The sequence below is a fragment of the Acinetobacter sp. YH12126 genome (assembly GCF_013418745.1).
Taxonomy (GTDB): Bacteria; Pseudomonadota; Gammaproteobacteria; order Pseudomonadales; family Moraxellaceae; genus Acinetobacter; species Acinetobacter amyesii.
This window is the reverse complement of record NZ_VPBM01000015.1, coordinates 1-57671: the sequence shown is the minus strand read 5'-3', so window position 1 is coordinate 57671 and position 57671 is coordinate 1. Positions and strand designations below refer to the sequence as shown.

Annotated in this window: 45 protein-coding genes and 10 pseudogenes (1 of these 55 running past the window's edge); 34 read left to right on the top strand and 21 right to left on the bottom strand. The window is 39.4% G+C overall.

Annotated features, from left to right (window positions below; all coding sequences use genetic code 11):
• Positions 1-414 (top strand): IS3 family transposase gene (locus FTU62_RS11720; RefSeq protein WP_180102749.1) (it extends 730 nt beyond the left edge of the window). Within the gene, positions 1-414 belong to an annotated coding region that runs on past the window's edge; the region does not span the whole gene.
• 60 nt (positions 415-474) lie between these two features.
• On the opposite strand, the pseudogene FTU62_RS11715 reads toward FTU62_RS11720, so the two are convergent.
• Positions 475-1095: pseudogene (locus FTU62_RS11715) on the bottom strand (IS5 family transposase); the annotation flags it as partial.
• A gap of 171 nt (positions 1096-1266) precedes the next feature.
• On the opposite strand from FTU62_RS11715, the gene FTU62_RS11710 reads away from it, so the two are divergent.
• A complete protein-coding gene (locus FTU62_RS11710) occupies positions 1267-1656 on the top strand; it encodes a sigma 54-interacting transcriptional regulator (protein WP_306670176.1) in 390 nt (129 codons plus the stop codon).
• 35 nt (positions 1657-1691) lie between these two features.
• Entirely contained in the window at positions 1692-1850 is a 159-nt protein-coding gene (locus FTU62_RS17625; protein ID WP_180102747.1) for a helix-turn-helix domain-containing protein, read from the top strand.
• 32 nt (positions 1851-1882) lie between these two features.
• Here FTU62_RS17625 and mobR read toward each other — a convergent pair whose 3' ends face one another.
• Positions 1883-3559 (bottom strand): phenol degradation transcriptional regulator MobR, encoded by a 1677-nt coding sequence (gene mobR, locus FTU62_RS11700; protein ID WP_180102746.1) that lies wholly within the window; start codon positions 3557-3559, stop codon positions 1883-1885.
• A gap of 356 nt (positions 3560-3915) precedes the next feature.
• Here mobR and FTU62_RS11695 point away from each other — a divergent pair, with 356 nt between their 5' ends.
• From FTU62_RS11695 to FTU62_RS17440, 7 genes and pseudogenes are all read left to right on the top strand, one after another.
• Positions 3916-4185, top strand: coding sequence for a phenol hydroxylase subunit (locus tag FTU62_RS11695; RefSeq protein ID WP_180027867.1), 270 nt, complete (start codon positions 3916-3918; stop codon positions 4183-4185).
• A gap of 21 nt (positions 4186-4206) precedes the next feature.
• The gene (locus tag FTU62_RS11690; RefSeq protein ID WP_180102745.1) at positions 4207-5211 is read left to right on the top strand and encodes an aromatic/alkene monooxygenase hydroxylase subunit beta; all 1005 of its coding nucleotides are present in this window, start codon (positions 4207-4209) and stop codon (positions 5209-5211) included.
• A gap of 11 nt (positions 5212-5222) precedes the next feature.
• Entirely contained in the window at positions 5223-5489 is a 267-nt protein-coding gene (locus tag FTU62_RS11685) for an MmoB/DmpM family protein (protein ID WP_179998393.1), read from the top strand.
• A gap of 63 nt (positions 5490-5552) precedes the next feature.
• Positions 5553-7076: an aromatic/alkene/methane monooxygenase hydroxylase/oxygenase subunit alpha gene (locus FTU62_RS11680; RefSeq protein WP_180102744.1), complete on the top strand. Its 1524-nt coding sequence runs from the start codon at positions 5553-5555 to the stop codon at positions 7074-7076.
• Between the two features lie 68 nt (positions 7077-7144).
• The gene (locus FTU62_RS11675; RefSeq protein WP_180102743.1) at positions 7145-7507 is read left to right on the top strand and encodes a phenol hydroxylase subunit P4; all 363 of its coding nucleotides are present in this window, start codon (positions 7145-7147) and stop codon (positions 7505-7507) included.
• Positions 7508-7518: 11 nt separating this feature from the next.
• Positions 7519-8580: an NADH:ubiquinone reductase (Na(+)-transporting) subunit F gene (locus FTU62_RS11670; protein ID WP_180102742.1), complete on the top strand. Its 1062-nt coding sequence runs from the start codon at positions 7519-7521 to the stop codon at positions 8578-8580.
• A 47-nt stretch (positions 8581-8627) separates the two neighbouring features.
• A pseudogene (locus FTU62_RS17440) lies at positions 8628-8822 on the top strand (hypothetical protein); the annotation flags it as partial.
• 112 nt (positions 8823-8934) lie between these two features.
• Here FTU62_RS17440 and FTU62_RS11665 read toward each other — a convergent pair.
• Positions 8935-9896, bottom strand: a pseudogene (locus FTU62_RS11665) (IS30 family transposase).
• 425 nt (positions 9897-10321) lie between these two features.
• On the opposite strand from FTU62_RS11665, the gene FTU62_RS11660 reads away from it, so the two are divergent.
• From FTU62_RS11660 to FTU62_RS11615, 10 genes are all read left to right on the top strand, one after another.
• Entirely contained in the window at positions 10322-11206 is an 885-nt protein-coding gene (locus FTU62_RS11660) for a transporter (RefSeq protein WP_180036995.1), read from the top strand.
• Between the two features lie 45 nt (positions 11207-11251).
• Entirely contained in the window at positions 11252-12586 is a 1335-nt protein-coding gene (locus FTU62_RS11655; RefSeq protein ID WP_180102741.1) for an acetamidase/formamidase family protein, read from the top strand.
• 110 nt (positions 12587-12696) lie between these two features.
• Entirely contained in the window at positions 12697-13899 is a 1203-nt protein-coding gene (locus tag FTU62_RS11650) for an aromatic ring-hydroxylating dioxygenase subunit alpha (protein WP_180102740.1), read from the top strand.
• 11 nt (positions 13900-13910) lie between these two features.
• Positions 13911-14264: a hypothetical protein gene (locus FTU62_RS11645; RefSeq protein WP_180102739.1), complete on the top strand. Its 354-nt coding sequence runs from the start codon at positions 13911-13913 to the stop codon at positions 14262-14264.
• An 11-nt stretch (positions 14265-14275) separates the two neighbouring features.
• Positions 14276-14767: a nuclear transport factor 2 family protein gene (locus FTU62_RS11640; protein ID WP_180102738.1), complete on the top strand. Its 492-nt coding sequence runs from the start codon at positions 14276-14278 to the stop codon at positions 14765-14767.
• A 34-nt stretch (positions 14768-14801) separates the two neighbouring features.
• Positions 14802-16073 carry a styrene monooxygenase/indole monooxygenase family protein gene (locus FTU62_RS11635; RefSeq protein WP_180102737.1) on the top strand — a complete coding sequence of 424 codons (1272 nt, stop codon included), beginning with the start codon at positions 14802-14804 and terminating at the stop codon, positions 16071-16073.
• Positions 16060-16584, top strand: a complete 525-nt coding sequence (locus tag FTU62_RS11630) for a flavin reductase family protein (RefSeq protein WP_180024911.1) — start codon at positions 16060-16062, stop codon at positions 16582-16584. Before FTU62_RS11635 ends, FTU62_RS11630 begins: the two co-directional genes overlap by 14 nt.
• Positions 16581-17351 carry an SDR family oxidoreductase gene (locus tag FTU62_RS11625; protein WP_180079181.1) on the top strand — a complete coding sequence of 257 codons (771 nt, stop codon included), beginning with the start codon at positions 16581-16583 and terminating at the stop codon, positions 17349-17351. Before FTU62_RS11630 ends, FTU62_RS11625 begins: the two co-directional genes overlap by 4 nt.
• A complete protein-coding gene (locus tag FTU62_RS11620; RefSeq protein WP_180079182.1) occupies positions 17348-17680 on the top strand; it encodes a non-heme iron oxygenase ferredoxin subunit in 333 nt (110 codons plus the stop codon). The genes FTU62_RS11625 and FTU62_RS11620 overlap by 4 nt, the downstream gene beginning before the upstream one ends.
• A 5-nt stretch (positions 17681-17685) precedes the next feature.
• Positions 17686-18678 (top strand): 2Fe-2S iron-sulfur cluster-binding protein, encoded by a 993-nt coding sequence (locus FTU62_RS11615; RefSeq protein WP_218948619.1) that lies wholly within the window; start codon positions 17686-17688, stop codon positions 18676-18678.
• A gap of 35 nt (positions 18679-18713) precedes the next feature.
• Here FTU62_RS11615 and FTU62_RS11610 read toward each other — a convergent pair whose 3' ends face one another.
• The 9 genes from FTU62_RS11610 to FTU62_RS11570 all read right to left on the bottom strand — a co-directional run bounded on the left by FTU62_RS11610 (position 18714) and on the right by FTU62_RS11570 (position 27502).
• The gene (locus FTU62_RS11610) at positions 18714-19361 is read right to left on the bottom strand and encodes a response regulator transcription factor (protein ID WP_180102735.1); all 648 of its coding nucleotides are present in this window, start codon (positions 19359-19361) and stop codon (positions 18714-18716) included.
• Positions 19352-20833, bottom strand: a complete 1482-nt coding sequence (locus tag FTU62_RS11605) for a PAS domain S-box protein (protein ID WP_180102734.1) — start codon at positions 20831-20833, stop codon at positions 19352-19354. Before FTU62_RS11605 ends, FTU62_RS11610 begins: the two co-directional genes overlap by 10 nt.
• Positions 20834-21483: 650 nt before the next feature.
• Positions 21484-22263, bottom strand: coding sequence for a 3-oxoadipate enol-lactonase (gene pcaD, locus FTU62_RS11600; RefSeq protein ID WP_180102733.1), 780 nt, complete (start codon positions 22261-22263; stop codon positions 21484-21486).
• A 57-nt stretch (positions 22264-22320) separates the two neighbouring features.
• Entirely contained in the window at positions 22321-23526 is a 1206-nt protein-coding gene (pcaF, locus tag FTU62_RS11595; RefSeq protein ID WP_180102732.1) for a 3-oxoadipyl-CoA thiolase, read from the bottom strand.
• Between the two features lie 15 nt (positions 23527-23541).
• On the bottom strand, positions 23542-24195 hold the full coding sequence (locus FTU62_RS11590) for a 3-oxoacid CoA-transferase subunit B (RefSeq protein ID WP_180102731.1): 654 nt from the start codon (positions 24193-24195) through the stop codon (positions 23542-23544).
• 21 nt (positions 24196-24216) lie between these two features.
• Positions 24217-24885, bottom strand: coding sequence for a 3-oxoacid CoA-transferase subunit A (locus tag FTU62_RS11585; protein ID WP_180102730.1), 669 nt, complete (start codon positions 24883-24885; stop codon positions 24217-24219).
• A 139-nt stretch (positions 24886-25024) separates the two neighbouring features.
• Positions 25025-25945, bottom strand: a complete 921-nt coding sequence (gene catA, locus FTU62_RS11580; protein ID WP_180102729.1) for a catechol 1,2-dioxygenase — start codon at positions 25943-25945, stop codon at positions 25025-25027.
• 126 nt (positions 25946-26071) lie between these two features.
• Entirely contained in the window at positions 26072-26362 is a 291-nt protein-coding gene (gene catC, locus FTU62_RS11575; RefSeq protein WP_180102728.1) for a muconolactone Delta-isomerase, read from the bottom strand.
• 30 nt (positions 26363-26392) lie between these two features.
• The gene (locus FTU62_RS11570) at positions 26393-27502 is read right to left on the bottom strand and encodes a muconate/chloromuconate family cycloisomerase (RefSeq protein ID WP_180102727.1); all 1110 of its coding nucleotides are present in this window, start codon (positions 27500-27502) and stop codon (positions 26393-26395) included.
• Between the two features lie 340 nt (positions 27503-27842).
• On the opposite strand from FTU62_RS11570, the gene FTU62_RS11565 reads away from it, so the two are divergent.
• Entirely contained in the window at positions 27843-28142 is a 300-nt protein-coding gene (locus tag FTU62_RS11565) for a hypothetical protein (protein WP_218948618.1), read from the top strand.
• A gap of 82 nt (positions 28143-28224) precedes the next feature.
• Here the strand turns inward: FTU62_RS11565 and FTU62_RS11560 are convergent.
• A pseudogene (locus tag FTU62_RS11560) lies at positions 28225-28964 on the bottom strand (IS5 family transposase); the annotation flags it as partial.
• 141 nt (positions 28965-29105) lie between these two features.
• On the opposite strand from FTU62_RS11560, the gene FTU62_RS11555 reads away from it, so the two are divergent.
• From FTU62_RS11555 to FTU62_RS11540, 4 genes and pseudogenes are all read left to right on the top strand, one after another.
• Entirely contained in the window at positions 29106-29564 is a 459-nt protein-coding gene (locus FTU62_RS11555) for a hypothetical protein (RefSeq protein WP_019383657.1), read from the top strand.
• Positions 29565-29568: 4 nt separating this feature from the next.
• Positions 29569-31914: a hypothetical protein gene (locus tag FTU62_RS11550; RefSeq protein ID WP_257223189.1), complete on the top strand. Its 2346-nt coding sequence runs from the start codon at positions 29569-29571 to the stop codon at positions 31912-31914.
• A complete protein-coding gene (locus FTU62_RS11545; RefSeq protein WP_180102725.1) occupies positions 31911-35078 on the top strand; it encodes a site-specific integrase in 3168 nt (1055 codons plus the stop codon). The genes FTU62_RS11550 and FTU62_RS11545 overlap by 4 nt, the downstream gene beginning before the upstream one ends.
• A 161-nt stretch (positions 35079-35239) precedes the next feature.
• Positions 35240-35573 (top strand): annotated as a pseudogene (locus FTU62_RS11540) (class I SAM-dependent methyltransferase); the annotation flags it as partial.
• 165 nt (positions 35574-35738) lie between these two features.
• Here the strand turns inward: FTU62_RS11540 and FTU62_RS11535 are convergent.
• The 3 genes from FTU62_RS11535 to FTU62_RS11525 form a co-directional block, all read right to left on the bottom strand.
• Positions 35739-36227, bottom strand: a complete 489-nt coding sequence (locus FTU62_RS11535) for a GNAT family N-acetyltransferase (protein ID WP_019383654.1) — start codon at positions 36225-36227, stop codon at positions 35739-35741.
• A complete protein-coding gene (locus tag FTU62_RS11530) occupies positions 36217-36483 on the bottom strand; it encodes a DUF1778 domain-containing protein (protein ID WP_026094019.1) in 267 nt (88 codons plus the stop codon). The genes FTU62_RS11535 and FTU62_RS11530 overlap by 11 nt, the downstream gene beginning before the upstream one ends.
• 188 nt (positions 36484-36671) lie before the next feature.
• Positions 36672-37889, bottom strand: a complete 1218-nt coding sequence (locus FTU62_RS11525) for an RNA-guided endonuclease TnpB family protein (protein ID WP_180102724.1) — start codon at positions 37887-37889, stop codon at positions 36672-36674.
• A 39-nt stretch (positions 37890-37928) separates the two neighbouring features.
• Here FTU62_RS11525 and tnpA point away from each other — a divergent pair, with 39 nt between their 5' ends.
• Positions 37929-38327, top strand: a complete 399-nt coding sequence (gene tnpA, locus FTU62_RS11520) for an IS200/IS605 family transposase (protein ID WP_152873595.1) — start codon at positions 37929-37931, stop codon at positions 38325-38327.
• Positions 38328-38442: 115 nt separating this feature from the next.
• Here the strand turns inward: tnpA and FTU62_RS11515 are convergent, their stop codons facing one another.
• Positions 38443-39192 carry a metallophosphoesterase gene (locus FTU62_RS11515; RefSeq protein WP_180102723.1) on the bottom strand — a complete coding sequence of 250 codons (750 nt, stop codon included), beginning with the start codon at positions 39190-39192 and terminating at the stop codon, positions 38443-38445.
• Between the two features lie 581 nt (positions 39193-39773).
• Between FTU62_RS11515 and FTU62_RS11510 the strand changes: the two genes are divergently transcribed.
• Entirely contained in the window at positions 39774-41408 is a 1635-nt protein-coding gene (locus FTU62_RS11510; protein WP_180102722.1) for an HNH endonuclease, read from the top strand.
• A 120-nt stretch (positions 41409-41528) separates the two neighbouring features.
• Here FTU62_RS11510 and FTU62_RS11505 read toward each other — a convergent pair whose 3' ends face one another.
• On the bottom strand, positions 41529-42056 hold the full coding sequence (locus tag FTU62_RS11505; protein ID WP_180102721.1) for a hypothetical protein: 528 nt from the start codon (positions 42054-42056) through the stop codon (positions 41529-41531).
• Between the two features lie 150 nt (positions 42057-42206).
• Here FTU62_RS11505 and FTU62_RS11500 point away from each other — a divergent pair.
• The 5 genes and pseudogenes from FTU62_RS11500 (at position 42207) to FTU62_RS11480 (ending at position 51893) form a co-directional block, all read left to right on the top strand.
• Positions 42207-42793: pseudogene (locus FTU62_RS11500) on the top strand (class I SAM-dependent methyltransferase).
• Positions 42794-43004: 211 nt separating this feature from the next.
• A complete protein-coding gene (locus FTU62_RS11495) occupies positions 43005-46580 on the top strand; it encodes a hypothetical protein (RefSeq protein WP_180047513.1) in 3576 nt (1191 codons plus the stop codon).
• Positions 46581-46585: 5 nt separating this feature from the next.
• Positions 46586-50569, top strand: a complete 3984-nt coding sequence (locus tag FTU62_RS11490) for a hypothetical protein (RefSeq protein WP_180102720.1) — start codon at positions 46586-46588, stop codon at positions 50567-50569.
• A gap of 35 nt (positions 50570-50604) precedes the next feature.
• A pseudogene (locus tag FTU62_RS11485) lies at positions 50605-51606 on the top strand (HNH endonuclease domain-containing protein).
• Between the two features lie 44 nt (positions 51607-51650).
• Entirely contained in the window at positions 51651-51893 is a 243-nt protein-coding gene (locus tag FTU62_RS11480; RefSeq protein ID WP_180102719.1) for a transcriptional regulator, read from the top strand.
• Between the two features lie 265 nt (positions 51894-52158).
• Here FTU62_RS11480 and FTU62_RS11475 read toward each other — a convergent pair.
• From FTU62_RS11475 to FTU62_RS11465, 3 genes and pseudogenes are all read right to left on the bottom strand, one after another.
• A pseudogene (locus tag FTU62_RS11475) lies at positions 52159-53091 on the bottom strand (IS5 family transposase).
• A gap of 179 nt (positions 53092-53270) precedes the next feature.
• The gene (locus FTU62_RS11470) at positions 53271-53915 is read right to left on the bottom strand and encodes a hypothetical protein (protein WP_180102718.1); all 645 of its coding nucleotides are present in this window, start codon (positions 53913-53915) and stop codon (positions 53271-53273) included.
• A gap of 66 nt (positions 53916-53981) precedes the next feature.
• Positions 53982-54788, bottom strand: a complete 807-nt coding sequence (locus FTU62_RS11465; RefSeq protein WP_180024867.1) for a DUF6502 family protein — start codon at positions 54786-54788, stop codon at positions 53982-53984.
• 351 nt (positions 54789-55139) lie between these two features.
• On the opposite strand from FTU62_RS11465, the pseudogene FTU62_RS17620 reads away from it, so the two are divergent.
• Both FTU62_RS17620 and FTU62_RS11460 read left to right on the top strand, forming a co-directional pair.
• Positions 55140-55235, top strand: a pseudogene (locus FTU62_RS17620) (ESPR domain-containing protein); the annotation flags it as partial.
• A 54-nt stretch (positions 55236-55289) separates the two neighbouring features.
• A pseudogene (locus FTU62_RS11460) lies at positions 55290-57671 on the top strand (hypothetical protein); the annotation flags it as partial.

Here is a 57671-nt window from a genome sequence, read left to right as displayed (position 1 = left end):
CATAGCCGCAAGGTACTTGCGCATAGGGTATCGATTAGTATGGAGGTGGATTTTTGTATTTCGGCTTTAAATGAAGCGATTGAAAAATATGGATCATCTGAAATATTTAATACAGACCAAGGTAGTCAGTTCACCAGTGATGCATTTATTGATGTATTGAAATCAAATGGCATTCAAATCAGTATGGATGGTAAAGGTCGATGGATTGATAATGTGATGGTTGAACGATTATGGCGGAGCGTTAAATATGAAGAGGTGTATCTCAAAGCTTATAGCAGTGTCACAGATGCGAAAAAGCAATTGAGTGCATATTTTGAGTTTTATAATTTGAAACGACCTCATTCGAGTCTAGACAAAATGACACCAAATGAGTTTTACTATGATCAGCTACCGCAACAAAACAAGGTGGCTTAACTAGAGCAGAATAACACTTATAAATACGCTTTTAGTTGTTCAAACAAGTGGAACCACCTCTATCAACTGGCGACACCGCTTCGTGTCATAAGCACCATCGGTATAAACGGAGTCAATATGCTCATCTTGAGGAATCTGATCAAGTAGATCACCAAGTACTTGTGAATCACTGACATTATTTGTCGTAAGCTGAACATCACGTATTTGCAGTGTTTCAGTATCTATACCAAGATGAAGTTTACGCCATTGCCGACGGTATTCAGGCTGATGCTTCTTACGCTTCCATTCGCCTTCACCTAAAAATTTTAAACCCGTAGAGTCGACGAGTAGGTGTAACCCATCACGACTTTTCTGGTAGCTAATTTGAATATCAATATACTTTTGTCTTCTACAAAGCGTCGTGAAGTCTGGTGCTGTCCAATCTAATCCGCAAAGTTTAATTAAGCTTTGAACAAAACCAGTAACCATGCGTAAAGTGAGTCTAAATAGAGATTTGATCATCAAACAGCATTGAATCGCTATGTCGGAGTAGGTTTGACTTCGACCTTGTTTGCCTTGAGGTTCTGCATACCATTGTGTTTTTGGATCGAACCAAATGGCAATATTCCCATGATTAATGAGAGCTCTGTTATATGCGAGCCAATTGGTTGTGCGGTAGATTTTGTGTGTAGGCTTCTTCATTTGGAAATTATATCGCTGAAAAGCCGTTACAGATAGGTTTGTGCAACAAAGCCATTTACCAAGTAAAAGTTTCCGTTTTTATCAGCACACATCACTTTACTACGTGTACTGCAAACTGGCGAGTTTGAGCTGTTAGGTGATACGAAAACCCGGAAAACTAATGTTTGAGTGATGGTGGCTTGCAATGAAAGCCTGAAAAAAGCAGTGGAAGAGGTCCGTTTCCGTAGTGACCTATATTACCGCTTAGCTACCTATCCAGTTCTGATTCCTTCTTTGAAAGAACGCCGTGAAGATATCAATCTGCTGGTTGAATACTATATCCACTTCTTTGAGAAGCAGTATCACAAGACATTTAATGGCTTCAGTGACCGAGTGTATGCCTTTTTTAACAGCTATGACTGGCCGGGAAATATACGAGAATTAAGAAATATCTTGGAACGTTCGGTGCTTTTGTCCAATAATACGGCACTTGATTTAGAAGATTTAATGCTGGAAGAACAGATCATTCAGGATTTCCTAAGCCAGAATAAACAGAAATTTAATGAATTAAGGGCATTGTGACTAAAAGCGATTTAAATCAGCTAATTGAGCACCTAATGCAAAGCTCAGAACAGGTGGATATGGAATATGTTGAATTGACCATTTTACAGACGCCATTAAATAAATACCGAGGTAATGTTTCCAAAGCTGCCCGCTATTTGAATATGACACGCAGTGCACTGGAATATCGGTTAAAAAAGCACGCAGTAATATAAGTTTAGGGTGTTTGGGTATGAAATATAGGGCCTTACGATAAGGCCCTATATTTCTTTAAGCGATAATCCAATGTTGCCCGGCTAATGCCGAGTATACGTGCTGCTTCAGAGACATTGTTTTGAGTCTGTTGCATGGCTTGTAAAATAATCTGCTGTTCATAATGTTCTAATGAAAAGTCAGGAGTAAATAGTTCTGCAATTTTTTGTGAATTAAATGATTTGGAAGGGAATATTTCCCGATAGCTAATTGCCTCAGCGGCTACAACATCTGGAAATAAATCACGTAGTTTAATCTCTTGTTGATCATCTGTGAGTAATGCTGCGCGTTCCAGCACATTCTCTAATTCACGGATATTGCCTGGCCAATTGTAATTTATAAAGTAATGTTTGGCTTTGTCACTAAGACCTTTAAATTTTTTGTCATAGATATTTTCAAAGCGTTTAAGAAAATGACTGACCAGCAGAGGAATGTCCTCCCGCCGTTCGCGTAATGGCGGAATACGTACCGGAAAAATGTTCAGGCGAAAATACAGATCGGCACGGAATCGACCCTCTTTGACAGCTAATTCCAAATCTTCATTGGTGGCAGCTACGACTCGAACATCGACTTTTCGGGTCTGATAATCGCCTACACGTTCAAATTCACCTTCTTGCAGCATTCGTAATAAGGCTGCTTGGGCACGAGGGGATAACTCAGCCAGTTCATCCAGAAAAATCGTACCTTGATGGGCACGTTCAAATTTACCTATTCGTTGACTGACTGCTCCTGTGAAAGCCCCCTTTTCTACGCCAAAGAGCTCAGCTTCAATCAGGTCATGTGGGATACAAGCACAGTTAACTGCTATAAAAGGCTTATCTTTGCGTGGACTAGCATAGTGAATACCTCGTGCAAAAGCCTCCTTACCAACACCTGTTTCCCCAGACAGGAGTACGGCGACTTTACTGCCAGCCGCTTTTTTGAGGAGGTCACAGACATTGCGGTAAGCCGCAGATTCTCCGACCGCATTAAACATGCTGTAGTCGACCTCGGCACGAGTATAAATATCGTGTTTTAGTTGATTCAATTCAGCGCGTAATGCAATGATTTCGTCCGATATAGGGTCAGGAGACATAAATTGTACAAGTTCTTCGGCATTTTCCCATTCGATTAAGGGTTTACCAATGATCCGACAATGATCATGACCTTGGGCAATACATTGGGTTTCCTGATAAATAATGGTTTGTCTCATGACATAGCTGCTATATCCACAAGCATAACCAAGTTGTAGCCAGCAAGCAGGTTCATCGGATTTACCAAATTCGCTCAGGTGAACTTCACCTTCAAAGGAATGTCGCCAGTTAAAGTCGGCATAGAACTCATGGTTGAGATGGCTCAGCTGAAGTGTATTGACTTCGACCTGTACCATCCCGCGAATACCATGCATTTGTGGTCCTGCCATAAAAGCCTCTGTTTCATTGAGGTCTGGACGAAGTTGTGCAGTGGCTTCGGCATCTCGCATACCAGCCTGATAACCACAACGAATAAAGAACCTTTTGGCTGGCTCATAACCCAGCATATCGTGCAAGTCTTTGCGTAGAAAACCGAAAATATCGGTATGTAGCAACAACATACGATTTTCTTCAAACCAAATCTGACCATGAGCGGCATCGAACTTAATCCGGTCAATCAGGTCCTGAATATCTTGTTGTGGCTTCAAAAATGGCTGCATGCGCAATGTCCTTCATTTTATTCTGTGCTCAATATCCTATGAAGCACTTTTGTCATTACTTGTGTACTAATAACGAACTAAAAATTTATGCATATCATCATACTGTACATAAAGTGCATGAAAATGCCAGATGGATATTGAATAAAAAACAGAGTAGAAAATAGTCTTTCATCATTTGATGAATATTTTTTAATTGTGTTCATCAGTTGATGAAATCAAACTTCAAAAAAGACATCCAATATAATAAATTTTATATAAATCAAAATCTTAAAAAGTTGGCACACTAATTGATATATGTATGTGGAAGGGAATTTGTCCAGCAAGAAGGATTCTTAGTCATGACAAATCAAATAGGGATGCCACAACTCACCAAATATATCCGGGTGACGGGTGACCGTAATGCCAAATTTATTGAATTTGATTTCGCCATTCACGATCCAAGTCTGTTTGTCGAACTGGTGTTACCTCGTGAAGCTTTTATACAGTTTTGTGAGACCAATCAAGTCGTCGAGATGACTGAAGAACAGAAAACCAGAAATGATGAGGAAGAAGAAAAATGGCGCTATGGGACTGAAGTCACTTTAGTCAATGCACAGCGATATATCCCAGATCAAGAAGATCTTTAGAAATAGCTTAAGGAGATAGCCATGTCACTTGAAATTAAAACATCTAGTATTGAACCAATACGCCAGAGTTATGCCTATATTGAACGCCGTTTTGGTAATAAACCTGCAACCCGCTATCAGGAAGTCAGTTTTGATATTCAGGCTGAAACTAACTTCCATTACCGACCATTATGGAAACCTGAGAAAACCCTGAATGATAAAACACATACTGCCATCGTGATGCAGGACTGGTATGCCTTTAAAGATCCACGTCAGTTTTACTATGGGACATATGTGCAACATCGCGCCCGTTTACAAGATACAGCCGAAGCTAATTTTAACTTTTTTGAGAAGCGTCAGCTGGCTGTACATATTTCTGATGAAGTCCGAACAAAAGTTATCTCGCTGTTTATTCCATTCCGCCATCTAGAACAAATTGCCAACCTGCACATGATGTCAGGCAGTGCTTACGGTTATGGCACGGTACTGACCCAGGCTTGTATTTATGCGGCGATGGATCGTCTCGGGATGGCGCAGTATATCTCTCGTGTGGGTTTGGCTTTAGATGGTGGAACTGGTGAATCACTAGCACCTGCAAAACAAGCATGGATGCAAGATCCTGTATGGCAAGGTTTACGCAAGCTATGTGAACAAAGCCTGACAGAACAAGACTATTTCAAGCTGTTTTTATTACAAAACCTAGTGATTGACAGTTTCATGACTGAGCTGGTCTATACCCAATTTGATCAATGGTTAGCAGATCATCAAGCTCGGGATCTTGCAATGCTTACCGAATTTATGCATGAAGCCTTAACAGATCTACGTAAATGGTCAGACAGCGTACTCAAAACAGCGGCAGCAGAATCAATTGAAAATAAACGATTGTTAAGTCAATGGCTAGCGGAATACCTAACAGAAGTCAAAGCGGCATTTACGCCTTGGGCTGAAAAAGCGTTAGCTAGTGACGCAATAGATATAGCTGAACAAAAACTGCTGGAGCACAGTAAAAAAATTGGAATAGATCTCGAACAAGTGGCACAGGCTTAAGGAGAAGCAGCATGTCTAAAGTGTATTTGGCATTACAAGATAACGATACCTCACGTTACATCATTGAAGCGATTGAAGAAGATAATCCTGACGCCACCATTCAGTATTTACCGGCCATGATTCGCGTAGAAAGTGAAAAAGGTCTGATTGTTCGTGCAGAAACGGTTTCGGAAAAATTGGGCCAAGAATGGGATATTCAATCTTTACAGCTCAACATGATCACATTGGGCGGCAACGTTGAAGAAGATGACGATACGTTCCGTCTACACTGGAATTAAAAAATAGTAAGCGTCAATGTGCCGCATTGAAGCGGTATATCAAAACAATAAAGGACCTTAGGTATGAATTCTAAAATTAATGCAATTGGCAAAAAACTGAATGCCAAAGACCGTTACCGTGCACTCACGCGTGATCTGGACTGGGAATTTTCCTATGCAGACCGTAAAGAAGCATTTCCTTATGAAGAATTTGAAGGCATTAAAATTACGGATTGGTCGAAATGGGAAGATCCATTCCGTCTAACCATGGATGCCTACTGGAAATATCAAGCAGAAAAAGAGAAAAAGCTGTACGCAATTTTTGATGCTTTTGCACAAAATAATGGTCAGTTGAATGTCACCAACGAACGCTATTTAAATGCCATTAAACTGTTTTTAACTGCTGTAACGCCATTGGAATATCAAGCCTTCCAAGGTTATGCCCATGTAGGACGTCAGTTCAGTGGTGTGGGTGCACGTATTGCGTCCCAAATGCAGTCCATTGATGAACTGCGTCATGTGCAAACGCAGATTCATGCGATGAGCCATTACAACAAATTCTTTGATGGCTTCCAAGATTGGTCACACATGCATGACCGCGTTTGGTATTTATCTGTACCTAAATCATTCTTTGAAGATGCGCGTTCTGCAGGCCCATTTGAATTCTTACTGGCTATCAGTTTTGCCTTTGAATATGTGTTGACCAACTTGCTGTTTGTACCCTTCATGTCTGGTGCTGCCCATAACGGCGATATGGCAACCGTCACATTCGGCTTTAGCGCGCAGTCAGATGAAGCTCGTCATATGACACTAGGACTGGAAATTGTCAAATTCCTACTGGAACAGCATGAAGACAACGTGCCTATCGTACAGGAGTGGATTGATAAGTGGTTCTGGCGTGGCACTCGATTGCTGTCAATTGTTGGCATGATGATGGATTACATGCTGCCAAACAAAGTTATGTCATGGAAAGAGGCATGGGAAACGTATTTTGAAGAAGCGGGTGGTGCGTTATTTAAAGACCTGAGCCGCTACGGCATTCGTATGCCGAAATACTCTGAAGTCATTGAAAAAGAAAAAGAGCACGTGTCGCATCAAGCATGGTGGATTTTCTATAACTTTGGACATGCAGCCGGTTTCCATACATGGATTCCAACTGATGAAGAAATGGATTGGCTGTCAGAAAAATATCCAGACACTTTTGACAAGTATTACCGTCCACGCTGGGAGTTGGCACGTAAGATGGAAGCGGAAGGTAAACGTTTCTATAGTGCGGGCTTGCCACAGTTATGCCAAATCTGTCAGGTACCGATGACCTTTACTGAAATGGATGGCGACCAAACCATGTTCAGTTACCGCAGCAGTGTCTATAAGGGCGAGCGTTATCACACTTGTTCAGATGGTTGTCATGACATTTTCGAACGAGAACCGGAAAAGTATGTTCAAGCGTGGTTACCCGTGAATCAAATTTTGCAAGGCAACTGTGGTGGCCCTGATCTGGAAGTGATGTTACGCGAATATTATCGCTTTAATGTCGGTGCAGACAACTTAGACATTGAAGGCTCTCCAGATCAAGTACGCTGGAAAAAATGGAAAGGTGTGGCGTAAGTCACGGGCTGGGGATAGCCCTAAAATGGGCTATCCGGCTTCCTCATGGAATTTAGGAGTTTAGGGATATGCCAGTAAAAGCAATTAACAACCAATACGATTTTGAACCACGTGACTTACAAAAACACTATGGTGACAACATACTGATTTACGTGGGATGGGATCATCACACCCTATACTGTGCGGCACATGCCATATTGGCATCCTCACAACAAAGCTTTCAGGATTTAATTGATCAACAGATACAAGGTGGTTTCGATCAACATCCTGAATTTACTGAAATTGATTGGTCAAAAGTCGAATATTTGTTAGATGGTCAGCCTTTCCAACCGAAACTGGATCAAAGTTTGGCAAGTCAAAATATTGGTCATAAATCACTATTGCGCTTCATTACACCTGGGCTGGATGGCTACCAGCATCGTCATGTTTAAGGAGCGATGAAATGATTTATCAAGTCACGATTGACCCGATTGGAACCACCATCGAAGTCGAAAAAGATCAAACCATTTTGGATGCAGCATTACGTCAAGGAGTCTGGTTGCCATTTGCTTGTGGTCATGGCACCTGCGGTACATGTAAAGTGCAGGTGACAGATGGATATTATGATGTTGGTGAAGCTTCTCCATTTGCATTAATGGACATTGAGCGTGAAGAAAATAAAGTTCTAGCATGCTGCTGCAAACCAGAATCAGATATGGTCATTGAAGCCGATGTTGATGAAGATGAAGACTTCCTTGGTTATCTAGTCGAAGATTTTCAGGCTGAAGTTATTGAAATTCAAGAGCTTTCACCGACGATTAAAGGCGTGCGTTTAGCCTTAGATCGTCCAATGCAATTCCAAGCTGGGCAGTACATCAATATTCGGTTACCAGGAATTGAAGGTACACGTGCATTTTCGATTGCCAATTCACCGAGTGAGGAAGACATTGTTGATTTGCATATCCGTCAAGTCCCTGGTGGTGCAGCGACAACCTATGTTCATGAATCATTAAAGACTGGCGATCAGCTAGAAATTTCCGGACCGTATGGACAGTTCTTTGTACGTAAGTCTGATACGAAGGATATGATTTTTATTGCAGGTGGTTCGGGCCTATCTAGTCCCCAATCAATGATTCAAGATTTATTAGAACAAGGTGATAACCGTACCATTTATTTATTCCAAGGTGCACGTGATGTTGCGGAACTTTATAACCGTGAAATATTTGAAGGTTGGGTAAAACAATATCCGAATTTCCGCTATATACCAGCCTTGAATGCCCCGAAGCCCGAAGACCAATGGGAGGGATTTACCGGATTTGTACATGAAGCCGTAGCAGATTATTTTGAAAATAAATGTTCTGGTCATAAAGCTTATTTGTGCGGTCCACCACTCATGATTGACGCTGCGATTTCAACCTTAATGCAAAGCCGATTATTTGAGCGCGATATCCATACAGAACGTTTTTTAAGTGCAGTTGATGGTGCCGCTGACCAATCCAGATCAGCATTGTTCAAGCATATTTAATCTATTCAATTATTCTAATTTTTTGCTAGAGCAGTTGATACATCATTCTGTCTCACTGCTTTAGCTCACACTTATTCAAGGAAAAGAGTAAGAACCATCAAAACATCGAAAAATTAGTGAAAAGAATTAATGTAGATACTGCCAATGGTCAAGTAGATCAGCGTGTTCAGCAGGTGGTAGTGCGTTTAGTTTCAGATTTATTTAAGGCTATTTAAGATCTAGACTTGCAACCTTCTGAAGTATGAAAAGGTATAGAATATCTGACTGATGCAGGCCAAGCCAATGAATTGATGTAAAATTAAAGTTAGTAAATAAATAATTTAAAACATATACTTAATAATAAAAAAGGCGGATTCAAGCAGCAAGTGCAACAGTATAAAAACCAGCCATAACTTCACTTGGCATATACCAGCCTAGTGTTTTTCTAGGACGATGGTTAAGTGAAAATTCTATCTGCTCTATTTCATCGTTTGACACGTCATCAAACGATGATGATTTTGGCAGATATTGCCGGATTAAACCATTCGTATTTTCATTTCTAGCTCGCTGAATAGACTTGTAAGGATCAGCAAAATAAGTATCTATGCCGACATCAGTAATTCTTTTGTGTTCGGAAAATTCTTTTCCATTATCAAATGTCACACTATAAGCATGGCTCATTCGCAAACGAGCTAATGCACAAGTAATCGTTTTTGAGGATTCTCTCGTTGGCCCTAAATGAACAATATGTACGTACAGGCTCTTTCGTTCAACGAGGGTTAATAAAGCTCCTTTAAGATGTTTACCAATCACCGTATCACCTTCGAAATCTCCTAAACGTTTTCGCTGATCAATGGCTTGGTCTCGGCAATGAATACTTTTTTATCAATGATTTGCCCTCTACGATCCGTGTTTTTGTAACCTCGTTTTCGATATTTCTTCTGATGCCTTAAGTGTAGATAGAGTTTATCTCCTTGTGATATATCTTGATAAATGTGTTGGTAGATCCACTCATGTGAAGGTACATCCAGCCAACAGCGTTGTGTTAAAGCACCTGAAATTTTTTCTGGCGACCAGTCCAAGCCAATTAAGTAATCAATATAAGCGAAGGCAAATGCTGTTATGGATGATGAAGGATGGTACCGTCTTTGACTTGCAAATTTCACTGCCTGTTGAGCTCTATATCCACGTTGCCCAGTATTTCTTTTTAACTCACGGTAGATGGTTGATCGTGAACGCCCTAACTCCCGAGCAAGGCTAGCGATTGAACTTTTACTTTTCAAAGTGGCATAAATTTCGTATCTTTCATCTTGAGAAAGTTGGGTGTATTTCTTCATTGTGTGCTTTCCAATTGCGAGTTGAAAAAGTCTAATGATTCTATGAATACACCTAACTTTTTCAACTAACTACAAATGTATCGCACTTGTGATTTGAATCCACGAAACGATTAAAAAAATTTTTAAAGAAGTTTTGGGTTTTATCTGGACATTTTATTGGGAGAAATAATTTCCAAAAAAATCAGGTGTGGTTCAGTTATTCATTGCTAATCATAGGTATATCTACCTATACAAATAAGTATTCTTATAAATTCTGTCAGTTTTTTTCTTATCACATTACACGATTTTGACTATTACTCCTTAGCTTTTGCCTGATAAAAGCACAGATTCATCCTTATATTTTCCTGCCATGTTTCAGGTCTAGATTAAGTCATGAGCTTAAAGTCCGATAAACAAAGAATTTAGAAATTAGGGGAATGCTGTAAATGGTAAGAAAATATCTGAAAACAGTGGCATTGACCACATGTCTTTTCAGTAGTGCAAGTTTAGCGCTTGCCGCTGAAAATGGCGGAAGTGCTTATCCTGATGGAACAGAGAGTTTTTTTGGTGGAGCAATGCCACCACCTGGGATGTATCTCGTCAGTTATAACCAATACTACAACGCAGATAAATTTAAAAATGATCATCCAGTATTTGATGATTTTAAAATTGATACTTTTGCCACAGTTGCTCGTGGTGTCTATGTCAGTGACAAAACATTTTTAGGCGCGACATGGGGCATGCATGCATTCCTTGTATATGCCCATGCAGATCTTACATTAGGTGGTCGTCAAGATGATCACATGGCAATGGGTGATCTCATTATCGATCCATTCTTATTGGGTTGGCATAAAGGAGATTGGCATGTAGCGACAGGTATCGACTTTTATATTCCAGTTGGCTCTTACAACAAAAATAGACTCGCGAATATTGGACGTAACTATTACACCATTCAACCAATTATCTCGACCACATACTTAAATAAACAAGGTATCGAAGTCAGTACAAAGTGGATGTACGACATCAATTTCGAGAATAAGGATACCAAATATGAATCGGGCAACGCTTTGCATGTCGATTACTTAGTCGCGAAACACATGGGACCTTTGGCGGTTGGTGTTGGTGGTTATGTACATCGTCAGATTGAAGGTGACTCAGGTGAAGGTGCTGTTTTAGGTGACTTTAAAGCTAAAGCAGCCAGCATAGGTCCGCAAGTTCGCTATCAATTCCCTAAAGGGTATGCAATCGCAGCGAAATATCAAAAAGAATTTGATGTTGAAAACCGACCAGAAGGTCAGAAGTTCGCAATTGATATCACCATCCCATTTTAAAACATTGTTACCTAAACATTAGAGCAAGCATATAGAGGTAAGGCCATGAAAATTGAGAATCAAGAATATGCAGCAGGCAGTGCTGGAGCTGTCGATTATTTAGTGGTGAATGAGTTTTCAGGCGGTATTGTGGGACCAAGCCAACGTATGCTGGGACCTTTAAAAAATGGTGGAACGTTAAAAACAGGCACACCGCCTGGCTGTTGGGGTCCAATGATTACACCTGCATTCCAAGGTGGCCATGAAGTGACACTCCCTGTTTTTATTGAAGGTGCAGAGGTAGGTGATGCTGTCGCTTTAAAGATTAAGGATATGCATGTCACTTCTACAGCAACCTCATCGGGTGTGATGCAATTTGTTGAAGGGCGTTATAAAGGCGATCCGTTTGTTGCGAAATACTGTGAAGCATGTGGTACAGAGCAACCAGCAAGTTATGTAGAAGGAATTGGTGAAGATGCGATTCACTGTAAAAACTGTGGGGCAGAAGTCAGTGCTTTTCGCTTTTCACATGGTTATGTGATTGTGTTGGATGAAGAAAACAAAGTGAGCTTGACGGTCAATCAAGAGATTGCCAACAAGTTAGCAGGCAATGCCAATGAGCTTTCTGCACTGCCTGAACATGCAGCTCAACATTCAATCTTGTCGCTTGCACGTGCTGATATGCCTGGGGTTGCTGCGCATATGCGTCCATTCCTCGGAAATATTGGTACGACACCTTCACGTGACTTACCAGACTCTCACAACTGCCACGACTTTGGTCAGTATTTGATTGATGCACCTCATAAATTCGGAATGACTGAAGAAGAACTTATCGCAGCCAAAACAGACGGGCACATGGATACCAATTCGATTCGTCCAGGCTGTATTTTGATTTGTCCTGTGAAAGTACCAGGTGCAGGTGTCTACATGGGGGATATGCATGCGCAACAAGGCAATGGTGAAATTGCAGGACATGCCACGGACGTTTCAGGCGAAACAGAATTACAAGTGGAAGTGATTAAAGGCTTAACTATTGATGGTCCAATTTTGCTTCAAGCACCAGATGACTTACCACCAATGGCACGTCCATTTACCAAGGAAGAGCGTGAAAAAGTGAGAGCTTTAGGTGCGCGTTGGGGACAAACTGAAATTGAGGAAAGTGGTCCAATCACATTTATGGGAACAGGTAAGAACCTCAATGATGCAACGGACAATGCTTTAAATCGAGCGGCAAAAATCACAGGTTTAAGTGTGGATGAGGTCATGAACCGTTGCACCATCACAGGCTCTATCGAAATCAGTCGTTTACCAGGAATGGTACGTGCAACCTTCTTATGCCCAATGCCAATTTTAGAAAAACTCGGGATCGCAAACTTAGTTCGCGAACATTACCAACTTTAATTCATCACGTCATCGGCGTTGGATTGGCGTGTTTCAAACGCTGTTCGTAAATAAGCATGAAATTTACTGAACTTAAAACTTAGAAACGAAAACTTGAACAGGAATGTCATATGAATAGTAATGCAAAACTCCGTTGGGGCGATTTATATCCAGAACTTGGTATTGAGCCGATTCCAACCGAACCATGTATTTCGCCAGAAATCTATCAGGAAGAAATTGAAAAAGTTTTCTCAAAAGTTTGGCTGAAAGTGGGCCGTGTAGAAGAGATACCAAAGAAAGGTGACTACAAAGTTAAACGCTTAGATTTTGCTAAAACCTCAGTCATTTTAATGCATGGTAAAGATGGTGAAATCCGTGGATTCCACAATATTTGTTCACACCGTGGTAACAAAGTTGTGGTGGAAACAGGCAATGAAACCTTTGGTTCTAGTAAAGCCGCAGTCGTGACATGTCGTTTCCACGGTTGGGTTTACGATGCTAAAGGTGATTTGGTCAACGTACCGGAAGAAGAAAAATTCACATCTTGCTTTGACAAAGGTCATAACGGTTTAGCACCAGTACGCACCGAAGTGTGGGAAGGTTTTATTTTCGTCAATTTGGATAATGATGGCACTCAATCGGTAGAAGAATTCTTAGGTGGTATGGGACAGCATTTAGGCGGTTATCCATTCCATGAAATGGAAGAATGCTTTGCCTATAACACCTTATTAAATTGTAACTGGAAAGTCGCTCATGACGCATTTGCTGAAGCCTATCACGTTACAACCATTCATGCTGGCTCTTTCCCGAATGTCTTTGCTTCAGGCCTACAGGAAGTACAGTTGTTTGGTGATCACCGTACCTGTGCAGTGTGTCTGACCAAGAATGCCAATCCAAAACCTGCTGCAGCATTGTCGGGCGAGATTACAGGTGCCTCTTTAGTCAATCACTATGAACGTGTTCAGTTACCAAAAACAGTCAATCCAAATGATCGTGATGACTTCTCGTTTGAATTATCTGTCATTTTCCCGAATATCTTGGTGCATGTGACTGAAGGTGTATGGTTCACCCATCAGTTCTGGCCGGTCGGTCATAACCAAACACGTTGGGAAGGTCGTTATTACATTCCTAAAGCGAAAACTTATTCGGAGCGTTGGGCACAAGAATTTGCACAAATCTTACAACGTAACGCTTGGTTAGAAGACACTGCAACAATGGAAGATACTCAAGCAGCTCTTGAATCTAAAGCGAAAAAAGTGATGCATCTCCAAGATGAAGAAATCTTGATTCGTCACGGTTACCACGTTCTTGAACAATATTTAAATCGCGCATAAGGAGAATGCACATGTCAAACATCATTTCACAATTGCCTGCTGACTTTGCAAGCTTAGAACCTTTTGTCGCGAAATGGGCTCTAGGGACATCGAAACAACGTCATGCAGCACGCTTAAATTCGACTACAGCCGAACTGCAAGCTTTTTACGATGCTATTTTGCCTGAAATGCGCAAGCTCCTTGCAGCACTTGACCAATACGCTTTAGGCACATTGCCTGAAGATCTCCATAAATTGTATTGGTTAAGCCTGAGTTTCGCTGAAGTTGCTCCACATATTGAGCTTTATAAAGGTTCAGTGGGTGTGCCGTATGCATTTGAAGAAAACCGTTTCATTTATGAAACAGGCAACATAGTTAACGTTTAAAGGAATGTCTGATGAGCCAGCACAATCTAGAACAGCGTTTGCATTATCTGGAGGCCTGCGAGGCGATTCGTGGCCTGATCGGTCGCTATGCAACAGCGGCTGATCAGCGCAACAATTCAGCCATTTTACAGCATGTATTTCATGAGGATGCCATATGGTGTGCAAATGGTTTTGGAGAATATCAAGGACGCCAAAATATCTTGAATGCATTGTCAGAGATTGCAGAAGCACAAGTGCTTTGGAGCTTACATATCATGGCGATGCCAGATATTGAAGTCATTGATCAAAATCATGCAAACGCGTCATGGATGCTTTGGGAAGTCTGTAATTTAGCCGAGGAATCAACAACAGCCGCAACAGATCAAGTTAAACCTGCAACGACCTGTTGCTTAGGTGGATTTTATAAAACAGAAGTAAGTCGGAATGAGCAGGGTGAATGGAAATTTGATCGTGTCGAATTGAATTTGACCTTCAATCAACCTTATCCGAACACAGCAATATAGGCACTGTATCAGTACGGCCTAAGGGGAATTCAAGATGAGAAAAATCGCAATTATCGGTGGTGGACAAGCAGGCTTATTACTCGCGTTCTCGCTACTCGAAAATAAATATGATGTCACTTTATATGTAGATCGCCCTGCGGATGAATTGTTACACGGTCGTATGGTCAGTACCACGATGTTCTTCGCTAATACATTAGAGTTTGAACGTAAACTTGGTTTGAATTTCTGGGATGGTAAAGCCCATCATGGTCAAGCGATTCATGTAGATTTCCGTGGTCCAGATGGTTCAATTGTATTGCCACTTACAGGATTTTTACATCAGAACAAGGGTATCGCGATGGATCAGCGAACCAAGTATCACCGTTGGTTAGAAGAATATCCACGCCGTGGTGGCAAGTTGGTTATTCAAAATGTTAGCCCAGAAGACTTGCAAGTCATTAGTGCTGAAAATGATCTGACAATTTTGGCAGCAGGTAAGGGCAATATCACGAGCCTATTCAAACGCAATGAAACACGTTCAGTGCATCAAACGCCGCCACGTAAATTGGCTGCTGCACTCGTAGTCGGTGATGATTTGTGTGGTCCAAATAGTTGGGAAGGTCAACCATCTCAGACTTTGCATTTTAATTTTGTTGCAGGTGCAGGCGAATACTTCAGTATGCCGTTCTATAGTCACACGCATGGTCCATGTCGTAGTTTCTTATTTGAATGTGTACCGAATGGTCCAATGGATATCTTCGATGATGTAACATCTGGCGAAGAAATGGTCCAACGCATGAAAGAAGCGGTTGCCAAATTAACACCAGATCAAAGCTTCCGTATGGTCGATAATATGGAATTAAGTGATCCAAACGCATGGCTCAAAGGTGCATTCCGCCCAGAAGTTCGAGATCCTGTTGCAACCTTAGATAACGGTGCAAAAATTTGGGGGATTGGAGACACTGTCATTGTAAATGATCCAATCGCAGGACAAGGCGCAAACAATGCAACCCGTATGGTGGAGCATTATTTAGCTGCGATTTTAGCACGAGGTGATGAAGACTTTAGTGCAGATTGGATGACAGAAGTATTCGAGCAATTCTGGGAAAAGTCAGGTCGCTATACGACTGAATTCACGAATCTATTGTTAAATCCACCAAGTGAGAGCTTATTACAAGTATTAACTGCAGCCTCGCAGAACCAAGCGATTGCGGATGACTTTATGGGGCATTTCAACAACCCATGCGGTTTCTGGCCAGCCGTAGATGGTGCAGAAGGGGCTAAAGAATATCTGTCACGTGAGGAGTTTCAACATGCAGCTGCCTGAAGTTTTGTGGCAGGACGTTGACCTAGCTGAAGCTAAAGCGCTTCGGCAGGCCTTCGGCGGTTTTGCCACTGGTGTCGCGATTGTCACTTGTCTAGATGAACAGCAACAACCTGTTGGTCTTACGATTAATTCTTTTAGCTCGGTATCTCTTGATCCTGCGCTGGTGCTCTGGAGTCTAGTCAATCATTCACCAAGCCGTACAGTTTTTGAAAATTCAGAATACTTTGCCATCAATATTCTGGGAGCCGATCAGCAAGAAATCGGACTCAATTTTGCTAAGCCAATTCCAGACAAATTCCAGCATGGGAGCTGGAATCTTGAAACTACTAAAGCACCGCTACTGGAAGGTTGCGTAGTGCAGTTTATCTGCCGCCGGGAACAGCAGATTGAAGCAGGTGATCACCAGATTTTCTTGGGGAAAATTGAACAGTGCCGACATAGCAATCAACGCCCATTACTGTTCTGCAAAGGGCAATTTACCGAATGGCCACAATACAAGGAGGTTTCATGACCAATCTGAATAATAAAGTGGTTCTGGTCACTGGGGGCGCAACTCACATTGGCCAGGCAGTAGTCAAAGAATTAAAAAGTTTGGGGGCGGACGTCATTATTGCTGACATTAACGAAACTCAAGGCAAGCAGGTGGCAGCTGAAACCCAAAGTCGTTATGAATATTTGGATCTTGCCAGTGATGACAGCATTCAAGCTTTAGCTAGTAAACTAAATCAACTAGATATTTTAGTGAATTTGGCCTGTCTGTATGAAGATCATGGCTCACAATCTACACGTAACGATTGGCAAAATACATTTAATGTGACCGTGTTTGGTCATGCAGCTTTGGTACAGGTATGTAGACCATTGCTGCAGGCCAGCAATGATGGGGCTGTCATTAATATTAGCAGTGTTAGCGCCCGCATTGCCCAAAAAGAGCGTTGGGTTTATCCAGCCTCTAAAGCAACCTTAGAACAACTGACCAAAAGCATGGCATTGGATTTGGCTGCTGATGGTATTCGTGTTCATGCTTTATCCCTCGGATGGACCTGGTCGGTGCCGATGCAGATGATTTCAGGTAATGACCGTCCTAAAACTGATCGAGTTGCAGGCCGTTTCCATGTGCTAGGCCGTATTGCCGATGCTGAAGAAGTGGCTGAAGCCTTAAGCCTATTATGTAGCCCGAAAGCGAAACTGCTGACCGGCAGTGTGATTCATGCTGATGGCGGTTATCACACTTTGGGGCCTGAAGCGACAGATTCACCGATTGAGGAGTTAAGCAAATGAATATCAAAATGGCCAATATTGCAGAAAAATTTCTTTGCCTGACTTCCGATATTGAACAGGGTGAAGGTTTACAGGTGATTATTGAGGGATATCCGCCATTGGCGGTGTTTCACCTAGAAGATGGCGAATTTTATGTCACTGATGATACCTGTACCCACGGTGATGCTTCATTGGCTGATGGTGAAATTGATGGCTGTGAAGTGGAATGTCCGTTTCATGCTGGTGCTTTTGATATTAAAACCGGTGAACCTTGTGGAGCACCTTGCACCATCCCATTGAAAACTTATCAGTCTATCGTTCGCGAAGGTCGGGTTTATCTTGTGGAGTGATGCTGATGTACAAAATCCAAATTGAAGGGCAAGGGGAATTTCATTGTGCAGCAGACGATGTGCTGTTGCGCGGTGGCCTTCGTCAAGGTCTTGGTTTACCTTATGAATGCAATGCTGGTGGCTGTGGGACTTGTAAAATAGAAGTGCTATCTGGTGAAGTAGATAATCTATGGGCTGAAGCACCTGGATTGAGCGATCGTGATCGCCGCAAAGGCCGTTTTTTGGCTTGCCAATGCCGACCTAAATCTGATTGTGTTATTAAAGTCCGTTTGGATGAACAATGCACGCCTAAAATTCTGCCAAAACAACAGGCCGTCAAGCTCAAATATGTACAGCCGATTACACACGATATTTTAGAAATCCATTTGCAGTCAGAGAAACCAGCGCAGTTTATTCCAGGTCAATATGCTTTGCTTTCAGTAAACCAGCAATTATTACGTGCTTATTCGATGTCGAATTTGCCGAATGATGAAGGCATGTGGGTATTCCAGATTCGCCGTGTAGTAGATGGCAAAATGACCAATCTGCTATTTGATGAGCAACAGCGACAAAGTGCTGTGATTCAGATCGATGGCCCATATGGTTTGGCACATTTACAAGAGCAGCCACGACCAATTGTTTGTGTCGCTGGTGGTTCAGGTCTAGCACCGATGTTGGCAATTGCCCGTGGAGTCGCAGTTAATCCACAACTACAAAATCATAAGGTATGGTTCTTTCATGGTGGACGTGAACAGCGTGATCTACTGACAGAAGATCAGTTAAGGGATTGGACTGAATTAGGTTCACGCTTGAATTATGTTCCAGCAACTTCATCTGAATTGATCGAAGGTATTCGATCAGGCTTTATTCATGAAATCATTCATGATGTTTTAGGTGAGCAACTGATCCAACATGAAATATACTGTGCTGGGCCACCGCCAATGGTAAAATCTATTGAACAAATGGCGTATCAGGCAGGTATTCCACACCAACAAATTCATTTTGATCGTTTCTTTTAATCGAAGATATTATTTTTCTCCCGCTCAGGCGATGGTTAACTCATCGCCGGTATTGAGCGATCACGACAAATCAAGACCATATTGACGATCTGTGCGATAGATTCAGTTCCTAATTTCTGACGAATATGAGTGCGGTGAATTTCTACTGTTTTATGGCTGATATTCAACATTTGTGCGATATGTTTACTCGAAAGTCCATCGACCAATAAATTGATAATCTCACTTTCTCTTGGTGATAAAGATTTCAATTTAATCATCTGTTCTTGACGTTTTTCTTCTTCAATAAAGTCTTGTTCAGCAAGTTGCAGACAGGCTTGGATTTGATTAAGCATATGCTGTGGATTAAAAGGTTTTTCTAAAAAATCAAATGCCCCAGCTTTCATCGCATTGACCGACATTGGAATGTCGCCGTGACCAGTCATGAAAATGATTGGCATACGGATTTTTTGTTGATTCAATTGTTGTTGTAGTTGCAAGCCACTCATCCCTCGCATACGAATATCAAGGATTAAACATGCAGGCGTTTGCGGGCGCTGAAAATTTAGGAATTCAGTAGCACTATTGAATGTTTTAGTTTCGAGTTGCACTGAATCAAGCAACCATGTGAGTGAATTACAAATGTCTTGATCATCATCTATTACATACACAATGGGCTCGGGAACATGAGAATTAGTTAAATACATTTTGCACGCTCCTGTGCTGCTAAAGAGATATTAAAAATGGCACCAGACTCACCTTCACAGACCCATAAGTAGCCATGATGATTTTCAATAATGCTGCGGGATAGCGTCAGACCAATACCCATACTGTCTTTTTTGCTAGAATAAAATGACTCGAATAATTGTTCAGGATTTTGACCCTGTAATCCTGGGCCGTTATCAGCAATTGCGATACGGGCATGTTGGTTGTGCTCCCAAGTACGGATAAAGATGTCGCGCTTTCCTTCTGGGTTACGTTGTAAAGCATCGACCGCATTAAAGACCAAATTAATAATGACCTGACTAAATAAAGTTTCGTCGGCAGAAATATAAATAGGTGAAACGCTTAATTCATAATGTATGACACAGCCAATTTGATCTGCTTTTAAGCCTATCAGTGGATGTAGATCCTGAATCAGTTTATTTAGAGAGTGAACTTGAAAATTGGCTTCGCCCTTACGTAAAAAGCTACGCATACTGTGAATGATTTTATTGACCCGCTGGGTCTGATCTAATGCTGCATTCATAGCGTCGAGTGTTTCAGTGGTATTTGCCAAACCTTTCTGAATCCGAATAATGCTACCACCAACATAGTTGTTTAAAGCTGCAAGTGGCTGATTCAATTCATGTGCTAAAGCAGTTGCAAGTTCTCCCATGGTTTTGCAGCGTGACATATGACCCAGCTGTTTTTCCCTTGCTCGAGCCATTTTTTCTGCTTCGATTCGTTCGGTAATATCTCGATAATTGATGAGAATGCCCTGAATTTCAGGATGATCAAGCAGGTTGCGATAGGTGGCTTCATGATGTCGCCATTTGCCATTATGATGCATGATTTTATAGTGAATCACACCAGCAGCTTGGTGAGAGGATTTTCTAAAAAGTAACTGGCGTATATTCATGCGGTCATCAGGATGAATCACATTCAAGATATTTTTGTTGAGTACAAAACGGTCGCGGTAACCGAGAATACGTTGTAGAGAAGGGCTGGCATAGAGCAACTTACCTTGCAAGTCGAGGATAGCAATACCATCTCCCGAGTGTTCCAGAAGCATCTTGAAATATTGATCTCTAGATTGTAGAGCATACTGATATTTTTTGATTTCGCTAATATTGCGGACAAGTGCTAATAGCTTAGGTTGATGCTCAATCTCAACTGTTTTTAAACAGACTTCGACCGGAATTTTTCGTTGATCTTGGGCTTGGATAATCCACTCAAACGTAATCGCTTCGTGGCTAGCAGCCTGCTGAACCTTTTTTAAGGCATGAAAAAAATCAAAACCATGGCTATGTGCGCTGATTTTTTCTACACTCATTTTCGTTAATTCGGATTTACTGTAACCGGTGAGGTTTTCAGCTGCTTCATTTACGTCCATAAATTCGACACTGCCGATATCATGCACAAAAATAGCATCACCCGCTTTATCAAAAATGGTTTGATAATAATTTAAGCTGGTCATTATGTTCCTTACCTTGGATGGCGTCCGGCTATCTGGTAGAGGTATGTTTGATCTTCACTGATAAACACTTGTTGTTATTTTATTCGATAATGCAGCAAATTGTGCAGTAGTGCAATTAGACTTAGAGTCTTATTACATACTTTAAACAATATACAAATGCTCATTTAAGTGTTTATCTCTATCCCTATTTATTAAGCAAGGTTAGTACCATATTCACGTTTTATTTTGACTAATAAAGGTAAATAATTTTTATTATTTATAAATACAAAGAAAACTTTTAGCTATTCGACTACATTCCTTTTTTTAAATTAGTTAGTAATTCCGCTAAGACATAGAATTAATTTTCTTTTAGGAGAATGGCACCTGATTTAAAAACAACTAGCGGGCTATTCTTTACTTTAAGGGCTGCATTTGTAGGCATGGCGTAGTGTCTTTCGAACAGTTAGCACCACTGTAGATATGCTGGCATTTTTCTTGTTCGTTTTTCCACCGGCAGAGCCTTATATTACGGCATTGTACTATTTCGAACCTCATGAAAGAGTGATGCATTTTACGTTAAGATTCTTGTGATCTGAGCCTGATTAAATACCTGTATCTATAATAATCAAAAGGCCGCGATATTCCGTGGCTTTTTGATTTTCTACAATTAATCAGACTGAAATAAATTCTTTTACTGCCTGATTAAAGGCTTCTGGCTGTTCAATATTGGAAATATGCGAGGCGTCTATTCCATATAGCTGGCTATTCGCAATACGTTGCTGCATAAACTGGCCATCTGCAATGGTAGTCACAGGGTCTTGTTGACCAGCAACAATCAATACAGGCACGGTGATAATGTTTAATTGATCACGGACATCCGCTTTAGCCAGAGCTTCACAGCAGTTTGCATAGCCTTCTGGGCTGCCAGCTTCGAGGTTGTTTGAAAGTTCTGCAACGACTGCCGGATTGCTCTGGATAAAGGGATCGGTAAACCAGCGTGATGCCGCAGTTACAGCAATCGGAGTAAGACCTTGCTCACGGACAAGAACAGCACGGTCTTGCCATGCCTGTTCCTGGTCAATTTTGGCTGCGGTATTGCAGACAATCACCTGACTAAAACGTTCTGGCTTATGAATCGCTAACCATTGACCGGTTAAGCCACCCATAGAAATACCACAGAATGCTGCTTTTGTAATGTCCAAATGATCCAGTAGATTCACGACATCCTGACCCAGCTGCTCCAGGCTATATGGGCCTTGTGGTGCAGAAGATGCACCATGACCACGAGTGTCATAGCATATTACGTAATAATCCTGCTGGAAATGTTCAATCTGTGGCTGCCACATACTGTATTTGGTACCCAGTGAATTGGAAAATACCAATGCAGGTTTGCTGGCATTCCCGAAAGTCTGGTAATTGATCTGGGCATCATTCGATGTAAATGTTGGCATTTGTTATTCCTTTTATATCCTTCTAAAAGTTCCTTCCTTTGGGTTAGGAAGGATTTTTTAAACACGTTCAATAATCAGCGCGATACCTTGACCCACGCCAATACACATGGAGCAGAGGGCATATTTACCGCTAATTTGTTCAAGCTGGTTTAACGCCGTCGTCACTAGACGCGCACCGGAAGCACCGAGTGGATGGCCAATCGCAATCGCACCACCATTCGGGTTTACTCGTGCTTCATCATCTACCAGACCTAAATCACGGGTCACTGCGAGTGCCTGTGCAGCAAAGGCTTCGTTCAGTTCAATGACATCCATCTGATCCAGTGTTAGCCCAGTCTGAGCCAGCAGCTTTTTGATCGCCGGTGCCGGACCAAAGCCCATAATGCGTGGTTCAACACCCACTACGGTTGCACCAATGATTTTGGCACGTGGTTTTAAACCATATTGTTGAACGGCTTCATCTGATGTGATCAAGAGTGCCGCTGCACCGTCATTGATACCCGATGAATTCCCTGCGGTCACCGTACCATCTGCTTCGACGACTGGTTTCAGTTTGGTTAAGCCTTCAAGTGTGGTCGATGCACGAGGATGTTCATCAGTATCAACAACGACAGGTTCGCCTTTACGCTGAGGAATGGCCATGGGCACGATTTCTTTTTTAAAGAAACCTTTGGCTTGTGCTGCTGCGGTACGTTGCTGGCTGGATAGGGCAAACCTGTCCTGATCTTCACGGTTGATATTGAACTGTGCTGCCACGTTTTCAGCGGTTTGTGGCATGGTTTCCACGCCATACAGTTCTTTCAGTTTTGGATTGATAAAACGCCAGCCCATGGTGGTATCTTCAAGCTTTTGAGTCCGGCTATAAGCTGTTTCAGACTTACCCATCACCAGCGGTGCACGTGACATCGATTCCACACCACCAGCTACAATCAGATTCGCTTCACCAGCTTTAATGGCACGAGCAGCAATGGCTACCGCATCGAGTGATGAACCGCATAGACGGTTAATCGTAGTTGCCGGTACCTGATAAGGCACACCTGCCAGCAGGGCTGACATACGACCCACGTTGCGGTTATCTTCACCGGCCTGGTTGGCACAGCCATAGATGACGTCATCTACTTTTTTCCAGTTGATACTTGGGTTGCGTTCCATCAAGGCTTTAATTGGGATCGCGCCAAGATCATCAGTACGAACAGGCGCCAGTCCACCCGCATAACGGCCAAAAGGGGTGCGGATAGCATCGATGATATATGCGTTTTTCATATGATCTTTCTTCCCTTAACTTTGTGTCGCATCAATCAGCTTCGCACCTGTCATAGACTGTAATTCTTCAAATGAGAGGCCCTCGACTTTTTCAATGACTTTCATGCCATCAGCAGTGACATCAATCACACATAGGTCGGTATAGATCCGATCGACACATTTCAAACCAGTTGCAGGATATGAAAGCTCAGCCACAATCTTGGGTTCACCATTTTTGGTCACATGGTCTGTTGTAATGAATACTTTTTTAGCACCTACAGCTAAGTCCATGGCCCCACCAACAGCAGGAATTGCATCCGGTGCACCGGTATGCCAGTTGGCCAGGTCACCATTTGCAGCGACCTGGAAAGCCCCCAAGACTGCGATATCTAAGTGACCACCACGCATCATCGCAAAAGAATCCCCGTGATGGAAAAAAGCACCGCCTTCAAGCATGGTGACGAATTCTTTACCAGCATTGATCAGTTCAGGATCACGGTCTTCTTGAGCAGGGGGTGGACCGAAAGCGAGTAAGCCATTTTCAGAATGCAGGAAGACATCTTTGTCTGAAGGCAGATAACTTGAAATTTTGGTTGGTAAGCCAATGCCTAAATTGACATAAGCCCCATCTGGAATGTCCTGGGCAACACGTTCAGCGATCTGGTCACGGGTTAGTTTGGTATAGCTCATCTTTTATCTCCTAATCCGTGATTATTGTGCAGGCTGTACTTGTACAACGTGTTGAACAAAAATACCCGGGGTAATGATGTGTTCAGGATCGAGTGTACCGAGTTCAACCACTTCAGATACTTGAGCAATGGTCACATCTGCCGCCATCGCCATGATTGGGCCGAAGTTACGGGCAGATTTTCGATAAACAAGATTGCCCCAACGGTCGCCTTTAGAAGCCTTGATCAGTGCAAAGTCTGCCTTGATTGGATTTTCCAGCACATAGTCCTTACCTTCATAGTTTATGGTCGGTTTACCTTCAGCCAGCAAAGTACCAAAACCGGTTGGTGTGTAGATTGGACCTAGGCCCATGCCAGCAGCCTGGATACGACAGGCCAGGTTACCTTGTGGTACTAGTTCCAGTTCGATCTTGCCGGCACGGTATAACTCGTCAAAGACCCAGGAGTCTGACTGACGAGGGAAAGAACAGATGATTTTGCGTACTGCTTCAGCTTTAAGAAGCTTTGCAAGACCATAGTCCCCGTTACCGGCGTTATTATTGACAATGACGAGATCTTTAATGCCCAGCTCAATTAAGCCGTCGATGAGTTCAGCTGGTTGACCTGCTGTACCGAAACCCCCAATCATGATGGTTGAACCATCTTTAATTTGGGAAAGAGCTGCTCGTAATGATGCTGATTTATCAATCATAAAAATTACTCAAACAAATATAACTGTATATTTAAATCACTATTAATCATTATCTTATTAATAGTGATTAGTAATGATTTAATTGAATTAGAGTAGGGGGAAGAATGGATAGTGAAGACTATCCATTCTTGGAGAATGATTAAGCGCTTACGCGGCGACGCTCAATTTCAGTCGTAGGTGCAGTAGTAGTTTCTTTTACAAGTTCAACGTTGAATTGGATAAACTTAAACGGTTTATCAACACCACGACGTGCGATTTCTGCTTCATCAGTAACATCAACAGCAGTAGCAACTAAGCCATCACGTGTAGCGAATGCAAAGTCGTCCCAAAGATATTCATCACCTTCAATATTAAATTGAGTTGTTAATTTTCGATATCCAGGTGCAGATACGAAATAATGAACATGAGAAGGGCGATTACCGTGTCGACCTAGTTTATTCAACACAAATTGGGTGGTCCCTTCTGGAGGGCAACCATAACCGACTGGCATAGTCGTTTGAGCGACATATTTACCATCTTGATCAGTAAAAATTGTACGACGGAGATTAAACTCTGATTGAGACTTATCAAAGAAGGAATAATTCCCTAAGCTGTTGGCATGCCATACTTCAACTTTGGCACCTTCAATAATATTTCCCTCAACATCCGTTACGGTACCTTCAATAAATAAGGTGTCGACTGTATCTAGTTCTGATCCATCGTCCATACGTGCGAAGCCTACAGATTCAGGTGCCCCAGCAACGTATAGAGGACCTTCAATTGTACGTGGTGTACCCCCAGTAATACCGGCTTTTGCATCAGCTTCATCCGCACGAAGGTCTAAGAAATGTTCTAAGCCTAGACCTGCAGCAAGAAGTCCAAGTTCATTGGCTTGGCCAGCATCTGTAAAATATTCAAGACCTTTCCAAACTTCTGATTGAGATAAGTCTAGATCTTCAATTGCTTTAAATAGATCTGAAACCAAACGAACAACAACTTGCTGTACACGTGCATCTACAGATCCAGTTGTAGTGTCTACGTTCATTTTTTTAACTAAAGCATCGATTTCTTGATGGTTCATGCTACTTACTCCTTAAGTATTTTTTGTTAATTAGGACAATTCTTACTTTTTAAAAAAATCTTGTCCTAGTCCTTCTTGCTAACTGTTTTTCGTGTTTATAAATTGATCTCAAAATTTTGAAATAAATTAAGTATCATCATCTCGAATTGAAGATGGATGACGATTTAATGCCATGACTTCAATCTTCATAAACGGATAAAGTGGCAAACCTTGTAAAAGGTTATGTAGCTCTTCATTAGTTTCGACATCAAAAATACTGATATTCGAGTACTGACCTGTAACTCGCCAAATATGACGCCATTTGCCTTGGCGTTGCAGCTCTTGTGAGTATACTTTTTCATTAGCTTTAATTTCGTTGACTTGTGCTTCAGGCAAGTCACGAGGAATATTTACATCCATTCGTACATAAAACAGCATATTTCACTCCTTAATCCGTTACAGTGTCGCTTATTTGCGGCGAAGGTTATCGATTTTGTCTTCATCCATTTCAATGCCGAGTCCTGTGCCTTGAGGTAGGTGTAATGCAAAGTCATGGTATTGCAATGGTGTTTTCAGAATTTCTTCAGTGAGCAGTAATGGGCCAAACAGTTCGGTACCAAATGCCAGATTTTCAAAGGTCGAGAACAGGTGAGCAGAAGCAATCGTTCCTACAGAACCTTCTAGCATGGTGCCGCCATACAGGTCGATCCCTGCAAGGTTAGCCACAGTGGCTACATCACGGCCTTCAAGCAAACCACCCGATTGCGCCACTTTGACTGCAAATACCGATGCTGCATTGGTACGTGCCAGTTTATAAGCACTACTTGGCCCCATCAGTGATTCATCGGCCATGATGGCAATATCAAAGCGACGAGTCAGACGTTCCATGGCATCAATATTGTCAATAGCACATGGCTGTTCGATCAGATCGACACCACCGTCTTGCAGCAGGGTAATGCCTTTAATAGCATCCAGTTCTGACCAGGCACGGTTCACATCAACACGAATAGAGACTTCATCGCCGAGAGCTTTTTTGATCGCTAGTACATGTTCAACATCGGCTTCAACCGCACGAGAACCAATTTTTAGCTTGAAAAAGTTATGGCGTTTCGCTGCCAGCATTTTCTGTGCTTCTGCGATATCTTTTTCTGTATCCCCAGAGGCCAGTACCCAAAGCACTGGAACGTTATCACGTAAACGGCCACCGAGTAGTTCAGATAAAGACAAACCTAGACGCTGTGCCTGAATATCTAGCAGGGCTGTCTGAATAGCACATTTTGCAAAACGGTTGCCATTGATGTTCTTTTTTAGAACTTGCATGGTTTGTGCAATATTCTGTTTATTCAGCGACTTCAGTAGTGGGCTAAAATATGTATCAATATTGGTTTTGATACTTTCTGGGCTTTCTTCACCATAGCCTAAGCCACCGATTGTGGTTGCTTCCCCCCAGCCAATCAACCCGTCCTGAGTTTCAATTTTGATCAGCACCAATGTTTGGGTCTGCATTGTGGCTACTGCCATTTTGTGAGGGCGTATGGTTGGGATATCGATAAGCAACGTTTCTATTGATCTGAACATATCGCTATATAATCCATTATTCGATATCACATACCATATTTGAATTTATTTTGCGAAAATAGGCTATAAATAGTATTTTAATATACTTAAAAAGTATTTAATGGGGCGATTCAATGAAACTGAAAACTTTAAAATATTTTGTAGCGGCTTTGTTGCATAAATATGTAAGCATCTGATTTAAATAAATTTAATTTTGGATCAAAAATAATCAAAACCTTTAAAATCATATAGTTATGAAATCTTTGTGCGACAAAGCCATCGATGGTAAATGGGTTGCAGAAGATGAATGGTTAATTCCAGGTTACATTCGACCAAGTGAAATAGTAGGAAAGAAAAAAGTATGATTAAGGTGATAAAGACTAAAGATCTTAGTCCAGAGGATATCCCAGATTCCTATCATTGGGATAGCTTTGTTAAATTTGCATTAAGCTTTGATTCATCATTAGAAAAAAAAGATTGGATTCAAAGTGATTACATAGATAGGACAAGACTACCTATATTATCTGATTCTATTATAGGTTTAAGAGAGTATCTATATAGTCTGCAACGAATAAACAATCAATATATTCGAGATGAAAATGAATTAAAAGAGAGAGTAGAGTATGTATACAAAATTTTAAGAAAAAAATTAGAAAGCTAAGATGAATAAAGAATAATTGTATTAATCATCGGCTTTGTTGCATAAAGATTTTAAAGATAGAGCTTTCATAAGTTGTTCAAATTTAAGTGACAACTTGGGTATGAGGCCGGACGAGCTCCGCAAACTTATTTAAGATGGCCACACGTGCATGAATCTCGTTGACTTGGCTGTCAAAATTTCGAGCACTGAGTTTATCGCCTAATAATTTGATGCAGTGCATCTTGGTTTCAACCAGACTTCGCTGATGGTAGCCCGACCATTTTTTCATAGTGTCCTGCCTAAACGTTTAACAGTGCGAAGTACTTCATTTCGCTCTAGAGAATGAACTTTTTTATCTTTCCAAGGCTTGGCATTTTTTCTTGGTGGTATCACTGCATGTGCTTGCCGATCTGCAATGACCTGTCGACATTGCTTGGTGTCATAAGCTCCGTCTGTATAGACTGAATCAATCTGCTCTTCCACCGAGATTTGATCCAGTAAATCACCAAGTACTTGCGAATCACTCACGTTATTGGTTGTAAGCTGAACAGCTCGTATTTGTAGGGTTTTAGCATCTATACCAATATATAATTTACGCCATTGGCGACGATATTCGGGCTGATGCTTTTTACGTTTCCATTCACCTTCACCTAAAAACTTTAATCCCGTGGAATCGACAAGTAGATGGAGCCTATCATTACTTTTTTGATAGCTAATTTAAATATCAATATGTTTTTGTCTTCTGCACAGTGTGGAGTAATCTGGCGCTATCCAATCTAATCCACAAAGCTTAATCAGACTTTGGTCAAAACCTTTGACCATACGTAAAGAGAGACGAATAACTAAAAACTATAAAAAATTGGAAGAATAAAATTTAAAAAGATATTTTATTACAAATGCTTACTAAATTTATTTTGATTTGTGAAATAAAAAATAAAAAAAGTGTTATAACTATTTGTATTAATATTTTGAGCTAATTTTGTCATGAGTTTTGATCAAACGATAAAAAATACTCTCGTATTTTTTTATCAATTTGTTCTACCCTTATCAACCAAAACAGAAGACTTGGAATACATCAAAGCTAAGCTGAAACAACTAGAAAAAATCAGGCCAGGCAACAACAAGAGTAAGCAGAATAATTTTAAAAAAATTTATGTAAAACTCTGGCATCGTATTTTAGAACTTTTGAAAACAGATAGAGCAGTACGTGCAAATGTCCAATATATTCCGCAGATTCAGCTTATTTGCGATATGGAAAAATATATCGATTCAAAAATGGCATTAGAAATTTTTAATACACGTAAGGAACTCACTACACCATTACTACTTCAATTTTTTGACATACGTAACGATGAAACGAGACAAAAAGTCATGGAGAAATGTTCTAAGAAGCAGCTTGGTATGATCGAGACTTCAACTTTAATCAATGCAGAGCAAGAGTGAACGAATGGAAGTTCAGAAAAAGAGAGAACGGAGACAAGATCTCTTTTTAACACAATACCAAGAGTACAGAACAAAGTTTATTTCGCATGCTGTATTTGATGATTTAGATGAAAGTGATAAGCAGACTTTTAGTGATTTTGGAAAAACTGCGCATAAGGTTTTTCACGAGATAATTAAAGCGCGTAAACTGGGTGAAGAATATCGAGTTGCAGCCTTAAGCTTTTTTGCTTCGGGTGATGTATTAGACCATGCTGGATGGTCATACCTCATTTTGAGAACGAGTTATTTTGTTGAAGCGCTTTATATAAAATTAGCCGTTATCCCAGATTCCCAAGCTAAACAAAAAGAAATTTTTGATTTATTTCGATATATTGCAAAATCAATTCTACAACAAAGTGAAGAAAGTTCTTTAAAATACGAGAGTAAAAGGCTCTTAGAATACTTTATAGAATATATGTTAGAACTCGAACAGGACAAGGTGACGAGTGACTGGGAGAGTTTCCTTAAGAATAAAATAAATCAAAATTTGCCCGAGTTCACTCAAACTAAGGTGCTAAATTATATAAATGACTTAAAAATTATCTTTAAACGATTAAAACAAGGGAGGATTGTAAAACGCTCGCGTCGTAAAAAAATAAAAATTTCAGATTGGCCGACAAAGAAAAAATTAAGAAGTTTCCAAAAGAAGAGAGAACAAAGACAGCTTATTAAAGGATATCCAGCATATATTCAAGCTCGACAGGAGATCTTTTATGCTGATGATGGAGATGTTGAATTTATAGATGAGGGGATTGCTGTACATACAACATCTAAATCTACAGCTCGTTTTAATACAGTATTGAACAATCATAGTGAACATTTGATGAGGCATCGTCAAAGACGTCTACAACCGTTTGTAACCAACACAAATTACATGAGCAAAGATGTGATTCAACATCTTATCTATATTTTGAAGGGGGAGTTATATAATGCTCCTACTCAAGATTCAGCGATTGCAGCAGCATGCTTATTGAGTTTGGCGACGGGTTTATCACCAATGCATTTGCTTCAATATAAACAACTGATTGATGAGGGGGTGCTTATTAAAGGTGGTAGTTCTAAGAAGGCGGAGTATCGACTCAGATTACATTTAGATATTACAAAACAAAAAGTTGAAACTTTAAAGATTCACCAACTGAATAAAACAGTGACGCATGATCTCCATGTATCAAGCAGTTGGTTTGAATATCTTATTTTGAATGAATCACAACAGCTACTTTCAGTACAAGAGATCAATCAAAGACTCAAAAAATGGACTCAGAATCAGGGGCTAGGTTCAATTACTGTTGAGAAACTCCAAGCCCAGCTGTATTTCTATATTTTTCACCGTACTTTTAATGAATATATTGCCCATGTGCTATCGGGCAAAGATAGCACCCATGAGCTACCGAGTAGTTTCTACAATGGTGTGAGCGCATCGGAATTGAATCAGCATTATTTGATCTACTTAGAGACACTCAGTGTTGAAGAAACGAAAACAGAAATTGAAATGCTTAAAGAGCAGTTTGTTAAACATGAACCTGCGTCTATATCACGTTTTGGTAGCCAATTAGCACTCAATCAAAATTATGTTGGTCAATTTTTTACACGATTACATGCCATTTGCGTTGATAAAATACAGATACATCAACATATAATTGAGCGAATTAATGCCTATAGTGCTTGGATGTGGCATATCAGCTTATTGTGTCTAACACGCCGTCCTCGGGAAAACTTATTAGGAAAGTATAGTGACTACGATTTAAAACTAAAGTTGTTGTATGTAGATGATAAGCAAAACAGTCAATCACGAAAAGATGGTCGCTATATACCGCTCCCAGCATTTTTTATCCAAGCTTTTAAACGTTATACGCAATTTTTAAATACGGTCACTCAGCAGTATGCAGAGCTCCTCCGATTTGTATTTGGGAAAAAGATTACATTGCAAGATTTGTTTGGCCAAGTGATCCATTACCCGAAATCGTTACCGACCACTGCTGAGGAATGGGCAAGTAAGAAAATTAAGATTGCTGCGCTCAACCGAAGTTGGATTAATGACTATATTGAAGGTCATCAACTCAGCAGTTTATATAATAACTGGCTACGACACTTTGATATGAATATGTTGATGGAGCAAGGTTTGGCTTTTAATGTCATACAAGCAGTTTATGGGCATGATCAGCGTAATCAGGAGCTCTTTTATCGCTATTCATCTGCATCTTTACCACAATATATCAATCAATTTACCCAAAATATTGATCGCATGATTAAGCAATTGCAGATTGAGCATCTGTCATACATTTCAGTACTTCAATCTGAGGGCTTATCATGAGTATAGATGAGTCATTGATTCAAAAAATTCAGGTTCAGGTTGATTCTGTATTTGCCGAAATGAAAAGTCAGATTAAGAGTTTAAGAGACCGACCTGAATTATTAGATAACACACTAAATACCTTGTGGTACGAGTTTTATGATGAATTTATTTGTTTTTTAGAGCAGAAGAAATTTACTCGGAAAGATACTCAAAAACCGTATATTCAAGCTATTGAAAAATATTTTTTATCTTTGCGTCAGACCTATTTATCTCAAGCAAAGAATGCGTATCCAATCAAAGTATGGCCTAAAACTACTTTTCTAGAACCTATACCCAGACAACTTCGTAGTACTGAATCACATCTTCGGCAAGGACAAAAACATTATCATATTGCTATAGCCTTAAAATCCTATTGGAATTGTCCATACAAGGATGAAGTTACTCCGGCATGGTTATGGGGGAATTTTTATTTAAGTCTGATGTACTGCTCTGGCTGTAATGATCTAAGTCAATTAACAGCAATTAGTAATACCCTGGTCAACGCTATTGTCAAAGATGAACTCCAAATCTGTACTAAACTTTATCATGCTGGATATAAAACAATCATCCAACCACTCGCACTGCATTATCGAGTACCACAGCGTGCTTATGGTAATCAAATCGAAAATAGACAGGTGTATCAGTGGCGTTATATTTGGCTTAATCCCTATGCACAGTTGTTTATACAAGGGATAAAACAGCATGGCTCTCAAGCCTTGAATCAGCAGATGCCACGATATGTTTTGGAGTCTATCTCTACTGTATTAGGGAAATTACCTAAAGAAATTGATTTGAGTCATCAGATCGTAGGTCTGAAAAAACTACTACGCCGTAATGATAAACAGTTAGCAGAGCTTCGTTCACTTACACCTTTTGATCATTCAAACTTAGCCATTGAGCTTGACTCTTATTCGGGCTTAGATATGTGCTTAAGCGAGGTTATGCGAGGTCGTCTCAAAACGGTGTCGTTAACACCTATTGATCAGGCGAGAGCATGGTTAGATCACAACATCTTGCAGACGCAGTTAACACATATTGAGCGGGATATACCACTACAGACAGAAAAGGCGGTACCAGACTTAATTACAGCTCACCAGCAACTCAAAGAAATTCCATTTGAATTGATGCTATTTGAAAAAGATCAGACTGAAGTTGATAAGCGTCAGAAACGGCAGCGTAAAAGTGAACGTGTGAAATGGATCAGATGGACAAGCATTCAGAAGCGACTAGAAGAAAAGAAGCCTCACGTTGACCTGTATGAAAAAAATCTAATAGAAGCACAGCTCAGGCTACTGGGTTGGATTTTTCATCTTAAGTCTCAAAAGATGAAACTCAATAGCATCGAGCGGTATTTAAGTAGTATCGCTAAAGATTACTTATTCCATGTCTATATGTTTCCAGGTGATATAGATAAAATGGATCAAGAAGATTGTGAGGAACTGTACGACGCTATCTTAGATAGTATTGATGATCGAGATCAAGCCAAACGTGAGACTGCTCCTAAGGGCAATCACGGACGTGCACAGTATGCATTTGGCAGACTTAAAGCATTTCATCAGTTTTGTATGAAACAATACCGTGTCCCTAAGGTCGGTACCTTTCAATACAATGATTATCATCGTGTACAATTTTGTCATGCCAAATTAATTAGCCCAAAATTGTTCAATCAGCTTAAACAGGTACTAAGTTTAAAGATTGAAAAATGTCAAACAACTAAAGAGCAAGCGTATCTTTTTCAGCTACAACTCATGTATTTACTCGCATTTCGTTTGGGGATGCGATTGAATGAAATTAGGGGACTTACATTGGCAGAGGTCATTTGTCCTGAACTGATTTGGCGTAATGATACGCTGACCAAACCTGTGCAGATCCGTTTTAATTTACGTAACAATGTTTATCGGAAACTCAAAAGCCAAAACGCAAAGCGTCAGCTTGATCTGAACGCCGTCATGCTCGATGAAGAGTTGGCATTAGTACAGCAATATCTAAAACAATGTATTACACATAATCCAGCGAAAACTAATCATGCGGACAAATTGATTTTTGCCCAAGATGGCGAAATTTTAAGTGAAGCTTATATTAGTGAAATGACCCAAGTGATTTTTGATGAGATATTGGGTGAAGGGCATGGTTATACTTTCCATAACTTTAGACATAGTGCCGCGAATCATTTAGCAATCGCTTGGTTAGGCTCAAAAGAGATGATCATGACCTATACGGATTACACTTGGAGCCGGTGTAAAGTCATGCGTCAGCATTTATTTGGAGAAACTGCAATTCAGCATGAAGCTGTCATACAGCATAAGTGGCGGTTACTAGCTGACTGGATGGGGCATGCAAACATAGAGCAAACAGCATCTCACTATCTACATGTGCTGGATTTGTTGGTGATAGATCGAATTTATCATTTGCCTTGTACAATTCATTGGGACACGATCAAACTGATACTTCAAAATGACTTAACAAGTGCTAACACAGAAATTGTGGATCTTAATCATATAATACGAAAAGGCCAGTATTTCGATTTTTATCATGCCACATATGCACTCAAAAAAGTGGATTCAGTTAAACCTGTTCAGCCTAAAATAAGTAAAAATGTATCTGTATCTACCATCATCCATGATTACATTAAATATAGAGCCTATGAGGACCATGATTGGGTATTACGCAGTAAAAAGCTCGCTACTAAGTGGATGGCGGTAAAAAAGCCTCAAAATAATGAGGATTTTAGTGAAGATGAACTCATCTCCTTATATGAAAAAGCCTTAAAGAAAGGTTTTGAAGCAAAGCAATGCGTAGAGATTTCAGCACTGCCAAAGCGGGTTCAACATCAGGTTTTAGAAGCCTTGAGTATTTTAATTGAACATGGAAAGCTGAGAAAAAACTTTATTCATTTTCAATATCGTTTTGATAAGCAAAATAGGCCACGTGTCGATTGGTCCATTCAACATCTGATTACGGGACTGAAATATTTACTCCCTGAGGATACGCAGCTAAAAGTTGATAATGATCCACCGGATAAGTCACAAAAAAGTCGTGAAGTGAAATTAAGCTTTATCAATGAAAACAATAAAAATACGACACTTTGTATTGCGTTTATTATGTTGATACATGCGATTCAGCAAGAAAAATTGAGCATTTAAAATGAATTGTTTTAATGTGTCTAAGGCGAGCTGTATTGAATATAAATCAATATAGAAAGGGACGAGCGATATCGTCGCTGAAGTTGTAGGTTAAAATCGTTTCTCAATGATAAGCGAACTCTGATATCGTATATATACATGGCTGAGATGTATCCAACTGAATGAAAACAATAGATTATTACAATAAACAGGCTGATCAATTTATAAAGTCGACCTTGAATGTGGATATGGAAGCACTATACCAACCTTTTTAGAGCAATTAGCACATGATGCCTACATTTTAGATTTAGGTTGTGGCTCAGGTCGGGATACTTTGGCTTTTAGAAAAAAGGGCTATTACGTAGATGCGATTGACTATTCTGAAGAACTTGTAAAAAAAGCGACTGAACTTACAGGGTTGAAAGTACGTTATCAAAGTTTTTATGACTAGCAGAATATGAAACATATGATGGTATTTGGGCATGTGCCTCTTTACTACATTGTGCTCATAATAGACATCTCTGATGTTTTAAAATGTATTCATGCTGCATTAATGAATAGTTCATTTTCATATCAGCATGTTGAAGAGCAAGATCTTGAAAAATTTGCAGATTATTGAATAGGTCTGTCACCAATTCTCATTCATAGTTTGCCAGTTACTTGTATTCCTAGTAGACCACTTTAATTAAAATTAGGAATTTCATTCACTGGATATATTAATGTTAATGGATTTGAGGTTAAAGAAATGAAGCCAAAACGCTGATAAAATTCCATCGCTTTTTGATCTTTTGCATGTATTACAACAAAATTTACACCAATAATTTGAGCAACTTTTGAAACTTGTTTGAGAGCATGTGCTAAAAGCACTTTTCCAATTCCTTGCCCTTGAGTCACTTTATCAACGGCAAAGCGACCTACAACAACACAAGGGAGTGGATAACGAGGTAAGCGTTTGGTGAGTACGGTATCTACTAAATCGAATCCAATAGAGGTACTAGATAGACAGTAAAACCCTATCACATTTGAAGCATGATCAACAGCAACATACGTTTTACTTGTCCCTGATTTCTGATGTTGGGACGCATATTGTTTAATGAACTTATTTAAGTCATCTTGCCCACAATTAAATGATTTTCTTTGGTGATGAGTTTGTAAAATCTCAATTCTCATCTAATAAACTCATTAATTTCTTCATTTCATCGTTTGCAGGGCGTGGATTTTCAAGCAAATTCATTAACATATCACGATCAGCATTATTTACTTTCAACTCATGGTTAGATTTAAGTAAGTCTTTTGCTCGTTCAAAGGAGGATTGCAGCATAAAAGAACTTACACTGAGGCCTAATAAATTCGCAGCTTGCTCAATCACATTCTTTGCATCTGCTGTTGAACGAACATTAATTCGTTCAGTTGCTAAATTAGCCATTTCTTCACCAATAAGTACATCATTTTGATGTACAAATTATAACATATCAAGATGTAGCATCAAGACTTGACATACTCCCACCACCAAGCTAAGAGCTATGGTGGGGGAATCTTTGCGACCCATGCAATCTTAGAGATTGCACCTTTCGATACCGCACTGCGCTGACAGTATGGCGGTACAGGAACTCTTTATACAGCACTATGTCCTAGTGCATCAGCTAAAGCGAAATTGCGTATATTCAAGCTTGCATTCAAATCACGATCATGCACTGTTTCACAGTCAGGACATTGCCATTCTCTTATGCTTAGTGGCAATTTTGCCATAGTATAACCACAACATGAACATGCTTTAGAACTTGGAACGAATCTTCCAATTTGTAGCACATTCTTACCGAACCATTTTGCCTTGTATTGCAATATCGTAAGAAATTGACCCCAAGCCACATCCGAAATAGACTTGGCTAGTTTTCGATTTCTTACCATATTTTTTATCCCTAAATCTTCTACAGCATACGTGGTCGCTTGGTTTTCACAGATCAAGTAATGCGTGAGTTTGTGATGTAGGTCTAAGCGTTGCAGGCGCACTTTTTCATGGATGAATGCAACACTTAATTTTTGACGTTGATAATTCTTTGATTCTTTCTTCTTTCGAGCAAATATCTTCTGCTGTATGGATAGTCGGTTTTGAGCCTGTCGCAAGTATTTTGGATTTTCAACCTTATTACCATCGGATTGAATGAGCATGTGATTCAAACCCATATCAATTCCGATGGTTTGATCAGCTTGAATTGTTGTTGATGCAACAAGTTCTAACTCTGACTCGACCAAAATCGAAGCATAATACTTACCTGTCGCTGTTTTGCTAATGGTGACAGTTTTGATTTTCCCATTAAATACCCGACTAAATACAGTTTTTATCCCTTTAATTTTAGGTAGATGAAGTAATCCGTTCTCAAAGCTCACTGTTGCGTGCTGAGGGCATTGATAAGACCGTTGCGGTATTTTCTTGGATTTGAACCGTGGGTAGCCGACAAGATGACTTAATGGGCGTTTTTCATCAGGATTTGGTTTATATCCTTTGATCTTTCTGAATTCAACCTTGCCTTTCTTTAATCGCTGAAAAAAGTTGTTGTAAGCAGTGTGTAGGTGAAGTAACCCACTAAGAAGTGATTGACTATTCACCTCGTTCAACCATTCGAATTCAGGTTGTTTTTTCATGGCAACTAATTGGTCTTGAATATCCTTTTTTGATAATAATTTTTGAGTTTCAGAATGAGCTTTAGTTTGAAGTGCTAAAGCCCAATTGAAAATAAAGCGAGTGCATCCGAAGTGCTTTTCAAATTGCACTTTCTGCTCAGAAGTAGGATAGATGCGATATTTATACGCTTTCAAAAAAGGTTGTTTCATGGTTATAATTTAGCAAATTAATTGCTTAGTGTAAATGTAATGAAGTCACATTATCACTGTGTTTATAAACTTACATATCATTTAGTGTTGGTAACAAAATATCGCAAGAAATGCCTTTCAAATGAGATGATCAATCGGCTTGAAGAAATTGTAAAAAAGAACTGTGCTGATTGGGAGATTGACTTGATTGAGTTCAATGGTGAAGCTGATCATATTCACTTATTGTTAGATATGCACCCGAACATCATGCCAAGTAAATTCATCAATAATCTAAAAACTGTATCAAGCAGACTGATACGCAAGGAGTTCGGTGAAGAACTAAAACCTTATTATTGGAAACCTGTGCTTTGGACGAGGGCATACTGTCTACTTACAACAGGTGGAGCGACAATTGATGTAATTCGAGAATACATCCAAAACCAAGAGAGACCCGACTGAAAAGGCGTGCTATCCATCTCCATCTAAATCACAGATTATAGATGGAGAATTCCGCACATTTAGTTAAAATCGAGTTATCTAACGCTTTAAAAAAGTTTCAGAAAAATATATCTATTTAAACTTCGATGATCAAATTTTCTCTAAACCCATTTTTACCTTGCTCTGGTGGATAACCCAAAGGATTGATCACTAATCTACATCCATCGACTACAGTATCCACTGATGTATGCGTATGTCCTGCAATCCATAACTTAAAGCCTTTTACATCTAGGTCATTAATAAAATAGGGATTGAGGGCTGATGCAACAGGATGCGTACCCCAATATGGATCAAGACAAGCTAAATGAGGTGGAAAATGCGTAATAACAATCACATGATCTTGCCCTCTAAACTGCAAAATATTTTGATGATATTTTTTAAATAGTTTTATGTAGTCATCGGCGGTTATAGGTCTATTTTCATTGCTAATCATGATTTGATCAAAATCATAAATCGATTGTTCAGCATCTTTTTGGGACTGTAAAAGTACCTCAGGAGATGTAAGTGGTGAATTGGAGCGAAAATTCGTAAACAGCGTGCCACCTACAAATATTTTATCTTGAATTTTGATATGGTTGTCATCAAGTAGTGCATTTTTTGGGTAGTTTTCTTTCAAGAAATTCACGACTGAACTATAGTTAGAGCTGTAGTAATCATGATTACCTAAAACAAAGATAAATTTTTTATTCAGAGATTTACATTTTTCGGCAAACTCAATTGTACCACTTAAGCGATTAGAAAAATCGCCAGCGTGAATAATGACATCAGCTTGCTCTGATATTGAATATTTAGAATTGTGAGTATCAGATAAAATTTGCAGTTTCAATCTACTTCCTTTATTAAATCACGCTGCTTAAATATATAGAGTTTCATTGCGATCAGTTTACAGCAACTAAATATTGTAGAAATTATAAGATACTTATCTGTATTCTTAAGCCTCTAAAAATATAGGTAATTATTTTTGAATCAATTGATTAAATATTGATCATAAAATTTGACCAATTGAATTTATGCGCATAAGATAAAGATGTTACAGCAAAATCTGTGACCAGGCGTGGAAACCTGTTACTCAACGAACTAAAGAGTCGCTTTTAGTGGCTCTTTTGTGTCTACATGGCGCTTTTATGGTAAGCCAGGTAGGGCAGTCTTTGACTGGCCGTTTCGTTGAGCGGTATTTCCACACCCTATTTGGTTTGCCTCCATCTCGTGGAAAGGATATTGGCAAACGACAATCTATCAACGAGGTTTAAAATGCGTCTTTATATTATTTCTATCTGTTTTTTCTCTAGCAAAAAGATACTTCTGAGTTAATGAGTTTTTAATTCATTTATCACTGATTTTAATTTTAATTACTTCTAATTTCGTAATCTCACGAGATCTAGAGAAGTATTGCCTAGAGAAAATAAAATGGCTCGTACTAAGCTTTTAACCAATATTATTCAAAGAAAAATGATGCTGCTTGACGAAATGTCACACTCAAATCTGCACAATAATTTTGAAATATCACTTTATGACTTCGCCAACCATGAGATTCTAGAAAAACTATATAAGGCAGACAATCAACGCTCCACAGAGTGTTGGAGCCCTGCTGAAATTCAGAAGTTTATTCTAAAATGTTTGAATGATCGTAATGTCAATTTATGCGTTCGCTATTGGAAAGATGCCACTGGCAATATTTATATTATCGATGGTGGGCACAGGATTTCAATCATTTATGCTTGGATCAAAAGATACTTTATTGATGAGCAAGTAGCAGGAGCCCCAAAATTCACGGCACCACAAAAACGAGATATTCGTCAGATTCGTAATCGATTAGGTGGATTAGCTGATTTTCAAGAGTTATGTAGCGATTCTGAGTATCAGCAAAAATTAAAATCAACCAAAATTAATTTTATTGAAGTCATTGGGACACCTGAGGAAGCTCGAAAAGCCTTTTGTTCAATCAATTCGGATACGAAGCGATTAGATCCAGATGAAGAATATCATTTACAGAATAGGGGGAGTGATGCTTTTTATGTGATTTATGCGTGTTGTTATATAAACGATAATAAATCCAACTTGGCTGAACTGAATTACGATCGGATAAATGAAGTGATTACTTTGGGTGAGCAAATTCATGATCATCTTTTTAAGATAATACTTTTAGAGCCGGATTTAACACACGGTAAAAAAATCGGCTTGGTCAATGAACTCCTGAATATCATGTTTGGTGATACTAGTCAGAATACTGTGAGTATAGACCAAGGTCAGCGTGTAGAAAATTTAATGCTAAAACTTAGAGTTGTGCTGTGTCGTATCGCTACACCAGCAATTAGTATTCGGATTCCAAGTCTAGGCTTACACCCAAAACTATATTTTTATAAAGATAATCGTTTTCAAGTGACATCCTTTTTGGCCTGGTTCTCTATCGTCTGTGAAATTCAAGAAGACTGTTTTGAAATACAGAATAAAAAGATAGATTTTATTGGATTTACTCGAGCACGCCGTGGTGTTGAAAGTTTAATTGAAAAAATTCCTGTGGCGATCAAAGAAACTGTAGGTAAGTTTGGTAGCGGGATCAGATCACATGAGCGATTGAAGAACGTGTATCAAGCCTTTATCTGTATTGGACTCAATATGAATTTAGATTTTGAAGATGAAGTTTGTTTGAACACGGTCATTCTTTCGATGAGTCAATCATTTGATTATATTAATTTTAATGATTTTTACCTTGACCGTTTTGGTGGTGATTATGATGAGAGTATTGTGGATGATGTTGTGAGCTTTGTGAAATCAGTAAGACTAACAAAGAAGAAAAAACCTCTAAATTTTTCACTCGCGACCAAAAGAAATCTTTATCAACGTGAGGAAAGGAAAATATGGAGCTATTGCGAAGTATGTGATAGCGCTTTATACCTTGAGTCAACTGAAGTAGATCATCGAGAATCGAAAGCAGAAGGTGGTTACGGTGTTTTAGAAAATGGAGCAATTATTCACCCGATATGTAATCGCTTTAAGTCAGATCGTGCTTTGGAAGAAGTCAGAGCAGATTTATTTGACTAAAAAGATAAGGGAGCAAATGCTCCCTTATTTTTTTGTTTTTTAGTAGACTGGGGTCAGTGTTTAGCCTAAGTGCAAAATCAATAAGTATTTGGACACCCATTCTTCTTTAAGTTGGACACTTTAATAAACGTATTCATTAATTTTGCAGTGTTCCTCAGTTGGTAATGTGAATACCATGCCACTCACCAACGAGCTAATACGATTACTTTCAGCCTTACGTTGCTTAGTATTCACCGACAGGGCATAAATGATCATTGTGTCCCGATACATTTTTTCAGGCTCAACTTTATAGTCAATTTTCGCAGCACAAACCATTTTTCTACTAACTTCGTGTGACGCTCTACGATAGACCTCACGATCATCACTAGCCAAAGTCAGCTTTCTTCGTAATTCTTGTGCATACTGCATATATACGCTAACAAATTCAGGGTTATTCCCATATTTGAGCTTTATGTATCCCTCAATATCATCACGCACACCATTACTATTTGCATCAATCCCACCAATGGTTTTTGTTTTATCTTCATTTTTTAGGAATTTTGATGTTCTCACTTCTTTTAGTGAATTCTGAATACTTGGATTAAGAAGCGAGGAACAGGCCATCAAAAGTATACTTAAGCAACTCAGTGCAATAACCGCTTTTTTCATAGGAATCATTTTACTTTTTTCGTTTAAATTTCGTTTTAGATGCAAAGAGTGTCTGAAAATAAGAGTGTCCAATTAAAAGAAGAATCTGTGTCCAGTACGATATACTATTAAGTGTCCAATTGGGCAAGAATATGCACCTAAGCAACCAATATGAAAACAATAGACTATTACAACCAATACGCAGATCAATTTTTACAAGCCACGTTGTATGTGGATATGGAAAGCCTATACCAACCATTTTTAGCTGAGTTGCCAGATTCAGCACGCATCCTGGATTTAGGCTGTGGCTCAGGGCGTGACACTTTGGCTTATTAAAAATAAAGGCTATCAAGTTGATGCTATCGACTATTCTGAAGTATTGGTCGAACGAGCGAGCCAACTGACTGGTATCGCTGTTCAGCAGCAAAGTTTTTATGAGCTTGATATGCACGATGTTTATGATGGGGTATGGGCATGTGCCTCTTTACTACATTGTGCTCGTAATAGACATCCCTGATGTTTTAAAACGTATTCATGCTGCATTACGCTGTGGGGGTGTTTGTTATATGTCATTTAAATACGGCACAATAGACCGAGTAAAAGATGGTAGAGCATTTACCGATTTAGATGAAGAACAAGCTAAAGAATTACTAGATCAGTTGGATAGGGTTACTGTATTAAAACAATGGATTACTGTAGATAAGCGTCCTGATCGTAATGAGGAATGGCTCAATCTGCTTTGGAAAAAACATGCTTAATTTTATTCCCACTGCACAAGAACAACTCAAATTTCTAAAGAATATTCAGCTGATTTTACAGTCAGTGTAGAGTGAAGAAAAAAATTTAATATAAGGCTTATATTTACATTCTTAATTGAAAAAAATATGATCAAAGTTCAGACAGAGGATTTTGATATTTAATAAATATAAAAATACCTCTTAGTGCCAACTTTGTCATGGATAAAACTTAATGCAATTAAATAACAATGGTTCTAGTACTGAACTAAGTACACTCGCACCTAAAATAATTCTTTCCCCTTTATTAAAAGCCATGGTGGGGACTCTTAAAAACCATCAATCAGATCATTTCTTCAATTATTATGGGCCTTCTCATAATCTGCATTTTGATGCGACCGCTTTTGTGTCTGCAGTATTTAAGCAGATCGGGACTAAAAACGATTCAAAGCCAATTTATAACATCATCAAAGATATTCAATTATTACCTGAAGATTCAAAACTCAGAATAAGCACTTTATTTGATAAGGAATCTGAAGCTAAAACTGCCCAGACCTATCGTGATTTAGACCAAGTGATGTCTGAAATTGTTCAGCAAGTACTTCAAAATGCTCCGACAGGTATGGCACTAAATTCTCTCAACCAATTCTTAGGCGATCTCAAATATTCTGATCCAGTGATTGCCAAAAATTCTCAGTATCCTATGCAAGTCAAAGGACAATCTAAAGTAGCTTCTTTGCAATATACAAACGACTTAAAAGCAAAAGATGGCGAATTACGACTTTTCACTGTTACTGAAGAAATCAGCAAACCTCAATGGGTGAAAGAGGTTTGCGAGGCAATCAAAGCCATTGTGAAGCAGTCCTACCCAGCTGGTGAAAAGATGCCATTAGAGGTTGCTGAACGTATGCAGGAAATTCTTGATGATGAATGTTCTGCTGAAAATAATGATATCCAAAATCTACTTCATTTCGTAGAAATCAAAGCACTATCACGAGCTCGTATCCGAAATTGCTTCAAAATTATGGAAATCATTGCGGATCACATTGATAAGACTGAGCGTAACGATTTCAAGCGTGAGTCCGCTGTTTCCTATATCCGTAAAGCAATTGCTTTCTTTCAGATTTTTGGTAATCGAATTGCTCCATGGAATGAGGAAACAACGGAAACCATTAAGGACTATGGTATTGACTTTGGTGCTATCTATGGAGCTGTAGGTAAAGTTGATTTTAATGGTTTGCTGGCCTATGTTGGAGCAACAGATGCTTTGCCAATCTGGGTAAAACCAAAAATTGAAATGAATGATATTCGTCATGAGGATAAGGAAGGGCTATCTCTAAAACGTGAAGTCACTTATGCCTTTCGGGTGAATGGGGAGTTTGTTAAAGAGGAAAAAGTAAGTTCATTTAACTCTAAGTTGCAGATCAATTATAAGACAAGCAAATGCAACCGTTCGGGTGCAGATACTATGCTGACTGCTTATGAAGCTCGTCTGCATACTATCAATAAAGCATTGCTGCTGAAGGATATTGTTGATGATAAAGGTCAGCCGATTTCTGAAGAACGATTAAGCAAAGAGTGCTCAGATCGCGTTGCTCAAGTAGAGATGTTCCAGCTCATTATGATGTACTTCGTCCTATCTGGGGCAGACATGAAGATTTCAGATTTTGAAGGGGCATTCAATAAACTGGTTGATGCATTCAAGAATCCTCAAAAAATACGACTTAACCTTACTCGTATCTTAGACGAAAAGCTCAATACCGAAAAAATGCATGAGCGAATGGAGGTGATCACGTCTACGATCACTACAGCGCTAAAAGCGAATCTGGATTCCATCATTAGTGAGATGGAAAAGGATAGTAGTCTTAAAACTGTACTCTACATCCTTCCAAGTATTGTGAATCTAGATGTATTCAAGAGTTCAATTGGTGAAGATGCGGAACAGTTCTTTAGTATATTTAAGGGTAAAGAATCGAACTTTTACAGCTACATCTCGATAGTGGATGCTAGCCGTAAAAAGTTGGCGAAAATGAGCCAAGACGAAATCATTCGAAAGAATGATTATGCTCGTAAAGCCCTAAGCGAGATTGAGTTTAATTCCACACTGAAAATTCGAACGTTGGTACCGATTGAGAATCCTAATACCGACCTAGATCAATTTGATGTCGCTCGTAATCTGAATATTCCTTGTTTACCAGTATTGATGGTGCCGACCAACAAGAAGGTCAGCGACAATGGGCTGCCACATTTTTATCATCCTGAGAGCTTAAGTTATGACAACTTGTTATCTAAATACAAGGTCATGATTCATTATTCATCTAAGCTATTTCGATTGAGTGACTTAAAAGGCGGCCATGCTCAATTATGTTTGGATGAAAAAGAAAATGCTTTGATCATCAGTACGTCATGTTTTTCGATTGCGATTCATCTATTCCTTAAACATCTGATTAAAGAAGTAAAAAATCAACTGGGTATTGAAGAGCGCTTATATGTACCTGTAATGCGAATTGACTCAGTTGATGAACATGAGAATGAAGAAAAAGCCCAATTTCAAAGGAAATCAAAAAAGATCCAAAAAGGTGGGTTTAATCCTGAGTGTAAACGAGCGTATGCCACCGCTTATACCCTTGAGAAGTTGCTGAACAATGATGATGCTATTGTGAAGGTACAGGGCCTTAAGTATCAACCAGATCCTATGCCTTATGGTAATCAAAATGGTGAGCGAGTTTGTGCCCCGGTGAATCTCGCTATGGATAAAACAGTGACTTACCGTATTCAGGCTGCAATTGAAGCACTGTCAGGATATTCAGAAATCATCATCCCATTTGAGGGCACTAAGGACAAAATTGCCTGTATTAGTTATAACTCTCGACCTGAGAATGATGTGGAATTTAAGTATCAGCATCAGAAGGATTTGCTACTTCTTAAACCAGATTATGGCTACATCTGCTACGTCTATACACTTGAGCGTATCAACGATAAACAGGGTCGCTTATCACTACAGAAGGTCAGTCATGCCCCAGTTGCTGAAGACAATCTGAGAACAAGTAAGGCGATGCACCGTATCATCGAAAAACTGCAGTCAGATGGTTTTGAAGATGTTGTATTGCTTTCACACCATTTTGCACAGCGTAAGATCGGTAAGACTGAAACCAGCAACTTGATTCATGAAAGTGAAAGTGCTTTGGATCAACTTGATCAGTTGTTCCCGAATATGAATTTCTATCCATTCCAGTCTGATACGATCCCAGCACTGAGCTTAAAAACCAGTGATAACAGTCGTGTCTATGAGGTACCGCACCATCAGTACCATACTGCGATCATCAATCAAAAAGAATATAAACAATCCTTGTCCGTATATAGCTTTGCGACTAAACGTACTGTGGGTGTTCGTACTCAGAATGGTATTTGCTCGTATTTCTATATGCTAACCAGTCAGGAGCATTCGATTCATAACGATAAGCGAATCAGATTGCACAGTAAAATTATTGATGTGAATGATTCCAATGAAATGAAATCAATTCGCTCTGTATTGCGTGGTCTGCATTACTTTGAGTCTGAACGTCCTACAGCTGGCAAAAACTTCACTCCGGTACTTGAGCCTTCCCATATTCGTGGCACTACTGGCATTCAAGAGCTTGGTGAAGTCATAGTGTCGAGTCGTCTAAATAAAGGCGAAGTCGTCATGAGTCTGCCAGCCTTAATCGGCAAGCTCGAAGAATACGTTATTCTGATGAATGAAGACTTGATTGAGCCAATCGAGCCGTCTCCAGAGGGAGCTGAAGAAATTTTAGCGACTGATGTGGAGTAAGCGCCGTGGTGAACAATGAAGCCAAAGTTTGGGGCGAGGTTTATGAGATCGCTGTTAAACGTGGTTCGATTATGGCTTTGCTTGATGCAAAGCTATTATCAGCCAGTCATCCTGTAGTAGCAGAATGGAATAGTAAACAGATTGCTGATGTCTTTCAGGAAATGAAGGAAGCGCTATATAGCGATGTCATTAATGCCGCTATCCATGAAAATATCGAAAGCTATTTTCAGCAATTGATAAAAACTGGATTCGGGCATGGTTATACCAATACTCGTGAGTTTCTAAGAAAGATCAAGCCAAAAGGTATTGCAAGGGCTAAAACGGCGAATGCAAGACCAAATTGGAGCTTATCTGGCATCTGGTGTCCACTGACAATGCCAAATGATATAACCCAGACCATTGTAGATGACTACACAACTGAGGAAGAACACATTGCTATTAAAGCCTTCAAGGAGAAGGCGTTGGAAACATGGAATCAACAATTCAGTCTTACCCACGCTAAAATGTTTGGTAAGGGTATGTTTGGTCGTGCTGATTTCTTGGCGGTAATCAAAGTCAAAGCCAACTATCATGTGCTGGTTCAGGAATATTCATTATTTTACGTTTTAGGTGAACCAGAACAATTCAACGCCAAGGATTCTTGTACCTATTTGCAAGAGTACAAGCGTTACATCAAACATTCTGAATCGCAAAGTGTTTTCTCATACGTGAATGCAGAAGCTCAAGAGATCCCATTTAAGTTCTCAAAAAAACTACGTGAATACTTGAGAGCCTATGTCCGTAAGGAAAAAGTCCTATTTAAGATGGCGCAAGGCTGTTCGTATGCAACCACTTTTGTTGATTCTTTTAAATGGAAGTTTGAACAAGATGACATTCCAAATATTCGTCTGAGTGTGATGGCGATCACCAGCCGGGGAAGTGAATACATTTCTGCTGAATTTTCGGATAAAGATAAATCTCCAGAGCTGGAAATTATGTATCAGCTGGGCAAGGAGTATCAGGATAACGTTCTGAGTCTGGACGATATGGATGAACGTACGAAACTGCAAGTTGAGATTCTGAATTATCTGGTGAATGAACCTGTAAAAAACATCTCGGAAATCGTGTCCAAAAATATTAGCGATATCTCCTACGGTCAGGACCTTACTTTCGCTATTACTGAAAGGCTTAAGGATTTTGTAAATCCTAACCAACCACTGTCTTTAGAGTGGGTTTTTGACTTGATAGATCGGCAAGTCGATGATGAAGATCATAATCAAAAACTTAAAGAGATGGTTCAGGCAGAGTTTAAAGCAATTCATAAAGGAAAAATTGAGAATAAATCGTCATTTACCTTACGTGATTTGCATAAATGCGCCGTAGTATTGGCACTGAAAGAAAGTAAACAAGGCCAAGTGAATTTCATTTGTTTGACTGGTACGCCGGGGATCGGGAAAACATCGAGCGTTAAGACCTTATTGGCAGATTTGGAAGGCTTTTTCTTCTTTTATACCAGTCCACGAGTGTTGATTAATGATGATGTAGTCGGGGATTTATCCAAAATCTCAGCCACGATTACCAGTAACAGTGATGTGGTGACACAGGCACAGCAAATCTATTCGAAGATTCACAATACGGATTGTAAGGTGAATGCTCGTGGTGCCGCTATTGTGGGTGGTGTTGAAGATATGAAGATAGATCATGGCTCAAGTGTTCTATTGTTCAAACAAGATGAATACCGGAAGCTCAAAGACCTGGAACAGAATGCAAATGCCAATAGACGCTATGCCAATACCTCAGAATCTAAAATTACGGCAACCAATAAGAAGTTTGCCAGAGTGTTTGATTCATTAGGGGAAGCGACACAGCAATTACTTGTATTCCATCCAGAGCTCAATAAGCTGACGATGACTGTAGCAAGTCAGGCATTCATGCCATATAACACCACACCAGCTGGACCACGAAACCCAAGGGAAACCCAAAGTAAAACTGTGGCAGCTTCCAGTTTGGATGGGCTGGAAAAAATGTTCCAATACAAAATCGATAAGAAGCCGACAGAGGCCAAAATCGAACGGAGAGAGTTTGCCAAAAAGTTCCCTAACATTGTGGTGATGTTTGATGAAATTACAGGGGATTCAGGCACTCGTACTTTTATCAATGAGATGTTGAAATTCCTTTCCAAAAACTTCATTGAACCGTTTCAAGGTAATTCTCCATTTACGGTGACTGTGATTCTTGCAGATGCATCCCTTAGTAATGTGAATGCAATCCAAAATTACATGAAGAAACAGGACCAGTTACCAGCAAAAATGTTCATCTCTCCATCTTTGGGTAATTTCCCATTCAAGATGCAGACTGCAGATCTGGATGATGGTAACTGTGTTTGTTCTAGTATCCATATCATGGCGAACTGTTACCCGGCAAGTGATCTTAAAATCCAATATATGCTCAAGCAATACGCCGTAGTCCCTGAAACAGATGATTTTGGCTTGGATAAGAACCTGACTCATCTATTTCGCCAGAAAGCTGGGGAAAAGACTCAACAGACTGCTATCGAGCTTATTCAAAAGAATCTTGAGGATGGTAAAAAGCAAGTCATCTACTTTGCTCAGGATAAAAATGCATTGGCTGCACTCAGAGATGCATTAGTCGATGAAGGAGTGGTTGAACGCTCTAAGATTGGCATTTTTGATAGCCAGTTAATGGGATACCACCGTACAGAGTTGCTGGATCGCAAAGAGACATTGCTAGTCGTACTGATTACTTCGACTGCGGCTAGGGGGATTTCATTCCCGAACTGTGATTCAATCATTGCTGCCATGCCTCGTTTCGCAATTGAAGCCTCTTTAATGGAAATCGCCCAGCTTGTTTACCGGGGACGTGGTGGATATTTGGATAAAGAGAAAAATGAGTGGGTCAACGGCGATGAACGTGATCGTTTGCTGACGATTCTGGTAGAAGATTTCTACTTGGTATCTAATGATGAAACTCAGACAGAGCTTGAATATAAAGTTAAGAGCTCATTGGATATGCTCTCAATTTTCATGCTTATTCGTGGGACTTTATACACTCGTATCACTGGGGATGCTGGCTTCAAAAAAACTCAGATTGCCATGATCCCAATTGGTGAGGTGAAGGATAAAGCCAGTGATAAACCGGGTTTAGCTTCTTTGATTAGGGATTTTATGAAGGACGTGAATAGTGTTCTTTATAAAATTGTTGCAACTGAAGGTGAGTTGGTAGGTAGACTTAAGGCTGTGGTAGAGAAGGCCCAAACGGTTTACTCAGCAAATAAGCTCAGTTCCACCTATAGCACTAAGACCAACAAATACCGAAGTTTTTACACACCTACATTAACACCTGAGTTAAAAGAACTTCAGTTCTACGAGAAATGGTGCCGAGACAATCATTCGCTTAAGTCCAGATTACTCACTATTAGCGATCAGGAAGATGCTTTGACCATTCCTGAAAATATCTATATCTGTGGGCCTATGATCATGGAAGATCGCTCGAACTTTGGTAATAAGGAGTCTTTCGATATTGCCAATGATAATCTCTCACAAGATTCTTTAAGGAAATTCCGAAATGAGTTAATCGCCCTGCAGAGAGGATTCCCACAGTTGAATGTTTACAAGAACATTCAAAAGCACATTCGGGAAATTACGAATATGATTTCTTCTGTTCTTGAGTCAGAAACGGATAGCTATACAAAGGAAGTTGAGCAACAGGGCATGATGCGTAAGCTCTGGGTGACGTACCCGGTAGCGGCAAACGAGCTGGTTAAACTTCAAGACAAGAGCTTTGATAAAGACTGGTTTGATGCATTGAGCTTTGAGCTGAGAGTGAGGAATGCAGAGTTTCCGGTAATGCCAGAATATCGGGATCATCCATTTCGTGGTACTCAGCAATTATCAGGGCATCCAGTGTTTGAAAGGTTATTCGAGCAGACAAATTTCATGCTTTGTCGTGAATTAAACTTGGTGAATACTTTGACTATGTTTAATGAATGATCCGAATTATATTATCTATTTAGTAGAGGATTAATGTGCATATACCTGCTGCACAAGAACAACTTAAATTCTTAAAAAATATTCAGCTGATTTTACAGTCGGGTAGTTTTAGTAGCACCTATAAATTTGCGTTGCTGATTAGCCTAAGCCGATTAGCTATTGAAAAAGGTAAAGATTCAGGTGAGAGTCTATCACTCGAATATACGGATATTGCTGAGAAGTTTATCGAGCTATATTGGAAGCAAGCAGTGCCATATACCTTTAATGATGAAGGCCAACTGATCTTAAATCAAAATAATGGTAAGCAAGCAGCGATTGTAAATCGAATCATTGGGCTTCGTCAGAGTTACTTATCCCTTGGACTGTTAAGACGAGATTCATTGGTGTGGTTGAAGCTAGTTAAAGATGTCGCTCGCACTGTAAAAGACATGCCAGTCCGTTATCTGCAAAACATCAATGGACAAAACTTTGAGTTTCTATACCGGCTTGAGCAATCAGGGAAGCAATTAATTCTATTACCGCAAGTCATGTATTGCTTACGACAATTTAGTGAAATTATTGAAGAACTCTGTCAGAAGCGCTGGATTGATTATATTCGTAGAAATAGTAGTAATGCCGAGATTTTGAATAAGTTACCAAACCTTGAGTAATTTATGTTTGAGCCGAGCCGAAATCAGCTTAATGCAGTTGCTACAGTATTGGTAGAGATGCAGGAGTGCAGATGCTTTTACTGTAATAAGGAAATGAAAAAGAATAATTACGCCGTAGACCATTTTATTCCTTGGTCAATGTATCCATCAGATACCGGGCATAACTTTGTGTTAGCCGATTCCCGCTGTAATTCTAAGAAAAGCAATCTATTGGCCTCACATGAATTTCTTTATAAATGGCAGGAACGTAATGAACAACATGATTTAATCATTGTGGGGCGAATATCTGCACTTGGATTTTTGACAGATAAGGAGAGGTCACATAGGGTTGCAGAATGGGCATATGCTCAAGGAGCAGAAAATGGATATTTACTATGGGATGGATAAGAAGTTTCAGAAAATTTTTATTTTTCACATCAAGGTAACTATCAATGGTAACTGATAAAAACAATAACTCTATATTAAATAATGAATTACAAATTTCACCATTATGGATAAAGAAAAAAGTAGTTTGTAAGCTATTAGATATATCCGTGAATCAATTAAGAAAAATATCTTTAGCTGATGAAAGTTTCCCCAAACCCTTAAAGTCTGGTCCAGCTCGTCAGGCAGGAGTCTATTATGATTACCAGGAAATATTAGAGTGGCATAAGAAGCAACTTACATTGAGATAACTTCATACATTATGTGGCTACTAAAGATTACAGTAGTAATCTTTAGTTTGTTAATACATGGCGAATTCAAACGTGAGGTGCGACATTAAAGCTTGATGAAAATAAACAAACTTTATTATCACTTATTGTAAAAAATCGGAATTCTATAATTTATAAGCCTTTTATAGTATGTTGTGGTGCTTATTACGGCATTTAATTTGAGTAATATCCAACGGCTTTGTTGCACAAAGATTTAAAATGTAAAGCGCCCCTAATTGAGCCAAATTTAAGGCCTAACTTGGGTAAGTGGTCGACCTAATTCCGTAATTCTGTTGAGGACTGCTACACGTGCATGAATCTCATTCACTTGGCTATCTAAACTCCTTGCACTGAGTTTATCTCCTAATAATTTAATGCAATGCATCTTGGTTTCAACCAGACTTCGCCGATGATAGCCTGACCATTTTTTCCATAGTGTCCTGCCTAAACGTGTAACTGTTCGAAGTAATTCATTTCGCTCTAGCGAGCTACTCTTTGTATCTTTCCATGGTTTCACATTTTTTCTAGGTGGAATCACCGCATGTGCTTGCCGATCTGCAATGACCTGATGGCATCGTTTTGTGTCATAAGCACCATCTGTATAGACAGAATCGATTTGTTCATCTAATGGGATTTGAGCAAGTAAACCTTCCAGTACCTGTGAATCACTGACATTATTTGCGGTGAGTTGTACAGCACGTATTTGAAGGGTTTCAGCATCGATATCAATATGAAGTTTACGCCATTGGCGACGATATTCAGGTCCATGTTTCTTACGCTTCCATTCACCTTCACCTAAAAACTTTAGGCCAGTAGAGTCTACGAGTAGATGGAGACCACCACTACTTTTTTGATAGCCAATTGCAATATCGATATGCCTTTGTCTTCTGCACAGTGTGGAGTAATCTGGCGCTATCCAATCTAATCCACAAAGCTTAATCAGACTTTGGACAAAGCCTTTGACCATTCGCAAAGACAATTAAAATAAAGATTTGATCATTAAGCAGCATTGAATAGCAGTATCGGAGTAAGTTTGATTTCGTCCATGTTTGCCTTGTGATTGTGCATACCACTGGGTCTTTGGATCGAACCAAATAGCAATATTCCCACGATTAATGAGGGCTCTGTTATATGCGGGCCAATTGGTTGTGCGGTAGATTTTGTGTGTAGACTTCTTCATTTGAAAATTATATTGCTGAAGAAGCCCTCAAGAACAGCTTTGTGCAACAAAGCCATGAAATACTAAAATGTTATCATTAATCTATTTTTATTTAAGTATATGTGATACACGGTAAGCTTATGGCCAGCTCTATAAGGCAGCCATAACTAGAGCATTAATTTTATTTGATAAATTTATTCTTACATTTTTTCAACTAAAAAATCTAGACTAAAAGTAGAGCATTTTAATCTTTGATTAATAGGTGAATATTGGTTAATAGAGAACTCTTTATCGTACTTCATATTCCATGCTTGAGTATATTTAGGAATATTATATTTTAAAGTATAATTCCATGTATCAGAAGGCATAAGTATCTGATATTCATCCGAAGTATTAGAACATTGAGGGTCTTCTATTGGTTCATAAATGTTTTGATTTTGATCTCTCAGAATTACAGGTGGTTCACATTTATATCTATACTCATAAATAGGATAAAGATTATTATTTTTAACAGTAAGAACAAGTGTTAAATTTGAAGTGGGTTTTGCATTAGTATCTATTAGAAAAGTACCATGTCCATCTTTCAAAATAGCTTCATTTGTCTCACTGTTTTGAAAATATGATGAAATTGTTAAGTTTTCACAAACTTGTGTGTATACACCTTTTGTCCAAATAATATAGTCATTAGTTTCTTCTTCAGTAGTTAACGGTGGAATATTACCTCCGCCAGCAGTAGGCAAACCTGTACCGCCTAAAGATACACCGCCAGTGTTTAATGAACCTAAATCATCCCCACAAGCACTAATAAGAAAAACTGATATTAAATAAAAAAAAGGTTTGTTCACTATGAATATCCTTTTTATGTGAAAAATTTATTATTTAATATACTTTATTAATAACGTGTTAGGTATCTATTTTTCAGGATTATCTTTTTTTAACAATTCATCAAACTGATATATGCCCATACTAAAGCGGTATTTTGCATTTAATTTTCCCTCATCATTTTGTGAGCATTCTAAAGCTTTATCCACTAATTTTTTTGACATTTCTTTCCATATAACATGGGTATAATTTTTTAATATTTGAACTGATTCCTCCGTTAATTCATCTGCATTTATATTTTGTTCAAGAAACATGTTCGGAGAGATTAAAATATTTGATAAGCCTGATGAAATATGATCTGAAGCAGATTGAGCAAGTAATTTTTGGCTATATGAAGAGCTATTAGAAGGGGTAAAAGATTCAGTATGTAGAATTATTGTATTTGCAACTTCAGTGATAAGCCCAAGACGATCTAATTCAAAAATAATGGCTCTAGGGTGTTTATCTTGTGAAATTTCTTTTGCCAAATTCTCAAAACTTATTCCTTCCCCCGTAATAGGAATTTGTTTTGGCCATTCTTTTTGAATCCATAATGTAACTACACGCGCACTAATATTTGAAGAAGTTTGAATAGCAGTATCATTTTGAAGATTACTTTTTAGTTCACTTACATCTCTCCTATTTAAACCTGAGAGTAAGCTTATGGAAGAATCAGTTAATTTTTTATCCAGTTTCTCTAACTCAACGAGTGACTGTTTTAGAAAGATTATTTTTAAAGCTTGCGAGAATTCACTAAATCCTACACCTGAGCTAATTAGCCAAGATACCAGAGGGTGCATAACTTTAGAAACATTTTTTTTTGCAATTTCTGAAATTGGCAATAATGAATCTGGCATAAAAAACTCTTTCAAAAAAACTATATAATTCAGTAATTTAATTGTATTTCTACATCTGGGCTTAAGCAATAGTATGAATCAAAAAAATCATTCCAAAAAGTTATTTTGTGTATTACTTAAGCAAACTTAATAATATTTTTTATTACTTAGTTTTTTGATTATATCAATAAAAAAATTATTAGTAATCAAAAAGATAAATTTTGAAACAAAAATAAATGTGTATAACACACATTTATGTGTAATATATGTGTGTAATGCACATTTTTTTTTTAATAAAATGTGCTGTGTTTTGCATTTACGCTTTGTTAAAATGAGATATTTATCACATAAATTAACAGTTTGGGTCTTGATATGAATAAAATCTATAGAGTTATATGGAATGCCTCATTAGGGGTGTGGGTTGCAGTTTCAGAACTAGCTACAAGTAAAACCAAAAATAGAAGTAAAACTTTAGGAATTGAAGTTAAGGCTGATCTTTATTGTGAAAGTCGTGAATCAAACTTGAAATTATCAAATCTATTTAAATTAGCCTTATTGTCTTTATGTATAGGTGGAGTTTCGCAAGTAAACGCTACTAAGATCATTACAACTACAGGTTCGGGGTCTGGAACAGCTTCGACTGGTTCCATTGCCAATGATGATACTTTGGTAATTTTTGATTGGCAGAACCCTAATATGCCTTTGTTTATGCAGTTGGGTGCTGGGAGTCAATCTGCTGGCGGAGCTGTTGCAATAGGGGATAATGCTAAGGCAATTGCTCGAAGTTCAATTGTGATTGGTTCAAATTCAACTGCAACATACAATAATGCTACTACAGTTAATGACGTTTCGAATAACCATGGTGCTTCTGTTGTTATTGGTGCAAATAGTAATTCAAATGGAAATAATAACGTCGCTATTGGCAACAGAGCATATACTAATGGTAATGCTGCACTTGCTATTGGACGTGAGGCAGCGGCGACTGCAAGCTTTGCTCAAGCATTTGGTGCGGTTAGCTCAGCTACAGGCGTTAAATCTACGGCAATTGGTCATGCTAGTGTTGCGTCTGGTACTGGCTCAGTTGCAATTGGGAGTTCAACTGGAACGGGTAGAGATTGGAATAATACGGGTACAACTGCGAGTGGTAGTAATTCAGTTGCAATCGGCACTTCAGCTCAAGCAACAAAAGAATATAGTACAGCAGTTGGGGTGAATGCAGAGGCTAGTGAAAATTCAGCTTTTGCTGGCGGTGATACTGCTAAGGCTACTGGTATTGCTTCTACCGCTGTTGGTGCATATACAGAAGCAGTTGGGCAAAGTTCTTTTGCTGGCGGTGATACTGCTAAGGCTACTGGTATTGCTTCTACCGCTGTTGGTGCATATACAGAAGCAGTTGGGCAAAGTTCTTTTGCTGGGGGGTTTCAATCACAAGCCGTTGGTACAAATTCAGTAGCTGTGGGTACTGCGACTGAGAGTGGGGAGTATGCCGTTGCAATCGGATCACTTACTAAAGGTATAGGCTTGAGTTCAGTCGCATTAGGAGCATCAGCTGAAGCTCAGGGAGAACGATCTGTAGTTGTTGGCACTAGTTCGGTTTCTAGTGGGCTTTCCAGTGTCGCAGTTGGTGATGGTGCTCAATCTGGCGGTAATAATGCTATAGCGATAGGTACTGTAGCAAACGCCGAAGGGGAATATGCTACTGCTACTGGTGCTTATGCAAATGCGCTTGGTAGATTATCAACTGCTGTTGGTGTTGGTGCATCATCAAGTAAAGAAAACTCTATTGCTTTAGGCGCTTACGCGACAACGGATAGTGATGCGACTGAACAGGTTTCTACTACATTAAATAATTTAACTTATGGTGATTTTGCTGGGCAAGTAACTGATGCTGGCATGCAGGTTTCTGTGGGGGCTTCAGGGAAAGAACGTCAAATTAAGAATGTTGGTGCTGGTGAGATATCTGATAAAAGTACTGATGCCATTAATGGGAGTCAACTTTATGCAACTAATAGTGTTTTAGGAAACGTTGCTAATAGTACAAAAAATATTATTGGTGGAGATGTCAAGCTAGATTCAAATGGAAATATTACAGGTCCGTTTGTAGTAGATAGTTTTAATTATAAAAATATTTCTGAAGCAATTTCTGCTTCAAAAACAGTCGTTGCAGCAGGTACCAACGTCGCAGGCGTAGATAAAGTAACGGATGCAGCGACAGGTCAAAATACATATACAGTTAACGCAAAAGGTACGACTGCTTCAGCGGGTTCTGATGCTGTAACGGTTGGCGGTACAGACAAAGGCGGCAATGTAACTGATTATGCAATTGATTTAAGTGATAAAACTAAAGACAGCTTGACTGCTGCTGATAGTGCATTACAAGAAATCGAAACACAAATTGATGGCGTAACAGTTAAAACAGTAAACAAAGCGGATAATAAAGCGAACTTTGTTACTGGCAACAACATGCTGTTAGAAGATGATGGCCAAGGTGGCATCAAGATTTCAACAGCGAAAGATGTAAACTTTGATAACGTAACAGTGGGCGATACCATTTTGAATGGCGATAGCATCACATTGGGCGATACGGTTATCAATGGTGACAGCGTAACAACGACAAATCTCACTGTAACAGGCGAAACTAAGTTAGGTGGTGACAGCTTCATAGTGAATAACGGCGGAGCGACATATACCGGTCCGATCACTAACGGCGATCATATTGTGAACAAAGCTTATGTCGATGGTTCACAAACTGTTGTAGCAGCAGGTACCAACGTTGCAGGCGTAGATAAAGTAACGGATGCAGCGACAGGTCAAAATACATATACAGTTAACGCAAAAGGTACGACTGCTTCAGCGGGTTCTGATGCTGTAACGGTTGGCGGTACAGACAAAGGCGGCAATGTA

Bases quoted from the DNA above. Each gene is read 5' to 3' on its own strand.
- FTU62_RS11465 (WP_180024867.1), bottom strand. From the start codon at position 54,788: ATGCCAGATTCATTATTGCCAATTTCAGAAATTGCAAAAAAAAATGTT.
- FTU62_RS11690 (WP_180102745.1), top strand. From the start codon at position 4,207: ATGTCACTTGAAATTAAAACATCTAGTATTGAACCAATACGCCAGAGT.
- FTU62_RS11655 (WP_180102741.1), top strand. From the start codon at position 11,252: ATGAAAATTGAGAATCAAGAATATGCAGCAGGCAGTGCTGGAGCTGTC.
- FTU62_RS11670 (WP_180102742.1), top strand. From the start codon at position 7,519: ATGATTTATCAAGTCACGATTGACCCGATTGGAACCACCATCGAAGTC.
- pcaD (WP_180102733.1), bottom strand. From the start codon at position 22,263: ATGCCAACATTTACATCGAATGATGCCCAGATCAATTACCAGACTTTC.
- FTU62_RS11680 (WP_180102744.1), top strand. From the start codon at position 5,553: ATGAATTCTAAAATTAATGCAATTGGCAAAAAACTGAATGCCAAAGAC.
- FTU62_RS11630 (WP_180024911.1), top strand. From the start codon at position 16,060: ATGCAGCTGCCTGAAGTTTTGTGGCAGGACGTTGACCTAGCTGAAGCT.
- mobR (WP_180102746.1), bottom strand. From the start codon at position 3,559: ATGCAGCCATTTTTGAAGCCACAACAAGATATTCAGGACCTGATTGAC.
- catC (WP_180102728.1), bottom strand. From the start codon at position 26,362: ATGCTGTTTTATGTACGAATGGATGTAAATATTCCTCGTGACTTGCCT.
- FTU62_RS11650 (WP_180102740.1), top strand. From the start codon at position 12,697: ATGAATAGTAATGCAAAACTCCGTTGGGGCGATTTATATCCAGAACTT.
- FTU62_RS17625 (WP_180102747.1), top strand. From the start codon at position 1,692: ATGCAAAGCTCAGAACAGGTGGATATGGAATATGTTGAATTGACCATT.
- FTU62_RS11590 (WP_180102731.1), bottom strand. From the start codon at position 24,195: ATGAGCTATACCAAACTAACCCGTGACCAGATCGCTGAACGTGTTGCC.
- FTU62_RS11675 (WP_180102743.1), top strand. From the start codon at position 7,145: ATGCCAGTAAAAGCAATTAACAACCAATACGATTTTGAACCACGTGAC.
- FTU62_RS11620 (WP_180079182.1), top strand. From the start codon at position 17,348: ATGAATATCAAAATGGCCAATATTGCAGAAAAATTTCTTTGCCTGACT.
- FTU62_RS11555 (WP_019383657.1), top strand. From the start codon at position 29,106: ATGAGTTTTGATCAAACGATAAAAAATACTCTCGTATTTTTTTATCAA.
- FTU62_RS11635 (WP_180102737.1), top strand. From the start codon at position 14,802: ATGAGAAAAATCGCAATTATCGGTGGTGGACAAGCAGGCTTATTACTC.
- FTU62_RS11685 (WP_179998393.1), top strand. From the start codon at position 5,223: ATGTCTAAAGTGTATTTGGCATTACAAGATAACGATACCTCACGTTAC.
- pcaF (WP_180102732.1), bottom strand. From the start codon at position 23,526: ATGAAAAACGCATATATCATCGATGCTATCCGCACCCCTTTTGGCCGT.
- catA (WP_180102729.1), bottom strand. From the start codon at position 25,945: ATGAACCATCAAGAAATCGATGCTTTAGTTAAAAAAATGAACGTAGAC.
- tnpA (WP_152873595.1), top strand. From the start codon at position 37,929: ATGAAGTCACATTATCACTGTGTTTATAAACTTACATATCATTTAGTG.
- FTU62_RS11535 (WP_019383654.1), bottom strand. From the start codon at position 36,227: ATGAGAATTGAGATTTTACAAACTCATCACCAAAGAAAATCATTTAAT.
- FTU62_RS11525 (WP_180102724.1), bottom strand. From the start codon at position 37,889: ATGAAACAACCTTTTTTGAAAGCGTATAAATATCGCATCTATCCTACT.
- FTU62_RS11510 (WP_180102722.1), top strand. From the start codon at position 39,774: ATGGCTCGTACTAAGCTTTTAACCAATATTATTCAAAGAAAAATGATG.
- FTU62_RS11625 (WP_180079181.1), top strand. From the start codon at position 16,581: ATGACCAATCTGAATAATAAAGTGGTTCTGGTCACTGGGGGCGCAACT.
- FTU62_RS11550 (WP_257223189.1), top strand. From the start codon at position 29,569: ATGGAAGTTCAGAAAAAGAGAGAACGGAGACAAGATCTCTTTTTAACA.
- FTU62_RS11565 (WP_218948618.1), top strand. From the start codon at position 27,843: ATGATTAAGGTGATAAAGACTAAAGATCTTAGTCCAGAGGATATCCCA.
- FTU62_RS11495 (WP_180047513.1), top strand. From the start codon at position 43,005: ATGCAATTAAATAACAATGGTTCTAGTACTGAACTAAGTACACTCGCA.
- FTU62_RS11610 (WP_180102735.1), bottom strand. From the start codon at position 19,361: ATGTATTTAACTAATTCTCATGTTCCCGAGCCCATTGTGTATGTAATA.
- FTU62_RS11710 (WP_306670176.1), top strand. From the start codon at position 1,267: ATGGTGGCTTGCAATGAAAGCCTGAAAAAAGCAGTGGAAGAGGTCCGT.
- FTU62_RS11585 (WP_180102730.1), bottom strand. From the start codon at position 24,885: ATGATTGATAAATCAGCATCATTACGAGCAGCTCTTTCCCAAATTAAA.
- FTU62_RS11545 (WP_180102725.1), top strand. From the start codon at position 31,911: ATGAGTATAGATGAGTCATTGATTCAAAAAATTCAGGTTCAGGTTGAT.
- FTU62_RS11505 (WP_180102721.1), bottom strand. From the start codon at position 42,056: ATGAAAAAAGCGGTTATTGCACTGAGTTGCTTAAGTATACTTTTGATG.
- FTU62_RS11480 (WP_180102719.1), top strand. From the start codon at position 51,651: ATGGTAACTGATAAAAACAATAACTCTATATTAAATAATGAATTACAA.
- FTU62_RS11640 (WP_180102738.1), top strand. From the start codon at position 14,276: ATGAGCCAGCACAATCTAGAACAGCGTTTGCATTATCTGGAGGCCTGC.
- FTU62_RS11605 (WP_180102734.1), bottom strand. From the start codon at position 20,833: ATGACCAGCTTAAATTATTATCAAACCATTTTTGATAAAGCGGGTGAT.
- FTU62_RS11570 (WP_180102727.1), bottom strand. From the start codon at position 27,502: ATGTTCAGATCAATAGAAACGTTGCTTATCGATATCCCAACCATACGC.
- FTU62_RS11695 (WP_180027867.1), top strand. From the start codon at position 3,916: ATGCCACAACTCACCAAATATATCCGGGTGACGGGTGACCGTAATGCC.
- FTU62_RS11645 (WP_180102739.1), top strand. From the start codon at position 13,911: ATGTCAAACATCATTTCACAATTGCCTGCTGACTTTGCAAGCTTAGAA.
- FTU62_RS11660 (WP_180036995.1), top strand. From the start codon at position 10,322: ATGGTAAGAAAATATCTGAAAACAGTGGCATTGACCACATGTCTTTTC.
- FTU62_RS11615 (WP_218948619.1), top strand. From the start codon at position 17,686: ATGTACAAAATCCAAATTGAAGGGCAAGGGGAATTTCATTGTGCAGCA.
- FTU62_RS11530 (WP_026094019.1), bottom strand. From the start codon at position 36,483: ATGGCTAATTTAGCAACTGAACGAATTAATGTTCGTTCAACAGCAGAT.